The following is a 57,671-nucleotide window of genomic DNA, read 5'->3' on the forward strand; positions in this document are numbered from 1 at the left end:
ACCGGCGGAGCAGATGCTCGAATTCGACACGTTTGATTATCACGCATTACCGGTAAAGCAAACCCATGACTACGTCCGCCACGGCACCACCACCTTGTTCGCCGCGTTGGAGATCGCAACCGGCAAGGTGACCGGGATCTGCCGGCCACGGCACCGTCACCAGGAGTTTCTGGTGTTCCTCAAACATGTGGCACGGGCGTATCCGGATCAGGAACTACATCTGGTGATGGACAACTACGCGACCCACAAGAAGGCCGAGGTCCGTCAGTGGTTGGCTGCGAACCCGCGGATCCATGTCCATTTCACCCCGACATCGGCGTCGTGGATGAACCTCGTCAAGGTGTGGTTCGGAATCATCGAACGTCAAGCGATCCACCGTGGGACTTTCCGCAGTGTCCGCGAACTCACGAGCAAGATTCAGGACTTCATCAACGGGTGGAATCCGCGGGCGCAGCCTTTCGTGTGGACGAAAACTGCCGAGCAGATCCTGGCGAAAGCCGACCGTAAAACAACTTCAAACTCGGGGCACTAGCGCCGTATCTCCCACAGATGGAGGGTCAGCGTGGCCTTAGACGTTCTTGCGACACTTCAAATCCATCAGGAATTGGCTTGAAAGGATACTTCGGACCAGATGGATCTGATTGATGTTCACGAAGAGCCCAGTAATCTATCTCGCCAATAACTGCATAGTCGTGAATCCCTCCTCGCAATCTCAATATATCTCTTTCCCATTCATCTTTGTGTGGTGCTCGAATTCGAGAATCTCCGTAAGATAGATGATTGGCCTGGACTATGTATGCATGAATATCAAGTGCTGCCGATTCCACCAGCGCCTCAAAACTGTGAATATCTTGGTTCCATTCTGGAACGAACAATGCATCTACATGACCGCGAAGCGCGGAACGATACTGAATATTTGTCAACTCGCTACAAATCAGAATAGCAAATCTAAAATCTCCGTGGGAAATTACAATTGGTTGGTCCCATTTCACCTCGGGTTCCAACCTCAACCCCTCCAATTCATCAAGCTTAATCCTTTCAAAACGCGCAGCACGCTGCTTATCCTGCACATAAACCGTATATAGATTGGATCCCCGAGAGCCTGTCCGAAGAGACGCCCATACTTGATTGTGAACTGTGTTCCTTCCGCCACTCCTATACTCGATCCCAGACAGCAAACTTATTCCGGAAGAACGAAGTTTATCGGCGAATGCGACGAACCACTGGGAGGGCATAGCAAATTCCGGTAGGAGGATGTAGTCCGGTGCAGGATTTCTAGATACCACCTCTCGAAATAGCCGTTTGAATCGTTCATAACGTCTTGCACTCAAATCCGGATAGCCTTTCGCCGCGGATTCCCAGGATGCTTCCTCGGTATCCACGGTTGCGAGCGCTATCCTCACTTTCCCTTGAATGTGATCAGAATTAACTACCCAAGTTGGATTGGTTCCATCCTCAGTTTGCCACATCGGAATAATAGATTCAGTCGAGTGCCCTCGCAATACGACCAGTATTGAACGAATTATTTTCCAAGGAGACAAGAGTTGCGAGTTATGCTTGCGCCTCATCGCCAACGATAACTCCCACGCATTCGGGGGCCTTGTAGAGAAAATGATCGGAGCAACGACACCACCTCGCGGAACTTCTCTTCCACCAAATCGCCCTAACTGCCTCAACTCGGTAAGCAACATCTCGGCGCCAGCAGAAAGTTCAGGGTCAACTGGAAGTAGCTCTAGCGAAGGATCTGCCTGTGGCAATATAGGTGATCGGGCAGTGCGAGGCGGAACATAATCTGGCTCCAGCAGCGAAAATCGATAAGGGATGTGCGATAAATCTCGGTTATGGAGACGGTCATTTAGATCAAGGATTGCTGCGTAACCCAGATTCCAATATACGCCTTCGGCAATGTCGTTCAATTTCTCGACAATTCTTAGCAGCTCGACCGTGTTGGAATTCGGTGAAACCCCACTAATTACATTATCGAATATTTGACGAGTCAGATTCGCGCTCCATTTTCGTATAATCTCTTCATCCTCAAGACCATTATCCACGTAGCTTTTATCGACGAATCCTCCCCCTTCCGAGTAGCTTTTGACACTGACAGTACATGTGTCACCTACAGAGCCAACGACGGCAATCAGTCCATCAATAAGCACATCCAGAGAGATCCAATCGCCGCAAGCCGTAGCAAGCTTTATCAACCTTGGAATGTAATCAGAATAGTCAAAGAAATTTGGGAGAACCAAAATCTGATCTTTGATCGATGCAAAGAAGGCTGTACGAAGATTCGCCCAGGATTTCAAATCCAGATTGCGTTCATAGTCTTCAAAGTCACGCAACTTTGTCGCAAATGCGGATCTGCGAACTGAGACCTGATCTGTGTCTCGCAGAGTTGTTGCCGGTTCACCATCTTTCTGGGTAGCAACAGCGATCTCTCGACCCACTTGGACAGGGTCGCTTGGAACCTCAGTAAATGAACGCCGCTCACTTGACCTAGCATCGAGCTCCCTTCTAATGGACCCCACCATTGCCTGACCCGAAGTGCCAGAAAGGTAGAATATCTTATTCTTCTCATTGTCGAAATAGACTCTAGATCCGGAAAGATAGGAAGGAGAAAAGCGGACACCCCTGAATGATCGACCGTTAGGCTCTACGCGTTCGATAAGTTTAAGTTGACCTTGAGAGTGTTCAATCAAACAATTCCAAATATCAAAATCCGACTCCACGTAACTATTGTCAACAACCAACATTATGTCGTCAACGTAGCGCGCATAATATGCCGGTTGTATCCTATCTAAGATAATGCGATCTAACTCGAAAAGAGCGAGATTTGCTACTACCGCGGAGGCTGGTAATCCCACCGGCAAACCAACTTCACGCCACCCTGTTTCAGACGAGACATGACCAATCCAAGCTAATAATGAATTGACAAATAGATTATTAATCTTCAATTCGATCGGCGTTAAATCGATTCCCAATACATCTTTTACAAACCCTCCACCTAAGAGAAACTCGGGGTTTAGCCGATGATAAAAAGAAGATACGTCGGCAGTCAAGGCAGTGATCGAGCGCCCCTCCTGCAGCGCACTACTCATCTCCCGTAATCCGCCATCTCGCCAACGTTGATACGCACTTGGATAGTGCTGAAATGTTCCGACCGAGAATTTCTTTAAATCTCCCGAATAAGTTCTTGCGATTCTGTTTCCCATCGATTCGGGGCCCAGTTTCAATTCTAATTTGTGACCGACCGAAAGTACCCAGTAAGTGGATAGCACATGCATGTCGATACTGCACTGCGACATCATGCGAAACTTCGCATTAGCTCGTTTTCCTGCAGTCCTTTGATTCCATGCATGTGATGCGTCGGACCAGAATACGGCTGACGTCGAATTATCCTTCGACTCTCTCACCGATTCCGGCACGAAGGTATATGTGCCCACGAATGCGCGATCAGATACCCAGTCCGTTGACTCACACTCTAACCGTTCCGAAAGAGAAGAAAGATTGGTGTGTAAATCTTCCTCGTAGGACATAATCTCACGGATTCGCGGATCAGATGAGAGGTAGAGGTCGACCTTTGCTTTGCGGTAAGCCAGGATCAGTTCAGTTAAGATTGACTCAGACATATCTATTTCCTACTATCGGTATTTACAAAATGATGGACACTTACGATTGAGAACATTATATTATTACGGAGCGCCGGCTGGTATTTTCAATCATTCTCAGGATGTAAGTAACCTCACACTCTTGTAGACCGCGAAGCGTGCGCTCGATCGGCAACAATCCAGCGGTATTCGACGGAGACCATCCTTCTCATGTAGCACCCACGAAGTTACTCCGGCGATCCCGGGCGTGTGCTCGTTTCGTGGGTGGTTTATCTCCGACCCTACCAACTTGACCACTACTGATTCTCTGCCTTCTAAATCTGCCCTCCCGTCATCGACCGATATAAACTCGATAATCACCGCCCCTGTAAAGCCGCGAGGCGCTCGTGTTTATACACCTGAAGCATTTGGTCGAAGTATCCGGGGTCGTGGCCAAGTCGATAATTCGCCTCCTCCGAGTCAAACAATCGATCAGAAGGCGGTAGGCTGAAGTGCTCCGACTCCGAAGAGGATATGTGGTGCTCAACTGGCCACCTATGCCTACGGCCACGGCCAGGTTCGGACGGCCATTTGCTGCGATCTGCCGATGCTGTTTTGAGTGACCTTCGCGGACAGTGATATTCCGGATACCGGACCTACTATGAACCGGTCCGCATCGCCATCCGAAGGCTGGATCTTCGACGTCTGATCTCTGTCAGCGGCTTAACTGACATAAAAGGCGGTTGTCGGACCCGGAAGTTTAGCCAGGCGAGCCCCCGTCCTCGAAAACAGTTGTACGACAAGGGGAAATCAGGCGAACCACTTGCACCGGTGGATGGGGCCGCAGATCCGGCTTTCGCCCGAGGCGATTTTCATTGACCTCGCCAATCGATTCTTCAATATGCCACTGGTGTCGCATCCTTCTTAGCCGCCGTACCGATCAAAGCGGTGACTACCGGACACGTCATTTGTGAATTCCGACACTTGCAGTCCGTCGGCAACCTCCATTCCGGTAGCTCCAGAAGGACGGAGCACTTCCTGTCGAACCACCCCCGCCATGGGGTGAATGTCCGTTATCTTCGTCGATAGTGGTTGCAATCTCCTGGCTGCTCGGCGTCCGTGTACGGATGCTGTCACCACGAAAGGGAGCACATCTGTGAATGGACTCGAAACGCCTACTCGTTTGTCCCGGACCACCGCCGTCTTCGGTGTCGGCGCGCTCGCTGCCGCGATCACCTTCGGCAGTGCAGTGGGTACTGCATCAGCCGACACTCCGGTCGTCGACTTCGGCAGTATCTCTTTCGCGGTGACCAACGGTCCCGGCAACACCATTTACGACGTCAACGCCATCATCAATCTCCCACCCGGCACACTGCCGCTAGGGATGATGAAGCCTCAGATCACTGCGCCCGCCGCAGCCCCTCAACCCGTCGACGACTCGTTTGCAGACACCGCATTGGACTTCATTCTGAGCTTCATTCAGGCTGCGGCCAGTTAGCCGACAACAGAAAAACGAGGCCCCAACTCGAAGGAGTTGGAGCCTCGTGTTGTGCTGTGCGGTTCGCGTTGCAACGTCGCGCTCGGTAACGGGAATCGTGGTCCAGGGCGTTTCGTCCGAGATTCCAGAGAGTTTGCGGCCTGGGCAGACGGTCCTGCGTCTCCTGCTCGGAGCCCTGAGTACGCCGCAATCACGGCGCCGGGCAACCGGCCGACACCGCCGGTGGGGCCGATGCTGCGGCTGGTCACCGGCTCATGAAGCACTGCGCGCTCCGACGGACATGGACTTCCAATCAAGGGCGCCAAACTACACTTCTCCGCACCTTCCTCGACCTCGTGACAGCGGAAGGTGACTGCGCTGGCTCGGACGACGCGAGTTGTGAGCTGGCCGAACTGCATGGCCGGCACCGATTCAGACACAAGTATGTCGGCGCAGCTCGGTAGGATTCGGCCATGCCGATCCCCGTCCATGCAGTCTTTGTGATGATCGCGTCACCGGGCGATATACCCGATGCGCGTAGTTCCGTCTACAACGCGCTGGCACAGTGGAACGAACACAATGCCGAGCGTTGGCAGACGGTCCTTGTTCCGCTGCGATGGGAAACATCGGCAGTTCCACAGCTCGGCCGATCGCCTCAGGCCATCATCAACACCCAACTCCTCCGCCGTGCCGATGTCGTCATAGCAATGTTCGGGAGTCGATTGGGTGCTCCGACTGAGGATGCGTTGTCCGGCACACTGGAAGAGATCGAGAGGGCACAATCCGGCGGAAAGCCGGTCCACCTTTACTTTTCGACCGCGCCTCACCCGAACGACATCGATCCCAGCCAACTCCAAGCCCTGCGGGACTTCAGAGCAGAAGTCGAGGAGCTCGGCCTGTACGGCACATTCAGTAGCGCCGATGAAATCGCAGCTCAGGTGGTACGGGCAATCGAGTACGACCTCGGCGAGATGGCCCTGGCTGAACCTCGAGTTACGCGTGGGCCCTCGGGTGTGGACTTCCTCGCGCAGCCAGGCCAGGCCAGCGTTCCGAAGACCGACTCCAAGGGACGGATCAAGAACGAAACGAAACGATGGGTCGAACTGACCAACCGAGGGGACGCCGACGCGCATGATGTCACCGTCACGATCGTCGGTGAAGGCAACTTCATACACGGTCCGGATTCGACCGTGATCCACGCCGGCCAATCCCGCCGCTACACGCTTCTCCGCACCTTTGGCGGCGGAGACCCGGTCATCGAGGTGACCTGGGCAGAGAACGGCGACGCGCGCAGCGAAGTGTTCCACGTCGGGTAACCGCCACCGGACGGTTCGGCGCTTCAGGCTACGGGAGCGCAGGCGGTCGCCGAGGGATCACCATCGGCTCAGCGACCGCGAAGTTGTCGCCCGTTCCTCGCCTCATCCACCATGGACATGCCAACACGCCATTGGTCTCGCTCAGTTACCTCCACTTTCCGAGCTCACTCTGAGCTTCGACGGGTCAGAGTCCGTACAGCTTCAATCCGACATGGTCGACGATGAAACGCTCATTCTCGGAGTCCATGGCGAAGTACACGCGCCCGACCTCATTAGGTGACGTGTGGTCGCCCAGTTTGAGGTGCGGCTCGCGACTGTAGGTCTTGCCGTCGAAGGTGAACCGCTCGAGCTTGTTCCGCCGCATGTACTTGTCCGTGGCCGCCAGCGTGAGGTTCCACTCCTGCTTGAACCAGTCGTCCGGGAGTATGCCCAACTGACATCCCAGGCGCCTGTAGTCGATCGCCGCCTTCGTCAAGGCAACGAGGGCATCCCGCATCACGTTGATGTTCGGGTAGTCGTCCCGCTTCCAAGACTGGTGCGCGTTGTTGGTGAAGACAATCGCGCCTTGGGCCTGCTTCCCGAGGTATGACGCCAGATCGGTAAGGTCCCCGGGGCCGAGGTCAGGCGCCTCGGACCATTCGGTAACGCGAACCCCGCTTGACTGGCGAGCCCTGTCAGCCTCCTGCCTCCAGTACTCCGCCGTTGCGGCCTGGGATTTGTAGCTGTCACGTTCTTCCTCGACCTGCTTGAACCACGATTCATATTGGTCGACTTCAGCCTTCAGCTCATCAATGACCCGGGCTTGCGTCTCGACTTCCTTCGAAAGGTCTCCCCCCAGACTTCGCTGCGGCGAGGTCGGCCGCGATCTGTTCATTCCGGGCTACGCGCTGGGCAGCTTTCGCTCTGCTGCGCAGCTGGTTGATGCCTCGAACCGTGACCGAAACTGAACTCAGCATCCGCAGGAGCCGACCAGGAGCGACCTGCGCCTGATCTGCCGTGAACGCCGGGTGTCGAAGCGTGAGGTCCGGCCAGACGAGGCAAGCCCCACCGTGCGGGATTGATGCGTCGATGCCGTCGAGGCGGTCCGCGAGTAGGCGCTGAGATTGGGCATCAACCGCAAGCACAGGTGCAAGGCCAGCGAGTTCACTTGCCGCATTGCGGGCGAGCCTCTCGCCGCAGGCATCTCCTCCGTCCACCAGGAGGATCGGCAGCAGCCTCCCATCTGCAGAAAGCGCCTCCCATACAAACTCTGCGTGTCTGGGGTTGACCCAGTTGAAGCGGCCGTCGACCCGGCTTGGGCCCGACCAGCATTGCAGATCGCGGTCACGAAGAATTGAGACAAGGAGGTGCGGTCTACGAAAGAAGTTGATCCCGGCAGGTGCGAGGACACCGTCGAGCGACTCCCGCCCCAGCTCCAGCCGCACTACGGTCCGATCGCTTTCAGCGAATACCGTTGCTATGCAAATGAAGTCGGCGCGGCCGGTCGTGGTGATCTCGGTCCTGACCGTGATGACTAGCGCGTGGGTCTCTGCGGCGCCTTCGGTTGACCAGGAGACCCGACGGCTGTCACTCCTGCCTTCCCGCCCGCTGACAAGGGTGGCTGTCCCGTCAGCCGAGAAGTCGCCGGCTGTCAGCACTGGGGAATGCTCGAAACTCACCCATTCGGCGAGCTGGTTCATGAGCCGATCGCGAACCTCGGCTGGCGTCAGCTCCCCGTCGTCCGAAGACCGAACATCCATCTCAATCACGTACAGAAGTTCCACCACGCCACCCGTTCTCAAAACCTGGCACAAAACTAGCGACCAACCCCGACATGATTGAGACGTAGGTCCAGTTCATCGGCGAACCTCCCGAACCGGGCTCGATGCCTCCAACTCACGCCAACCGGGAACCAGAGCGGTGATCATTGCTGTGAAGGCTTTGCCGTGGGAGCGGTAGCGCAGGCGGAGCAACTCGTGGACGACCACGTAGTCCTGGAACTCCTCGGGAGTGTCGACGAGGTCCTGCGCCAAGGTAACAACACCGTCGGGTGCACATGATCCCCACTTCTTCGGAGGCAGTCCCCGGCGATACTGATCTCGGACGGAAAGAGACGACGGCTATCGTCCGTGAATCCCGACCACCAGGCGTTGACCACGAGAGGCTGCTCCTGGTTCCGCACGTCGCCGGGCTTGAGCGTCGGGTAGAGGCCTGCGGTGCTCGTCCCAAGGAGCAGGTTCAGCATGCGCAGGATCGATAACTTGCCCACGTCGTTCGCACCAACGATGACCGCATGCCGGCGCACCGCGAGATCCAGGTCCTGGATCCGGCTGTGGTTGGTGATCTCCATCCTGGACAGACGCATGTCCGCCTCAACCCCCTCGTACTCTGGAGCTGAGACGCTGCTCCGAATTTGCGTTCTACCGAGCACAGTGAACCAGCAGGCTCCCCTCCCCTGGCGTAGTTCAGTATCGAATCCTTCGCCGAACATCTCCTCCGGCTTCCCGGCAGCTCCCTGCAAGTCCACCAAGCGCAAGTATCCCGGACGCCACAAGCAGAATCATGGTGATGACGCCAAAGCATCATCACACCCAGAATTCAGCTGTCACAGTCCGTTTCGAATCCTAATCTGCGCTGCAACCTCGACTGCGAAGTCCGGATCGGAGCGGATGCGCGCCACCACGTCGTCAGCGATCTTGTTCAAGTCGAGGAAACCCGTCAAGTCGACATCCACCCGCTGCGGGAAGCTGATGTCGGAGCGTCGGCTGTAGGCGCTGTCTCCATCGTCGCCGTACGCAGTAAGAACGTGGTCGTACACGAGGTGGACCTTGCTTGTGAAGATGTCCAACGTATACGGAGCTTCCGGAAGGCCCTCGTCGAGCACGCGGCGGATTGTGCTGTTGACGTCGTTGGTCGTCGCGACCTTGCGTCGCCAGTCCTGGACGAGCTTCTCGTGGAGGTGCACCAGGAGCTTCTTCGCGCTCTCCTTGACCACCGCGCGTTCCTCGGCCGTCAGCACAGGATCAGGTTGGGTTAGCAGGTCGAAGATCGCGAGTTCTTCCTCGGTCATGCCTTCGCGGACAGCGCGTTCTTCTTCCTCGGTGAGCGTCTTGGAGAGCTCAATGAGGCGGCGCAGGTACTCGTCGATGTTGACGCTGCCCGCGTTGTAATCGGCGATCAGTTGTTCGATGCGCTCGACCAGCTCATACCGCGTCGGGTTGCGCAACGCCGCACCGATGGCCTGCTGCCGCAGCAGTTGTGCGAGGCGGTCGGTCTCGGCCCGCTTGCGGCCAGTGAGCTTCGACGCAAGGCCATCAAAGTCGATGTGCGACAGGTCAATAAACGGGTCGGGCTTGGCGCCCTCGGCCGCGGCTCGGATGACGTACTCCTCAGCGCCGACCGACCGGTCGAGCAGGGCGTCTACGGCGTTGCGCACGGTCGAGATATCGGCCTCTGGTGGCCGGGTGACCTCGATGATCCGTTCATGCAACGCCCGGATAGCGGCAACGGTGCGCTGCTGCGCGGCGGCCTTCGGGTTCGGCAGAAGCGACTTAAAGAGCTTCCGTACTTGGCGCGCCTTGACGGTGAAGCCGTTTCGGGTTTCCTCGTCGACCAGCAGAGCCTCGACAGCGGCATCGCGCTTGGCGATGTGGTTGAACCCCTCGGCATCCCGCATGGCAATGAGGTCTACACAGGCGCTCGCGCAGTATGAGATCAGGTCCGCGACCGCTGAATCCAGTTCACCAGCGAGGGCGTCGATGATCTCAATAGGGGACGCCTTGGTGTTCGCAGCACCGTAGACGGCTAGTGCCTTCTCCAGGTTCCGGAAGACGCCGACGTAGTCAACGATGAGTCCGTTGTCCTTCTCCGGGAAAACGCGGTTGGCGCGCGCGATAGTCTGCATTAGCGTGTGGTTCTTCATCGGCCGATCGAGGTAGACCGTCGACACGCTTGGGGCGTCGAAGCCGGTCATCCACATCGCGCAGACGAACACCAGCCGCAGCGGGTCGTCGGCGTCCTTGAACTTCTCTGCGAGGTCTTCGCGGTTCATACGCTCACGGTGGGGGCGGATGTCGAGGCCGCGGTCGTCGAGCATCTTCAGTTCGTTCTGGCCTTGAGAGACGACGACCGCCATGTCGGTGGTCTTCATCAGCTCGATCCGTGAGGCCAGCCAGGGACGCTCCAGCTCAGGCAGCGCATCATGCTGCCGACGCAAATCGTCGAGGTGCTCAGCCCATGCTTCCCGGATGAGGTCATACATCCGTATCGCGGCAGCCTTGTCGAGGCCGACGTACATCGCCTTACCTGAGAACCCGCGCCCGACGAAGTGCCGCACCAAGTCGGCAGCGATCGTCTTGAGCCGCTCGGGCCGGGTCAGCAGCGTGTACTGCGTGCCGAACTCCCGCGCCAGAGCGCCCTCGGAATCCTCATCCAGCTCGGCGGCTTCGAGCAGATCGTCGAGCTCGTCGGAGAAGCCCTCGTTGACCAGTTGCAGCTCGGGGATGCGGTTCTCGTAGTAGAGCGGGACGGTCGCGCCATCCTCGATGGCGTCGCGGAAGTTGTAGATGCTGACATAGGTGCCGAACTGCTCGCGCGTCGCCTGCTCCTCGCCGGCGATCAGCGGGGTGCCGGTGAAGCCCATCATGGATGCGTTGGGCAGTGCGCGGCGCATGTTGAGTGCGAGGGTGTCGTACTGGCTGCGGTGGGCTTCGTCGGTGATGACGATGATGTCCGAGCGGTTCGACAGTACCGGCATCTCACGCTCGCCGGCCGCTTTGGAAGACTGGAACTTCTGGATCAGTGTGAATACGTAGCGGTGGTCGGCGGCCAACAACTCGCGCAGGTGCGTGATCGACTCGGCATGCACCTTGGCTTCGGATGGGATCGCTCCGGCGGCGGCGAACTCGCCGTGAAGTTGGGTGTCGAGCTCGGTGCGGTCGGTGACCATCACGAACGTCCACTTGCCCTGGACCTGGCGCAACACCTTCTGCGTGAACCACAGCATCGACAGTGACTTGCCGGAGCCCTGGGTGTGCCAGAAGACGCCGAGCCGATTGTCCTGTTCGGCACGCGCGCGGTGCAGGTTCTCGATCGCTGCGTTTACACCGACGTACTGGTGCGATCGCGCTACGTTCTTGATCAGTCCGCCAGGACGCTCCATGTAGGCGACGAAGTTCTCGAACAGGTCGAGAAGGATCGCCGGGTCGCAGGTGCCGCGCAAGGCCGTCTCTAACGCAATGGCCCCGCGCGTCCCGGTGGCGTCGATGACCTTCCAGTCGCCGAAGAACTCCCATGGAGAGTACGTCGAGCCGATCTTTGCTTCGCTGCCGTTAGAGAGCAGCACGAAGCAGTTGGGGACGAATAATTGCGGGATGGTGTCACGGTAGTCGGTGAGGTTGTCGTCGTACGCCGACTTGACCGGCTCGTTCGGTTCCTTGAACTCCATCAGAACCAGCGGCACGCCGTTGACGAACAGGGCGACATCGAGTCGGCGACTGTGCAGATGGCCCCTGACCCACATCTGCTGCACCGCCAGCAGGTCGTTGTTCGTCGGATCATCCTTCAAGTCGAGGTAGCGCAGATTCTCGATGCGCTTCTCGCCGTTCTCGCCGCTCCACTCGGCCTGGTAGCCGTCGCGTATCAGGTCATTGACCTCACGGTTGGCGCGTACCCGGTCCATGGCCGAGCGGTCTTTGGTGAGCACCTCGATGGCCTCGTTGATCGAGGTGTCGGGCACGTCCTCGGGGTTGAGCTTGCGCATCGCGAACCGGAGTCGGTGGGTGAGTACGACCTCGTGCTGGTAGTCGCGCCCTAGAGTGCCCTGTGCGCCAAGGGTTTCGGAGAACGCGTCGACTGGACTCCAGCCGAGCTTGGCAAGCAGCTCCATGCTTGGCTTCTCGACGTAGTCGAATTCCGGACCCTTGGCCATCATCACTACACGTGCTCCTCGATGAGTGCTTCGATATCGAGCGTCGAGACGTCGATCTGACCGGTGACGAGCTTGGGGAGCAGCCGGTCGCGTAACGCTTGCAACGATTCCGACTCGTCACGCAACACAGCGGCCTGCGAGAAGAGTGGCTCCATCACGGCCTCGAAAGCGTCCGCGACGTCCCCTGGCGGGACAGCGAGCAGGTACGTGTCGAAGCACTCGTTGCGGACGCGCTGGCGACCGCTGGCACCGCTCATGCTCGCGATGGCGTGCTTGCGGAAGTCGCCTTCACGTGCCAGGCAGTAGGTGAAGGCGGGACCGACTTCCTTGCCCCGCAGCACGATAAACTCGGTTGATCCAAGGCCGACTTCGCCCTCTGCGAGAGTTTGTACTAGGCCGGTCTTGCCGTTTTCGAGGCAGGGCGTGATGCGAGCGAACAGGGTGTCACCCTGTTCGAACTTTGCACCCGACCCACCCGACCGAAACTCGCTCGGTCGGCATCCCATACTGCGTTCATCCAGATCACCCATCGAGATAAACGGGTGCTCTACCGACTTGTCCAACTTGATTCGCGGGTTCACCGTGATCGGTGTCGAGGCGGGCGCTGCTCTCCACCCCTCAGGAATCGGGCCGAGCGTGGAGTCAACGAGTGGGACCTCCTCGTGGCCGGGATAACGGAAATTCACGAACCAGCCGCGGTATGTGGCCCGCGCCACCTCCTCCATCACCTCCACCCGCCGCCGGTTGTTCTCGATCAGGTCGTTGAGTGCGAGGAGCACATCCGCGATGCGATCCTGACCCGCTCGATCAGGAAGTCGAACTCGCATCGTTTTAGCGGAGCCCACGTTGAAGTGCTGTTGGGCGGACCCAACGAGTTGCGACTTGACTGCATGTTGTCCGTAGACCGAGTTGAATAGACCTGCGAGCACATGTGGATTCAACCGATCCGAGGGCGTGATAATCACTAGATCGGCACAGTTCGCACCGTCGAGACTATCCGGGATCACCGACGCGGTGCCCGGATATCCAGTCCGCACCACAACAACGTCGCCAGCCGAGAGTGAAGACTTTCGAAGCTTCGCGTTGAAGTCATCTCCGATGAAGAGCATGCCCTTCCTGTCGATGACGAATGGGCGTACATTCTGCGAACGGAGAAAGGGGATGCCCTCCTCGACATACTCGTTGGCCATCTTCCCGACATGCCCAACTGTCACACGCTCGCATAGGTCTCCAAGAACGACCTCTTCCCATACCGTCATGCGTCGAGGATCCCTTGCACAGCCGCGTCAACCTTGGCGCGCAGGACTTCCGCCTCATTACTCAGCCGCGTGAATTCCTCGTACAGCTCCTCAAGCTTGACCACGAAGTCCTCATCATCCTCGTCGACTGCCGCCGAGCCGGCGTATCGACCGGGGTTGAGGCTCCAGCCTTGGGCTTCGATCTCCGCGCGGGTGGCGATCTTGCACAGGCCCGGAATGTCGACGTACGCGCCGTCAGGGAAGTGCTGCTCGATCAAGGTCTCGCTGCCTGCAACCTTCTCGACGTCCTCCCCCCGGTAGAGCCGTACCACGTTGGCGAGGAACTCGATCTGATCCGGAGTGAAGTCGCGGTGGGCGCGGTCGATCTGGTTGTAGATGTGGCGTGCATCGAGGAACAGCACGGTGTCCTCGCGTGGCGTGCCGATCTTGGCCTTGTCGAAGAACCACAGCGTCACCGGGAGTGTCACAGTGTAGAAGAAGTTGGAACTGATCGAGACCATCACGTCGACTGCCCCGGACTCGATGATCTGTTTGCGGATTTCCTTCTCGGAGTGGCCCGCGTCGCCCGCTGAGTTGGCCATGACGAAGCCAGCGCGACCACGCGGTTTGAGCGCGGAGTAGAACTCCTGAATCCACAGGTAGTTGGCGTTGTCATTACGCGGCATGCCAAACCGGAACCTCTTGTCGCCGGCAAGTTGGTCCTTCTTGACCTTGTCGACATTGAACGGCGGGTTCGCCATGACGTAGTCGAACGCGCCGACCGCGCCGTGTGGGTCCTCGTAGTAGCTGTTGGCCTGACGGATGTCACCGGAAATACCGTGTAGCGCGAGGTTCATCTTCGCTAGCGGAACCGTGTCCTCCGTCTTCTCCGCACCGAAGATGGAGAGCTTGCTGGTGGCCGATTCGTGATGGCGCTCAACGAACTTGGCGCATTGGACGAACATGCCGCCCGAGCCGCAGGCGGGGTCAAAGACGCGGCCCTGGAACGGCTCCAGGATCTCGACAATAAGCCGGACGATCGAGTACGGCGTGAAATACTCACCACCGCCCCGGCCTTCCTGAGCAGCGAAGTTGGAGAGGAAGTCTTCGTAGATGAAGCCGAACGCGTCGCCTTCGAGTTGGGTGGGCAGCGGAGCGAACATGCGCAGCAACTCGATCAACGTTGCACGTTCGAGCTTCTGATAGCCGCGAGGAAGAACGTCCTTGAGTTCCGGGTTGGCAGCCTCGACAGCCCGGATTGCTTGATCGACGGCCTTGCCGACATCGTCACCCTCAGGCAGATCGACGAGGTGAGACAACCGCGACTCATCGGGCACATAGAGCACCGACTTCGCCTTGAAGTCTGCGATCGTCGCAGGGTTGCGCTTGGTGGCCCTTGCCTCGACTTCGCCACGCACTGACTCGAATCGGCTCTCGGCGTAGGCAAGAAACACCAAACCCAGCACCGGATCGCGGTACTGAACTGGCGTCAGCTTCGAGTTGGCTCGCAGTTCGTCGGCGGCGGCCCACAGGGTCGCGCGCACCTTGGCGAGGTCGGTAGTTTTCACGTTACGAGATTAGCTGGGGGTTACACCGGTTTGGCGCTAACCTCGCCCGACTGACATTGGCGTCCCGCAGCGTGGCGGCTGTCCCAGGAGGTCCCCGGTGCGTGCCTGCGCCACTGTGAGCGAACTACGGAGTGGCTCTGATCCGCCGTCACCCTCACGAGCGTTGGAGTGTGCCTGACCCGCCTCAAGTCGGGGACCGCGTCACGCAAACCGCCGAGGAGATGGTGACATCAGGAATGGGGACCTGTGCACACTCGTCCCCAACAGCAGCCGGCGAGGTTGATCACGTTGCCAACCCAAAAAGAACGAGGTCACGACCTCTTTCGAGTTCGTGACCTTGTTCGTCGCAGTTCGTGGAACTGCTCGTGGTGGGCGAAGGGGGACTTGAACCCCCACGTCCCGAAGGACACTGGCACCTGAAGCCAGCGCGTCTGCCATTCCGCCACTCGCCCGAGCAACGCCGAAACATTATCACGACAAACTTTGAAAGTTCTATTCGTGCAGCTCAGGGCACGAATCGATGAACACCGAGCACCCGAAAGCCCAGAACCGATACCATGCTGAAACAGCGGCCAGGTACTGCCGAAGCGACATTTGACAGTACCGTGGAACCTGTACAGCAGTTTGGACGACACGCGACAAGGCGGTGCCGGCGCTACTTGCCGAGCATTTTGCCGTCGTAGATGCGAGGCGAGAGGAGGGCCCGATGGGCATCGTGCAGCGTTTCGAACGAAAGCTCCAAGGAGCTGTCGGCGACGCATTCGCGCGGGTCTTCGGTGGTGGTGTTGTGCCGCAGGAAGTAGAGGCGGCGCTCCAGCAGGAGGCACGTGACCGCGTCGAGCACCTCGGCGGCGGAATCCTTCTCGCCCCCAACAACTACGTGATCACCATCAACAACTCCGATCACGAAGAGTTGGCAGCTGATCGCGAACTGACTACCAAAGCTTTCAGCCGACACCTGCAGGATTTCATCCGCGATCAGGGTTGGCAGACGTACGGCGACATCTCGGTCACTTTCGAGCCTTCGCCTACGCTCCACACCGGTCAGTTCCGCACCCGCGGAACCGTCGACCCGGATGGTGACGCCGAGCAGGCATCGCCGCCGTCGCATGTTCCGCAGGTTTCGTCGCGGCCTCCACAACGGCCGCCTCAGCGACCCGCACCGATTGTTCCCCCTGTTTCCAATCCAGTCCCGTCACAACCAGGAGCCGGCCCCATGACGCAGAACTCAGGCTACGAACCAAGCCGCGAACCGGCGGGTCGCCAGCCCGAACCGCAGCAGCCGGCACGGAACGGGTACTCCCACGACGACGGCGGTTACGCCGCTCCGCAGGGCCAGGAAGCGCCGTACCAGAACGGTTACGACCGCGGCGACGGTTACCGCACGGGCGACGACCAGCAGGGCTACAACCAGCAGCAGGGTGGCTACGACCAGCAGGCGTACCCGAACCAGCAGCAGCCGTACGAGCAGGCCGGTTACGACCAGCAGAGCTATGACCAGCAGGGCGGCGGCTACGACCAGCAGGGTTACCAGCAGCAGCCGTACGACCAGCAGGGCTACGGCCAGCAGGCGTACCAGGGTGGGTACGACCAGCAGGGCTACCAGCAGGGCGGCGGCTACGACCAGCAGGGTTACCAGCAGGGTTACCAGCAGCAGCCGTACAACGGCCAGTCCTACGATCAGCCGGGCTACGACCAGCAGAGCTACCAGCAGGGCGGCTACGACCAGCAGGCGTACACACAGCAGCCGTACGAGCAGGCCGGCTACGAGCAGGGCGGCAACTTCGAGCAGACGCAGGCCTACCCGCAGCAGGGTTACGCCCAGCCGCAGGGCGGTTACGCACCGACGGCCCAGAGCCTGACGGCAACCCTGCAGCTCGAGGACGGCAGCGGACGCCACTTCCAGCTTCGCGACGGCAGCAATGTCATCGGCCGCGGCCAGGAAGCTCAGTTCCGCCTCCCGGACACCGGCGTCTCACGTCGCCACATCGACATCCGTTGGGACGGCCGCACCGCGATGCTGTCCGATTTGGGATCCACGAACGGCACCACCGTCAACGGAGCACCGGTCCAGGACTGGCAGCTGGCAGACGGCGACATCATTCGTGCAGGTCACTCGGAGATTCTGGTTCGCATTCTCTGAGCTGAGAAACGGACGCCAGGATTTTTCCGATAACAATCGAACATTCGGCGGTCCGTCGGCGCGCCGCCGTCACGCGGCTGTCAGTATCGTGATCTTCGGGGCCCAGAGCCCCCTATGATGCTGCCAGTCGACAATGCTCGAACCCCGCTGCGGCGGGGCTCGAGCCATAGAAGGAGGTGGACAGCCGTGCAGGGCCTGATTCTGCAACTCACACGGGCGGGCTTCCTGCTCCTACTGTGGCTGTTCGTCTGGGCAGTCCTCCGCACTCTCCGTTCCGACATCTATGCCGGCTCCGGGGTCAGGGTTCCGCCGCGGTACACCCGCGCCGGAAAGGTCCTGCCCTCGCTGGGCAAGGCGAAGGTGCCTCGGTACCTGGTGGTCACGCAGGGCGCCCTCGCCGGTACCCGCATCACGCTGGGCTCACAGCCGGTGATGATCGGCCGCGCCGACGATTCGACGCTCGTTCTCACCGACGATTACGCGTCGACGCGCCATGCGCGGCTCTCGCAGCGTGGCGCTGACTGGTACGTCGAGGATCTCGGTTCGACCAACGGCACCTATCTGGACCGCGCCAAGGTCACCACTGCGGTGCGCGTGCCGCTGGGCACTCCGGTTCGCGTCGGCAAGACGGTAATCGAGCTACGCCCGTGACCCTTGTTCTCCGCTACGCGGCGCGCAGCGACCGCGGTCTCGTGCGCTCCAACAACGAAGATTCCGTGTACGCCGGTGCACGCCTGTTGGCCTTGGCCGACGGTATGGGCGGACACGCGGCCGGTGAGGTCGCGTCACAGTTGATGATTGCCGCTCTGGCGCATCTCGACGACGACGAGCCCGGCGAGGATCTGCTCGGCAAGCTCGAGGCGGCCACCCGCGAGGGCAACGATTCCATCGCCGATCACGTCGAGGAAGAACCCGAACTCGACGGCATGGGCACCACGCTCACCGCGATCCTCTTCTCCGGCAGCAAGCTCGGCCTCGTGCACATCGGCGACTCGCGCGCCTACCTGCTGCGCGACGACCACCTGACGCAGATCACCCGCGACGACACGTTCGTTCAGTCGCTGGTCGACGAGGGCAGGATCACCGCCGAGCAGGCCCACACTCACCCGCAGCGATCCCTGATCATGCGGGCGTTGACCGGCAACGAGATCGAGCCGACGCTCACCGTGCGCGAAGCCCGCGCCGGCGATCGTTACCTGCTCTGCTCCGACGGCCTCTCCGACGTGGTCAGCGACGAGACCATCGAGAACACGATGCGCGAGGGCTCGCAGGAGCAGTGCGCCGACCGTCTCATCGAATTGGCGCTGCGCAGCGGCGGTCCCGACAACGTCACCGTCGTTGTCGCCGATGTCATCGACCTCGACTACGGCCAGTCACATCCCATCGTCGCGGGCGCCGCGTCGACGGAAGAGGAAGAGGACGCCCCTCCCCCCAACACCGCTGCCGGCCGCGCCGCTGCCATGCGTCCGCCGCGCGCGACGCCCAAGCGAGTTGTCTCCCAACCCGAACCGGAACCGAAGAAGAAGCGGAACCGGTTGTGGTGGGTGGTCCTTGCCGTGGTGCTGATCGCACTGGTCGGCGTCGGCGCCGTGATCGGCCGCGCCGTCATCCGCAACAACTACTACGTCGGCGAAGACAACGGCCGCGTGACGGTGCTGCGCGGAATTCCCGGTTCGGTGCTCGGCTACTCGCTGCAAGACGCGGATCTGGTGGGTTGCGTCGGCGACGACGACGTCCTGACCCTCGTCTCCCCCGACGCGATTCCCAGCAACTGCAACATCCTCGAAGTGACGGATCTGCAGCCGTCGGCGCAGGAGCAGGTGCGCGCCGGGCTGCCGTCCGGCAAGCGTGAGGATGCGCAGAGCCAGATGATCCGTCTCATCGGCGGCGATCTGCTGCCTCGTTGTGAGCCGGTTCCGACAACGACGGCCACGCCCACTCCCCCGCCGGCACCGGAGACCACGCCGCCCCCCGCACCGCCCGGGGAGCCTGCTGCGCCGACGACGGCGGCACCCACGACTACGCCTACGCCGACCGACATTCCCGGTCAGACTTGCAGGACGGTCAACTGATGTCGTCCAACGCAGCTGCGGGGACGGCTTTTCCGAGTCCGCCCGGAGGTTTTGCCCCGGCGCCGGTCCAGTCGACCCGTCGAAACATGGAGCTACTGCTCCTGGGCTTTGCAGTCATCATCACGACGGTCTCGCTTCTGCTCGTCGAGGCGAGCCAGGAACAGAAGATCACGCTGGACCTCGCCAAGTACGCGCTCGCGTATACGGGCTTGTTCCTGATCGCGCACTTGGCAATTCGGCGGTATGCGCCGTACGCCGATCCGCTGCTGCTGCCGATCGTCGCCCTGCTCAACGGCCTCGGGTTGGTGCTCATCCACCGACTCGACCTCGCCGACGAACAGACAGCGCTCTACAACGGCGTCGAGGCACCGTCACCGGATGCGAACCAGCAGGTCATGTGGACTGCATTGGCGATCACCGGTTTCGTGCTGTTGCTGGTGTTCTTGAAGGACTACCGCCTGATGGCGCGGTTCAGCTACACGCTCGGCCTCGCAGGTCTGGTGTTCCTGGCGATTCCCGCGATCCTGCCGGCGAAGTTCTCGAGCGTGAACGGCGCAAAAATCTGGATTCGCCTGCCCGGATTCAGCATTCAGCCAGGTGAGTTCGCGAAGATCCTGCTCATCATCTTCTTCGCGTCAGTTCTCGTCGCCAAGCGTGACCTGTTCACCTCGGCCGGTAAACACTTCCTGGGCATGGACTTTCCGCGTGCCCGCGACCTGGGCCCGATCCTGCTCGCCTGGATCGTCTCGGTGGGCGTTCTCGTCTTCGAAACCGACCTCGGTACGTCGTTGCTGCTCTTCAGCACCGTGCTGGTGATGCTCTACATCGCGACCGAGCGTGTGGGCTGGCTGGTGATCGGCGGCGGACTGCTCGCCATCGGATTCTTCTTCGCCTACAAGATGTTCGGACACGTGCGCGTGCGCGTCGACACCTGGCTGGACCCGCTCGGCGACTACGCCAACACCGGGTATCAGATCTCGCAATCGCTGTTCGGCCTGGCCACCGGTGGTATCGCCGGAACAGGTCTGGGCAGTGGCCGGCCCAACCAGGTGCCGTTCGCGAAGACGGACTTCATCATCGCGACCATCGGCGAAGAGCTCGGTCTGATCGGCCTGGCCGCTGTGCTGATGCTGTTCTTGCTTCTCATCGTGCGCGGCCTGCGTACGGCGTTGGCGGTGCGCGACAGCTTCGGCAAGCTGCTGGCCGCCGGTCTGTCGTTCACCATCGCGATCCAGATCTTTGTCGTCGTCGGCGGCGTCACCAAGCTGATCCCGCTGACGGGTCTGACAACACCGTTCATGTCGTACGGCGGCTCGTCGCTGCTCGCGAACTACCTACTGCTGGCCATCCTCGTCCGGATCTCGGACGCGGCTCGTGCGCCGGTAGTGACGAAGAAGAAAGGTCCGCCCCCAATCGCTGACGCCAATACCGAGATGATGCCGCGCGTATGAACACTCCACTGCGCCGCGTCGCGATGGCCGTCATGGTGATGGTCGTCGCGCTCCTCGCCAACGCCACGTACGTACAGGTCATCAAGGCTGACGACCTGCGAGCCGACCCGCGCAACTCGCGGGTGCTGCTCGACGAGTACTCACGCCAGCGAGGTCAGATCTCAGCTTCCGGTCAGGTGCTTGCCGCCTCCCGCGCCACCGACGACCGGTACAAGTACCTGCGCGAGTATCCGAATCCGTACCCGTACGCACCGGTCACGGGCTTTTACTCGATGCAGTACGGCAGCGCCGGCCTCGAGCGCACCGAGGACCCGATTCTCAACGGCTCGGACAACCGGCTGTTCAGTCAGCGCTTCTTCGACCTGGTGTCCGGACGCGATCCGCGCGGCGGCAACGTCGTCACGACGCTCAATCCGGCCATGCAGCAGGTGGCGTACGACCAGCTGACCAGTAAGGGTTACACCGGTTCCGTCGTCGCCATCGAGCCGAGCACCGGACGCATCCTGACGATGGTCAGCACTCCGAGCTACGACCCGAACCTGCTTGCCAGCCACGACGGCGCCGAAACCACGAAGGCGTGGGACGAGCTCAATGCCGATCCCAACGATCCGTTGGTCAACCGCGCTATTTCGCAGACCTACCCTCCCGGTTCGACGTTCAAGGTGCTCACCACGGCCGCAGCTCTTGGCAACGGTGCGACGCCGGACGACCAGCTGACCGCGGCTCCGCAGATCACGCTGCCCGGCACCAGCACGACCCTCGAGAACTACAACGGCAGCACCTGCGGCCCCAACCCGACGGCGTCGTTGCGTGACGCGTTTGCGCGCTCGTGCAACACGGCTTTCGTCGAACTGGGCATCAAGGACGGCGCGGACGCCATCAAGGACGAGGCCAGCGCTTTCGGCATCGGGCCCAACACTCCGGCGATCCCGCTGCCGGTTGCGGACAGCACCGTCGGCGACATCTCCGACGACGCGGCTCTCGGCCAGACCAGCATCGGCCAGCGCGACGTCGCGGTGACCCCGCTCGAGAACGCAGTGATCGCCGCGACCGTCGCCAACGGTGGTGTGCGGATGCAGCCCAACCTGATCTCCCAGTTGCAAGCACCGGATCTGACCGATCTCAGTACGCCGTCACCGGTGTCGATGGGTCAGGCGATCTCGCCGGCAGTGGCCGCAACGCTGACTGACCTGATGATCGGCTCGGAGAACTTCACCGGCGGCGACGGCAAGATCCCCGGGGTTCAGATCGCGTCCAAGACCGGTACCGCCGAGCACGGCGTGAACCCGCGGGAAACCCCGCCGCACGCCTGGTACATCGCTTTTGCACCGGCGCAGAATCCGACGGTCGCCGTGGCCGTCATCGTCGAGAACGGTGGTGACCGCGGACTTGCCGCTACCGGTGGCTCGGTTGCTGCGCCGATCGGTCGTGCAGTCATCGCAGCCGGAATCCAAGGGGGCTGAACCGTGGCGTTGAACAACGGCGCTTTGATCGCCGATCGTTACCGATTGATCCGTCTCATCGCCACCGGTGGGATGGGTCAGGTGTGGGAAGCCACCGACTCCCGGCTCAACCGTCGCGTCGCCGTCAAGGTACTCAAGTCCGAGTTCTCGTCCGATCCGGAGTTCTTGGAGCGCTTCCGCTTCGAGGCCCGCACCACCGCGCAGCTCAACCATCCCGGTATCGCCGGAATCTACGACTACGGCGAGACCCGTGACAGCTCGGGCGATTCCACGGCGTACCTGGTGATGGAACTCGTCAACGGTGAGCCGCTCAACGCCGTCCTGGCACGCGTCGGCCGCCTGGCGGTTCCGCATGCCCTCGACATGCTCGAGCAGACCGGCCGCGCCCTGCAGGTCGCACACGACGCCGGTGTCGTGCACCGCGACGTGAAGCCGGGCAACATCCTCATCACGCCGACGGGCCAGGTGAAGATCACGGACTTCGGCATCGCCAAGGCCGTCGAGAACTCGCCCGTCACGCGTACGGGAATGGTGATGGGCACCGCCCAGTACATCGCGCCCGAGCAGGCTCTCGGTCAGGACGCGACCGCGGCGAGTGACGTGTACTCGCTGGGAATCGTCGGATACGAAGCACTTTCGGGTCGACGCCCGTTCACCGGTGACGGCGCGCTCACCGTCGCGATGAAGCACGTGCAGGAAACCCCGGCGCCGATGCCGGCCGACCTGCCGGCGAACATCCGCGAGCTCATCGACATCACGTTGACCAAGGATCCGGCCGGCCGTTACGCCAGTGGCGGTGAGTTCGCCGACGCCGTTGCAGCCGTTCGAGCAGGGAGGCGTCCACCGCCGCCCGGTCTGCTCGCCACCGGTGCCGCGAGCGCGTTGCCGGCTACGGGTGCCACGCAGGTCATGCCGCCGACGTACGCGGGCCCGGTGACGGGCGCAGCTGTTGCGGACGACGCGGCAGCCGGCGGAATGACCAGTGGACAGAAGGCCGTGGCATGGGCCGGCGGCGGATTGATCTTGTTGGCGTTGATCATCGGCGGAGTCTGGATCGCGACCGACGGTCCGAGCGACCCGACGCCGCCCGTCGTCACGTCCACGACGTTGCCGACCACCACGACGACCAAGCCCACCACCACGACGACTCGGCCGACGACGACCACCGAGCCGACAACAACGACGACTCGGCCGACGACAACCACGACCGAGCCGACAACCACAACGACAACGCCGACCACGACAACAACAACTCCGACGACCACAACCACCACCACGACGACAACGACGACCACAACGACCACTGAGCCGTTGGCGGATCCCGGAGACGCTGAAGAACCGCTAGGACAAGACCAATGACGACACCCCGCAATCTCTCCTCCCGCTACGAGCTGGGTGAGATTCTCGGCTTCGGCGGAATGTCCGAGGTTCACCTGGCGCGCGACCTCCGACTCAGCCGCGACGTCGCGATCAAGGTGCTGCGTGCAGACCTCGCGCGCGATCCCACGTTTTACTTGCGGTTCCGTCGTGAGGCGCAGAACGCTGCCGCGCTGAACCATCCGGCGATCGTGGCCGTCTACGACACCGGTGAAGCCGAGACCGACGCCGGACCGCTGCCGTACATCGTCATGGAGTACGTCGACGGCGACACGTTGCGTGACATCGTGCGCAGCACCGGGCCGATGACTCCGCGCAAGGCGATGGAAGTGATCGCGGACGTCTGTGCCGCTTTGGACTTCAGCCACCGCAACGGCATCGTGCACCGCGACGTCAAGCCCGCCAACATCATGATCAACCGTGCCGGCGCCGTGAAGGTGATGGACTTCGGTATCGCCCGTGCCATTTCCGACGCGTCGAGCCCGATGACGCAGACGGCCGCCGTGATCGGCACCGCTCAGTACCTTTCGCCGGAGCAGGCGCGAGGTGAGCAGGTGGACGCACGTTCGGACGTCTACTCGCTCGGTTGTGTGCTGTTCGAAATTCTGACGGGCGAGCCGCCGTTCAAGGGTGATTCACCGGTCGCCGTGGCGTACCAGCATGTTCGTGAGGATCCGCAGACGCCGTCGGAGATCAATCCCGACATTCCGCGCGAGCTGGATTCGATCATTCTCAAGGCGATGAGCAAGAACCCGGCCAACCGCTACCAGAGCGCCGGCGACATGCGCAGCGACTTGGTACGCGTTCTGGGCGGTCAGCGTCCGAGTGCTCCGATGGTGATGAACGACGAGGACCGCACCACCATCCTCGGCGCCGTCGGCTCCGACACCGGGAACTACCGCACTGCTCCTGATCCGGTCGAGCCGGTTCCTGCACGGACAACTCGCGCTGCCGAGCCGCCTGCCAAGAAGAAGGGCGGACGCTACGCCCTGATGGGCATCGCGGCGCTTCTGGTGATCGGACTGGTGACGTTCTTCCTCATTCGGGTGAACTCGCCGAAGGTCGAGATGGTGACCGTTCCGGGTGACCTCACCAACCAGCCCGCTGATGTCGCCGAGGCGACGCTGACCAACGCCGGATTCCAAGTGGAGCGTCAGCAGAAGACGGACAAGGTGATCGCTGCGGGAAACGTCATCACGACGCGTCCGGTTGCCGGGGTGCGCATCGAGAAGGGCAGCACCGTCACCATCGACGTGTCCACCGGCCCCGAGCAGGTCGCGATCCCTCGCCTGACCGGCCTGAGCCAGGACGACGCCGAGAAGAAGCTCAACTCCGTTGGACTCCGACTTGATCCGACCATCGGCAAGGCCGCGTCGACCATTGCCGAGGTCGACAAGATCGTCAATCAGGATCCGGCCGTCGGAGTGTCGGTTGTTCTCGATTCCGCGGTCTCGATCACCGTCGGCACCGGTCCGGAGCAGGTTCGTGTCCCGGATGTGACCGGTCAGCGTGAAGAGGTGGCGAGGCCCAACATCGAAGGTGCCGGGTTCGTCGTCCAGATCACGGAGATCGATTCGGGACTGCCGAAGGGACAGGTCGTTTCGACCGACCCGACCGGCGGCACGTCGGCCACCAAGGGTTCGACCGTGACGCTGCGGGTGTCCAACGGCAACCAGGTCGCGATGCCTGATCTGACCAACAAGACGGTGTCCGAGGCGTTGACCACGCTTCGCGCAGCCGGCTGGGCGGGAACTGCATCGCAGCTGGTGCAGAACCAGAGCACGACGCTCACCCCGGAAATGGTGGGCAAGATCGTCTCGCAGACGCAGCCTCCGGGCTCGGAGATCTCCAAGGACGCAGTCATCACCGTCAGCGTCGGAGCGCTCGGAATCCCCGGCCGCTAGCAAAGTGAAAAAGTGCCTCCCGGAGATTTCCGGGAGGCACTTTTTTGTGGACAGGTGTCAGAGAATTGCGGGCAATGCGCCACCGAGCGCCGACGCGACCTCGGCCTCGAGGGCTGCGACGAGCCCTTCCGGGGGCGCCTCACCGCAGACTGCGAGCCAGTTCGCGAGCATCCGGTGCCCACCCTGAGTGAGTACGGACTCTGGGTGGAACTGGACGCCGTGAATCGGCAGTTCGCGGTGACGCATCGCCATCACGACGCCGCTCTCGGTGTGTGCGGTCACCTCGAGTTCCTCGGGAATGGTGTCCTCGAGAACCGTCAGCGAGTGGTAGCGGGTAGCGGTGAACGGATCGGGCAGCCCGGCCAGGACGCCGACGTCCTTGTGGTGAACCAGACTCGTCTTGCCGTGAAGCAGTTCGGGCGCGCGGTCGACGGTTCCGCCGAAAGCCGCACCGATCGCCTGATGTCCGAGGCAGACGCCGAGCAGCGGGGTCTTGGTGTCGGCGCAGACCTTCACCAGATCCATCGTCGCTCCCGCGCGCTGCGGAGTTCCGGGGCCAGGGCTCAGGAGAATGCCGTCGAACTGCGCTACTGCACCCTCGAGGTCTGCTGTCAGTTGTGGATCGTCGTTGCGCCAGACCACGGCTTCGGTTCCGAGCTGGCCGAGGTACTGCACCAGGTTGAACACAAAGCTGTCGTAGTTGTCGACGACGAGAATCCTCATGAGAGCAGGGTAAACGCCCGTGCTATCCGCCGGTATAGCCGGGGACCGTGATCTGCGACGGTGTCGCCTGCGTGTACCCGAGGCCGAAGCGGGTCGCGTACTGCTTGTAGATCCGAATGCCCGGTTCGGCAGCGAGTGCCGCCTCGAGGCGCGCAACATCGCCGATCGCACTCATCACGTACGGCGGGCTGTAGGTACGGCCGTGAAGAAGGAGGGTGTTTCCGATGCACCGCGGCGCCGACATACTGATGATCCGTTGGTCCTGCATGCCCACCGCTTCGGCCCCGCCGGCCCACAGTGCGTTCAGCACGCTCTGGACGTCCTGCTGATGCACGACGAGGTCGTCCGGGGTGGCGTCGACCGGATACTTGCCGTCGGCGTTGCGCGGGGCGTCCGTCATGGTGACCACGACGCCGGGGCCGGTCATCTCCGTCAGTCCCGCGTCGGCGGAGATGTTCTTGATGTCACCGAGAGCGGCGGCCACGCCGGCGTCGGACCGAGCGGCGTCTTCCTGCAGCGAATCGAGCTGAGCGGCAAGTTCGTCCCGGTCGGCCGAAACTTTTTCGGCGTTGGCCTGGGCGCTGCGGACCAGATCGGAGAGCCTGGTGCTTTCGGTGACCTGCAGCTGATTTTCCTCGGCGGATCTCTGCGCCGTGGCGACCATCAGACCGGCTACCAGGCAGACGGCAAGTACACCGATGTGCCAGACGGTTCGTGAAGATTCACCCGAAGACACGTGGCTCCTCCCGGATTGTGCAGGTCGGCCGGTGACCAACTGGACACAGCTACGTTAGCGTGTAGGTAACACATGCAGGTCACACCGTAGAGCGAGGACGCCATGCCCAAGTCGAAGGTCCGTAAGAAGAACGACTACACAGTCAACCCAGCAAACCGCACTCCGGTGAAGGTGAAGATGGGTCCGTCGAGCACGCTGTACGTCTCCGTGATGCTCGGATTTATGCTTCTCGGCCTGGCGTGGTTGATTGTGTACTACTTGGCCGCGGATTCGATCACGTGGATGAACGACTTGGGAAACTATAACTTCCTCGTCGGCTTCGGCTTCATGGTTGTGGGCCTTGTGATGACCATGAGATGGCGCTGACCAGCGATTATCTGATTCGGCTCGGATCGTGACCGTCTCTCAATTACATGGGTGTCATTCATCCCCATTGTGGATAACTCCTGTGGACAACCTAGGAAGTTATCCACATGCTCGAGGATGAATTTCATCCACAGCCTCGTGACAACGCCACCGAGGTCGTCTCGTGGGCCACTCCGATGGGTGTTGTCTACGCGATGTTCGGCGGCGGAATTGCCCTCGCGATCGCCTCGATAATCGCGCCCACGGAGCCTGCCGGACGCTTCCTGCTCGCCCTCGCGGTGATCGGGCTGTTCGTGATGGGCGGCCTCGCCCTGCGTCAGCGCCCCCGCCTGGCGGTGATCGACAACGCAGGAACCAAGTCGATCGCGGTGCAGCGATTGCGCGCCCGCCACACGTTCACCCGCGAACAGATCGACCGCGTGCGTCTCGTCCGCTACCCGCGTCTGGGTCGACGCGTCCCGATGCTCGAGATCGACATCGTCGACCGGCCCACCGACACGGAGAAGCTGTTGATCTTCGGACGCTGGGATCTCGGTACGACGCCGGAGGACGTCCTGGACGTGCTTACCGTCCACGGTTTGGTGCCGCCCGAGAAGTAAGCGCGGGTTACCCAGCCAGCGCCGCGAGGTCCGGCTGCACGATGTCGAGTGCCTGCTGCGGCACCGCGACGGCGTCGCTCGACCATCCCCAGATCGAGTACAGCTCGCGGCCGGGGTCGGTGTACCCGTCGCGGCCGTGAAGCACCCGGTAGTTGTCGATGCAGATCATCTCGCCGGCTTCGGCACGGAACATCGGCCCGCTGTCGCGCACGTGAATCACGGCCTCACTCCACTGCTTCACCAGCGGCCACTGCGCTTCTTCCGATTCGCCGGCGATCGGCGCGAGGTACGGGTGGTACCGAACCTGGTTGCGTCCGCTCGGCACCGTCCGGGCGATCGGCGCAAATGTGTTCTGCGGGAAGTTCGGTTCCGAATGGTCGATGTCTGTGCTCCAACAGAATTCGGCCAGCTCCGCTGTTGCGGGATCGAAGGCGAGCAATCGCGTCAGTTTGACCGCGTCGATGAGAAACGAGTCGCCCCCACTCGGGTACGCCGGGCGCTTGCACCACAGAAACAGGTAATCGGGAGCGTAATCGCCGAAAGCAAAACCATCGTTGTGGGCGGTCATCCGCTCGCCGGAGATACCGAACGAGCGCTTGCGCCCGCGTTCGTCCACCGGTTGGGTGTCGACGACAGCGGCTTCGGCATCCTGACTTTTGGCGCTCGCCTCGAACTGGCGGCCGACGCGAATGCACTTCTCACCGAGCAACTTCGACGCGAAAGCAATGGCATCTTCCTCGGTGTGCAGCCCACCGAAGACCGCGGCGCCGTCCAGAGCGATTGCCGCCCGGACGGCCTCGACCGTGTCCACGCGCCGCGGAACAACACTTGCCAGCGTCAAATCGGAAGAGAACATTCATCACTCCATACGTCGAGTTCGCCAAACGGTTCAACTCGAGCGTAGGAACTCGTCATTTCGACGGCGTAACTCCGGAAACCGATTCGGTTACGGAGCCAGTCTTTCAGATCACCCGGCCTTTCAAATCACCTTGCCCGGGTTCATGATTCCGTGAGGGTCGAGTGCGCCCTTGATTGCATGATGCATCGCGACGACGGCCGGTGACAGTTCCTGTGCCAGGCCACCCATCTTCAGTAGGCCGACGCCGTGTTCACCGGTGACGGTTCCGCCCAATTCGAGGGCGTTGTCGATGATCTCGGAAAAAGCTGCCTGAGCACGCCTCCGCGCCGCTTCGTCGTCGTGTGGCGTGATCAGCAGCGGATGCAGGTTGCCGTCACCCGCGTGCGCGATGTTCGCGATGTGCGTGTCGTGACGGGCCGAAATGGCCTCGATCCGTGCCAACATCTCCGGGACCGCTGCCTTGGGGACACAGATGTCCTCGGTGAGCACCGGGCCGAGCCGCTCGAGGGCGGGGTACGCCAGACGCCGGGCGGAGAACAGGGCGTCGGCTTCCTCCTGGTCGGTGGATCTGGCACTCCAGGTTGCCCCGGAACGGTTGAAACAGGCCAACATTCGCTCGGCTTCGGCGTCGCCGATCTCACCAGGTGTGTCGATGCGGCCGAGCAGGACCACCTCGGCGTCGGCCGAGAGGCCCATGTTCTTCCAGGCGTCGACGGCAAGCAGGCACTGTCGATCGATCAACTCGAGGGCCGACGGTGTGAGACCGCCCGCGGCGACGGCTTCGACTGCCTTGCCCGCAGCAACGATGGAGTCGAAGTATCCGACGATGGTGCGCTCGGGATCGCGCTGAGGACGAAGCTTGACCGTCACCTCGGTGATCACCCCGAGAGTGCCTTCGGAGCCGACCATGAGCGCCGAGAGATCAAACCCAGCCACTCCCTTGGCAGTTCGACGCCCGAGCCGAACCAGCTCACCGGTTCCGGTAACCACCTGCATGCCCAGCACGTAGTCCTTGGTGACGCCGTACTTGACGCAACACAGGCCCCCGGCATTGGTCGCGACGTTGCCACCGATCGTCGACCAGGGTGCGCTCGCCGGATCGGGTGGATACCAGAGGCCGTGCTCAGCGCAGGCGTCGCGGAGGTGATCGTTGACCACTCCGGGTTCGACCACGGCCAAACGCTCGAGGGTGTTGATCTCCTTGATGGCGTTCATCGCGTCGAAGGCGATCACGACGCCGCCGGCGACTGCGTTGGCTCCACCCGACAGACCGGTGCCGGCGCCGCGCGTGACGACGGGCGCACCGTGGGCGATGCACGCCAGCACAACTGTCTGTACCTGCTCGGCTGTACGCGGGCGGACCACGGCGACGGGCATCTCGTAGGGAGCCCACTCGGCGTCGTCGTGGATGTAGCTCGCCATGATGTCGGGGTCGGTGATCAGTCGATCCGCATCGATCTGCGAGCCGAGCGCCTCGAGGAGTGTCATGCCTCCACGATAGTGACGGCGGCTACACCACCCCATGTAGATTTACTCCGAGAAACCGGTAACCGTATGGACATTCTCTCCATACTCATCGTTGGCCTGACAATTTGGCCTGACAAGGGAGTGCGGATGCACGAGAACTGGCTACAGCTTCTCCTGGCCGAGGCATCCACCGAGGAACTGATCGAACACCGCGATCAGTTGGCCGCCGGGTCAGCCCCCGAGGCCGCTGCCGAAATCGAGCGAGAAGCCCGATCCGCACTCCAACTGCGTAGTCTCCTGGCTCAGCGCCGACAACGTGCCACCGAGCTGGGCGCACTCAACGACATCGCGTCGCTGCTGACCACGATGCACGATCATCACGCCCTTCTGCAGGAGATCGTGGATCAGGCCAAACGGCTACTAGGAGTGGACCTTTCGTACCTTGCTCTCATTCACGACGACATCTTGATCATCGAAGTCACCAGCGGGGCGTACACCTCGCAACTGCTCGGCCTCACGGTTCCGTTCCGAGAAGGCCTCATCGGTCGTGTGGTCGAGAATTCTTCTCCTGCTTGGTCTCCCGACTACCGCAACGATCCCTCGTTTGCACACATCGGGCCCGCCGACGACGCAGCACGAGCCGAGAACATGCGCGGCCTGTTGGCCGTGCCGCTGACATTGAACGGCAAGATCCTGGGCGCACTCTGCGCGTGCAAACGTCAGGAGCGCCGATTCGGAAACGAGGAAGTTGCGTTGCTGTCCGCCCTCGCAGCTCATGCCTCGGTGGCCATCGAGAATGCCCGCTCTCTCGAACGCTATCGCGCGACGGTTGCAGAAGTGAATGCAGCGAACACCGAACTTGCCAAGCGCACAGCACTTCTCGAACAGACCCTGACCTGGGACCGATCGCTCACACAAGTTGTCCTGCGCGGCGGCGGTGTTCGCGAACTCGTGGAAGAAACCTCCGCGTCGACGGGTTCACCGGTGTTTTTCGTGACGGGAACGTCGGAGATCCCACCGGGACTGCAACGGGTGAGCGAGAGCGTCAACCGGGTCTTCGACATCCTTGCCGCTGACCGACGCGAGCAGGAGGTGACGCTCATCGTCGGTGAGCAGTTCCTGTTCGCCACCGAAGTACGCAGTGCCGGTGACCAACTCGGAGTTCTGTTCCTACTCTCGCGTCATGAACCCACCGCCGCCATGAGATTGGCACTCGAAAGGTCAGCCCCGGCCATTGCGCTTGCCCTGGTAGGCGAACGGGCGGCCAGGGAAGCCACTCGCCGAGCACGCGATGCATTTCTGGTCGATCTGATCACCAGGCCAGCGCCGACGCCGGCCGAAGTCACCGGTCAGTTCCGCCTTGCTGGACTCAACCCCGACCGCTCCTACACGGTCGTGGTGGCCCGCCCGGCCGACGCCGTAGACCGTACACGCCGCAGTATCGAGGAAATTGCATTCCCCTCGGGAACTGTTGTTGCCGAACATGGTTCACGGGTCATCGCTTTGATTCCGGGAATGTCACCGGCAGAGGTCGCGGCGGCGTGGGTGCAGCCGGCGGAGAACCCGACAGTGGGAATCGCCGATCCCGCGGTGGGAGCGGAAGGTCTGGCGCGAGCCTATGTCGAGGCACAGCACACCGTCGACGTCCTCGAGACGCTCGGGCGGGCCTCCCACGTGGAACCGGCAAGTTCCCTCGGCATTTACCGAATTCTCCTCAGCCGCACCGGCCGCGAAGAACTCGAAGCGCTGACGCAGCGGTCCCTCGGCCCTCTACTCGAGGAGGAACAACGACGCGGCGTTCCGCTCTTGGACACCCTCGCGTCGTACCTGTCGCACAATTGCAAACATTCTGCGACCGCCACCGCGCTCGCGATTCACGCCAACACTCTGTACCAACGCCTCGAATCGATCGACCGATTGATCGGTACACAGTGGCGTCAGCCGGACCAGGCGCTCGATCTTGCGCTCCTGATCCGGCTTCGTGCCAGTGCGGGGAAACTCGGTCAGATCTGAGCGGTCTTGCTCGATCGCTTGGCCAGTGCCACCACAAGAATTGCGGCACAGAGCATCACGGCGCCCACCACCCACAGGCCTGCCTTGGCATTTCCGGTCACATCGGTGAGCCAGCCGGTGATGTACGGAGCACCGAAGCCCGACGCATTGCCGATCGAGTTGATCATGGCGATACCCGCGGCCGCGCTGGCACCCGTCAGGAACGTGGTGGGCAGGTACCAAAAGACGGGGAGCGCACAGAGGACACCGACAGCGGTGAGCGAGACCGCGATCATGACGGTGAACGGCGAATCCAGATACAGCGCAATCGGAATGGATACCGCGCCCAGGAGCGTCGGCGCAGCGACGTGCCACATTCGTTCACCGGTCTTGTCGGAATGGCGGCTCCACAGCACCATCGCGACAGCGCCGATCGCGTAGGGGACGGCCACGATCAGGCCTGTCTCGACGAGCGAGAAATCGGTGTTGAACGTCTGCTTGAATCCCGCGACGATGCTGGGCAGGAAGAAGCTCAAAGCGTAAAGGCCGTACGTGATTCCGAAGTAGACCAGACCGAAACCGATGACGCGGGGATCGCGCAGGGTCTTGCCGGCGGACTGGTGACCGGCGTCGCCGAGTTCTTTCTCCTCGTCGGCCATGGACTTCATCAGCCAGGTGCGCTCCTCGAGGGTCAACCACTTCGCGTCGGCGGGACGGTCGGTGAGGTAGAACCAGACGACAAACGCCAAGATCACGGCGGGCAGACCCTCGATCAGGTACATCACGCGCCATCCGGCCAACCCGAACAGGCCGTCGCCGTACTGGATGATGGCAGCCGAGAGCGGGGCACCGAGCGCCGACGAGAGCGGAAGCGTCAGCAGGAACAAGCCCATCAGGCGTACGCGGTACTTCTTCGGGAACCAGAAGGTCAGGTAGAGAAGAACTCCGGGGAAGAAGCCGGCCTCGGCGATTCCCAGCAGAATGCGGAGGAAATAGAGGCTGCCCACGTTGGGCACGAATGCCAGCGCAGCGGCGAGGATGCCCCAGGTGAGCATGATCCGCGCGATCCACAGCCGGGCGCCGAAGCGGTGCAGGGCCAGGTTGCTCGGCACCTCGAACAACAGATAGCCGACAAAGAAGAGACCGGAGGCAAGGCCGAACATCGTCTCGGTCATCCCGAGGTCGGCGCTCATGGTGAGCTTCGCGAAGGCGATGTTCGTACGATCCAGATAGTTCACGAAATAGAGCAGGATCAGGAAGGGAATCAGCCGGCGCGCTACCTTCTTCACCACGCGAGATTCGATCTCGCTCGGCGCAACCCCACCGTCAGTGGTGGTGCTATCGGTGGAGGTCATGGCAGGGGTACTCCTCGGAAAAGGTCAGCGATGCTATCTACGAAGTGACTCAAGCCACAGTAGAAGTACCGATGACCTCAACCTATGTGGACAATCTCTACAGAAGCCGTCCCTGCATGTGCATTTACTCCCAACGATCCGGCGAATGACCCCCAGCAGCCTGACGAACGTCCCTGAACAGTCGAAGGCGACAAACCCGCCTGAGCTGGGGGTTTAGCGCTACGAGCACCGAGTCACTGGCTAGTGTTATCGGCGAAATAGCCAGGGCCAGTGCGGATGCACCGCGTGACTTGAAGGACAGAACATGACGAAGATGGTTCGGACCACGATGACCCGCCGGTCCTCCACCGCAGTCGCTGCCACCATCGCGGCGGTCGCACTATTCGCCTCCGCCTGCGGCAGCGACTCCGACAAGACCGACTCCGACCAGAGTGCTGCCGGCGCCTCGTCCGCTACATCCTCGGCCACCGTCGGCGGGAAGACGCTCGACGCCAAATTCGAGACGAAGTGCGCAAAGGACGGCGGCACGACAGTTATGACACTGCTCGACGCGGAAAATGCCACCTACGGCATGTTGACCGTCTCAGCCATCATCGATGAATCCGGCACGGTTCAGACTGCTGGAATCGCCGGAAGCGAGGGTGGATCGAACGGTCTGCCGTACACCGCCGGATTCGCGCCGGGTCTGCCTGGCGGATCTGCCAGTGCCAAGCAGGACGGCAATACCTTCGTGGTGACGGGCGAGGGAATCGGCGCCCGGGACAAGGGCAACCCGATGGAGACCTCGAGCTTCGAGATCACGTTCGCCTGCGAGTCCATCATCGGCGGCTGATTCTTGCTAACTGATTCCCAGCTGTTCGCGCAGTTGGACGACGCGGAGCACGATGACTCCGATTGTCACCACAGTGACGGCACCAAAAGCGATCCAGCCGATCCGCACTGCTTTCACGCGGTTCTCACCGGCGCCCAACCACTGTGGGGCGTACAGGAAGGCAGCGGCCGTTGCGGCACCTGCCACCAGACCTCCCGCGTGACCCCAGAACGAAATCCCGGGCAGCGAAATGCTGATGATCACATTGATCGCGATCACCGAGATGATCGGGACCGGGCTTCGACGCAAACGCAGTAGAAGGACGGCCTGTGCGCCCATGATGCCGAAGATTGCACCAGACGCTCCAGCGGTCCAGGACAGGGCCGTGAGCGAGGAGAACACCGGCTGGAACGCCATCACCGAGGCGGAACCGCCGAGGAGCGAAACCAGGTAGATGCCGATGTACCGGGAGCGGCCCATCACGATTTCGGTGTCGCGCCCCAGGATGTAGAGGGCGTACATGTTGACCGCGAGGTGCAAGATGCCGAAGTGCAAGAACCCGGAGCCGATGAGCCGGAACCAGTCACCGCTGGCGACCAGACCCGGATTGAGTGCCCAGTTCGCGAAGATCGACGAGCCGACCTGATTGTTCATGATGCTTCGCGACTGCGCGAAGGTGGCGAGGAACGCCAGGACGTTGAGCCCCATCAAGGTGTACGTCACGATCGGGACCGCGCGGGTGGGGCTCACGGTGTTTCCGGCGACGCCCCGAACGGGGCGGACATCGCGTTGGCCGGCAGCTACACAGTCAACACATTGGTATCCCACCGCCGCCTCGCGGAGGCAGTCCGGGCACGCCGGACGTCCACAACGATTGCAGGAAAGTGCGGTAGGTCGATCTGGATGGCGGACGCACCGCGGTTGGGGCGGGATGCCCTCACTCGCACCGCCGCCCCAACCGGGGTTCGTCATCTGCTTGTTTTACCTGTTCAGGAGATGGTGATGCTGTTGATCACGACGGGCTCGACCGGACGATCGCCACGATCGACGGCGGTGGAGGAGATAGCGTCGACAACCTTCTTGGAATCGTCGTCGAGAACCTCACCGAAGATGGTGTGGCGACGGTTCAGGTGCGGCGTCGGGCCGGTGGTGATGAAGAACTGCGAGCCGTTGGTTCCCGGGCCTGCGTTGGCCATGGCCAGCAGGTAGGAGCGGTCGAACTGCAGTTCCGGGTGGAACTCGTCACCGAACTTGTAGCCCGGGCCGCCGGTGCCGGTTCCGGTGGGGTCGCCACCCTGGATCATGAAGCCGTCGATGACGCGGTGGAAGATGGCACCGTCGTAGAACGGGCCGGTCTTGGTGCCGGCGGCGTTTGCGGTGGTGTACTCCTTCGAGCCGTCGGCGAGGCCGACGAAGTTCTCGACGGTCTTCGGCGCATGGTTGCCGAACAGAGCGATCTTGATGTCGCCGCGGTTCGTGTGCAGCGTTGCGGTTGCGGTCTGATGAGTTGAAGTCACACCACCATCGTGCCATTGCCGGCGTTCTCGCGGATGTGAGCCTGCCAATTCCGTGCGACGGGGCATGCGTCACTGCAGTTCGATGTCGGCGGCAACGACCGGATCGGAAATGTCGATTCCGTCCGCAGCTGCGCGTTGGTACAGCCGGTACAGAGCATGATCGAACTCGTCGCGCGTTCGCCCCGCCGATCAGTACGGCAATGCGACAATCCGGGACGACGGTAGGCCGTTTTCGATCGCTTGGTTGCGCAAGCGGGCGACACAGCTTTTCTCTCCGCCGATCCACAACATTGTCGATTCTGTCTGCGCCTTGGTCCGATCGACTATGTCCACCCACTCGATATCAGGGAATCCGTGCTCGCCTGACGGACCCGTGAAACTGTGTATTCGGACTTGTTCGGCGAGTTTCGTCAAGGATCCGACAGCAGGGCGCGCAGATCTGTCGCCGACTGCAACGACGTCAGTGACGCCCGGAACAAGGACGAGTTCGTGTTTGAATCCGATCACCCCAACGCGACTGCCTACGCCCGTCCGGTTGAGCCACCAATCCGGCTTCCCGAGATCTATGACATCGAACGTGATCCTACGATCGCCAGGATTGAAATCGATTGCTGTGTAGGAACGCCCGATCGGACGCCGGGGGTCGGCCTCCCAACTGGGAACCGCGAGTTTGTCCGACCCCAAGGTGGGGAGCATCATCTCGTCCGCCGGCTCCCGAGGCACGAACAACTTGAACACCGGCGCCGCCCCACGAACGCTCAGGTTTCCGAACTCGCTCGACTGCAACACAACTCGAACGGTGTCGTCCGTTCGCTGTTCAACCTCGGCAATCGAGGCAACGGTCATGACCATGCCCGCAGGTAACCGGGATTCTCTCGCCCTGTCCACGCTCGACTAACCCAACTGTCCCAACGCGGTACCCAGGTTTCCCGGCAGCCACGTCTTTCCAAGTACACCCGCATTGTTGATCGCCTCACCCTGCGCATCACTGAGCCATACGACGCGGGATTTCAGATTCGACTCCCAGAAAGGCGATTGTTCGAGGTTCGCGATGGAATCCCGTGGTGACGGCATCAGAAGTACCGCTTCACCGTCGACGTCACCCGCGGTCTCACCCGAATACGTCACCGGAGTTCCCGTCGATTCCACCGCGGCTTGGTCCTCCGCCGGCTTCATTCCGAAGAGGCGCAGTATGTTTCCGCCTGATCCCAACGAAATCTGCTCCTTGTAGTAGAGCCCGAATGAGTACGGCCGCTTCGCAAGTCCTGGGTTCGACTCAGCCACACCCGTAAATTCGTCGACTGCCGAGGTGATCAACTCGCCACCCTGCTCGGATTTGCCCATCGCATCCGCGACCTGCTGAACGCCGACTCTCCAATCGTTGTCTGCGTCCTGCATGTCGAATATCAAAGTGGGAGCGATCGTTCGGAGCCGCTCCAACGTGGCGGGCTCGGTGAAAACCGGCCAGGCAGGCGCGATGATGAGATCCGGTTCGACCGCAAGCATCCGCTCGAAATTCACTTGCCCTGCATAGATGTCAGCCAAGGACTCGTCGAGCGCTTCGTTTCCCACGTAGTCCGCCAGATAGGGAAGCTTGTCGATGTTGGTCACGCTCGCGGCCACGGGGTGCGATCCCAGCGCCACGACGTTCTCGAACGCCGGGTTCCCCAAGGTCACGATCCGTTCAGGTGCCGACTCGATGATCACGTCTCCGGATTCCGTGCTCACGGTCACCGGATAGCTTCCGCTCGCTGCGGGACTTCCGTCAGCGTCCGGGTTCGTGTTCGGTGACGAACATCCAGCGAGCGCGAGCACTAACGCGGCCCCGGCCGCGCCGAGGAATCTTGGCCTCCACCTGTGTCTATTCATAATTGCCACAGTAGCAATAATTAATGTGGGTTGCCTTACCTTCCTATCCCGGAAGGGCATCAGTGATCCGAAATGTGAGTCCAAGAAGCGTCAGGAGTTGGAACGACCGTAGGAACGAGGCCGGAATCGATCATCTTTTCGGCACCGACAAGGAAGGCGTCGAGCGTCCAGGAAACAACAGCCGAGAGAGTCTCAGGCTTCGGATACTGCGAATCCGGGTAACGATTGCGCGCCGGTGTATGCAGTGCCGCCGACATGATCAGTGTCCGAGAGCCGAGCAAATGTGCTGTTGCACGGTCAAATTCAGGCTTCCGTAGAAGTACCTCATTCATGATTCGCTCGAACTGCGCCAGAGTGCCCTCTTCGTAAGGCCCTCGAAGCACGTAGTCCTCGAGCCCAGGCGTGGCAGTCACGAGTTCAGCGAACCGCTGACCTAGCGTCCGAAGGTAGTCCTGCCAGGACTTCGAATCCGAATCCAATTGCAGACGTCCGAAAGCTCTCGCACACGCCAACGAGTAGAGACGATCGGTCGAGTCGACGTGATGGCGAATCGTCGCAGCGGAAACGCCCAGGACCTGTGCGACCTCCGCCCGCGTCAGGCGGTCCAAACCCACCCGTTCCGCTGCATCGAGAATCTCCTCTGTCGACGTAATCGCAGGTCGGCCTGGGCTTCGACGGGACCGTGCAGGGGAGGTCGACATTCATCCATCGTAAGTCCGATCTGCGACCGACCTACCCCGGTACAGCCCTTGTGGCAAAGTGAAGTCATGACACGAGTGACCGAGTCCCTCAGCACGCAGTTGCCCGACACCTTCGATCACGCGCGCGCCCGCGTCGAGGACACCTTCGACGAGACTGCCGCCTACCTCGAAGAGACAGCGGCTCGTATCAAGGAGTCCGAGGCAGCCGACAACGCTCGCCGTATCGCCGCGGTGGTCGCCACATCGGTCGCTCGCGGCGCCGGGCAGGTCGGGTTGTTCCTGGGTCGTCAGGGCAAGGTCCTCGCCAAGAAGGGCGTAGAGCGCGCAAAGGCTATCCCCACGAAGTCCGCGGAACGCACCGAGAAGCCTCGCGGCCGCAAGCGCGTCGCCGTGTTCGTCATCGCCGGTGTCGCGGTGATCGGTGGCGCGGTGTTCTTCAAGAGCCGCCGACGCGAGCATCCGCCGGTCGCTTCCGCACCCCCTCGGCTCGAAGAGAACTCGGCCGAGAAGACCGCTTAGTCGACACACGAAAAGCCCCGGAACAAATTGTGTTCCGGGGCTTTTCGATGTTCACGTTCAGCAGTTGGACGGCGCTGGGACGTTGTTGAAGCGATCGATCATGTACCCGACGGATTCCGGGGTACCCACCAGGTACGGCGTTGCATGATTGATTGCCATGCCCGGAATGATCGGGGGCAGTTCGTTGACGGAGAACTGCACCGCCGCGCCCTTGCCGCACCAGTCTCGCGCCAGTTGCTGTCCCTGACCGAACGGAACGATGTCATCGGAGCGGCCATGCTGAATGAGCACGGGCGACTCCGGCGTCAGCTTGCCGATCTTCTGCTCGTCGAGGATCGCCTGCGCCATGGGTAGACGCGCCAGAACTGCGGAGAGTGATTCACCGGAATTGGTGAAGCTCGACGACTGCTGGAAGCCGAACTGCAATCCACTTTCGGCGACGCACTGGTTCTTGGTGGCGGCCAACATCTGTCGGCCGCGATCGTTGATCTCGGCGTCGAGCAGCGGCTGAACCTCGGGGTACTGCGCAAGGATCCCGTTGAGCGCGTAGCCGATCACTCCGGTGAGGAACGTGCCGTCGACCTGCTGCAGCGTCGCCGCCAGATCGGCGGGCGGTGCACCTGCGTACGTGCCCTTGAGATCAAGCTCGGGAGCATACGACGGCTTCAATTCCGTTGCGGCAGCGGCAGCTCCACCACCTTGCGAGTAACCCCACAGTCCGACGGGGCCGTCGGCGAGAATGCCCGTGTTCGGGAGCTGCTGAGCGGCACGCACCGAGTCCAGAACCGCGTGCGCTTCGGCTTCGCGGTTGACGTAGGTGTGATCGCCAGGAGTTCCGAGGCCTTCGTAATCGGTGACTACGACGGCGATGCCGTTGAGCAGCAACGTGTTCACCCAGATGGACTCGTAGCCGACCATGACGTCCGTCGGGAACTGGTACTCGATACCGGTGTTGAACAGTTTGGACGGAGCGCATTGATCGCCCTGCCCATGCGTTCCTACCGCTGCGGCAACCAGTGGACGCGCCCCCTGCCCGGTCCACGGGTTCGACGGTTCGAGGTAGGTCCCCGTCACGGCAACGGGAGCACCCTTGGCGTCCTCGCTTCGGTACATGATCTTGGTGGCGGTTGCCGGCCACGCACCATTCGATCCGGGCACGCTCAGCAGCAGTGGTGACGGCTCACTCTTGATGAGATCTCCGTTGGCACCTGCCGGAAGCTCCGACGGCGGTGTGTAGAAATCCGCCGGGTCCGCCATTGCGGCAGGGGCCGTCACAGCACCCATGACCAGTGCCGCGACGGAAACCCCGGCCGCCCACCATGCTCTGCTCTTCACGTTTCGATCTCCCCACGCTCGCTTGCGCTGTGGCTTGGCACACAGCGAACGCAGAGTAACACATACCTCACGTAACACTTTTTCGTGAGGTTTTCGCCTTAACAGGCTGACTTACAACCGTTTACGACTACTTCGTGGGCTCCAGATTGGAGGTCAGCAGCGAACGAAGCTTGTCGGTATCAGCCGAGGTCCAGGCCTCGGGGTGCAGGATCTTGGCCCACATGTCCGCTGCATCCTCGCCGTAATTGTGACCGTGCCCGGACGGGACGTCAGCCGAGAAGACCATGTCGAGGGTTACCTGCCAGAAGGTCACGAGAGGTACCCACGTCATTCCCGGATCCACGTCGCGACCCAGCGGTTCCTTGAGCCAATCCGGCTTGTTGAGCAGCAGGTCGAAGGACCACCATGTGATCGGGTCGCTGGCGTGCTGCCAGTACACGATGCGATCGTCGTCCCAGTCGGACTTCAGCTCCAGATCTTCCGGATCGCCGGCAAACCGAATTGCCTGGCCCCCGTCGATCACCGGCAGGATCTCCGGTGAGCCCGAGTCGCGGCTGTCCGTGATTTCCTGCCACTGAGCAGTGAAGTTGGGCGTTCCGACCCACAGTGCGCCGTCGACGCGCGTCATCATGTCCTGAGCGCCGGCAAATGCGGCCTGGCCACCGTAGGAGCCGAGGCTCTCACCGAAGACAACCAGCTCGGGTCGCGTCTCCACGGGCAGGTCGATCCACTTGGCGTACACCGCGTTGAACAGTGCGCGACCGGCAATCATCGGCGTCTCACGGTCGGCGATGAAGGCCAACGGACTCGGAAGGAACGAGTACTGCATCGACGCGATCGCCGTGTCCCCGCCCTCGACGTACTCGAACGCCGACGCGACGTCCTCGTTCACCCAACCGCGGCCGGTGGTCGTGACAACCGCGAGGGTTCCGCGGTCGAATCCGCCGGTGCGCTCCAACTCGTCGACGACCCGCTGTGCGACACCGTTGATCGAGTCCGAGGATTCACGTCCGGCGTACACCCGGATCGGTTGCTTCGCTTCACGTCCGGTCAATGCGGTGATCTCGGCCGCGGTGGGACCGCTGCCCATGAAGGTGCGCCCCTCCTGGCCGAGCGAATCCCAGGCTTCGGCGGACATCGGTGAACCACTGCGCTCAGCGATCAAGGGTTGTTCGATGCCGTCCGGTGTTTCATGATCCGCACCGGAGAAACTCCAGTTCGCGAAGGCAATCAACCCGTTGTACAGCGCACCGTTCACGATGAAGATGCCGATGGCGAAGATGACGATCAAGCTGCCGACCTTCGCCGCTTCGAGGGGAACGAACCGAAGTGCGACGGCGGTGAGCTTGTTGGTGGTGAAACGAAGACCACGGCCTGCCTCGAGCAGGATGAACCAGATTCCGAGCGAAATCAGCAGCACCAGAAGGTAATTCGCCTGATTGGTGCGAGGAGCTTCGACAAGATCGCGAACGATCTGCTGCCACCACGAACCGAGGACCAAGAACGTCGGAACCAGAATGACGGCCGCGGCCAACAAGACTCGCCAGCCGATCTTCTTGGTGCGATCCGACCACTGCGGTTCGACGCCGCACTTGCGGATCATCCAGGCAACCGTCACGCCGACGCCGTATCCCATCGCGAGCGAGATGCCCGTCGCAACGCCCTGCAAGTACCACGCGCGCGGCAACAGGGAAGGACTCATCGACCAGGTGAAGAAGACCAGAGCAAAGGCAAGCCCGACCGGGTGCAGCGTCTTGCAGTAGAGGCGCAGCCGTTCCCACACACGTTTCATGCCGGAATCGTATGCGCCCCGTGCCCGAATCAGGTCACGAAGCGCACACGCGTCCAGTCTGTTTACGGGGCGAAGCGCAAAATCGCGGCAACTGCGCCGCCGCCCGGAATGTCCTCGGCGCGAACAGCGAGGACCCGAGCACCCGTCAGGAGCGCACGACGAGCGATCTCGTCGACGACCCCGTATGTACTTCCGTTGGTCGACTCACCGGTCGTGAGAGCGCCCGTCTGGGGATCGAGACTTCCGGGTACAACGGAATCGATGTCGATGAAAACGGTGTCGACCTGTCCGTACGTCGCGGCCGTTGCCACGTCGGCGACGTCGGTTTGAGTGCGACCTTGTTCCGTGCGCACATTGAAGGTGTCCCGCACCGCCGCCAACTGCTCGGCGTGGAAATCGTCGAGCGCCGGACGCGAACCGTCCGCCACCTCCTGCGTCGACAAGGCTTCCGGGTTTCCCTCGACGGTTTTGTCGACCAGGTGGCGGTACGAATTCACGGAGCGATACACCGACGCGATGGGTTCCGCGGCAGCCAGGATCAAGGGGACGTCGCGGCCGGCGAGGACACCACGGACCTCGTGATCGACTGCGCGGGCGTACTGATTGACGCGCAACTTTCGGCTGTCCGAACCCGAGAGCCGACCGGCTTCCGTTCGGCTGTTGATCGAGGACTTACCCGCGTGATCGGCAGCGTTCTTCGGCATTCCCTGAACACGAACCTCGTCGGCCGGTTGATCGGCGGCGATCTCGATCAATCGCACCGAACCTTCGGCGAGAGCGAGAACAAACGCCGTCTGGGGGAAGGTCACCGAACGGAGCAGTGGCTTGAGATGAAACCGATCGCTGACCGTTTCGAGCGCCTGCAGACGGTTGGGGAGGCGGAAGGTCACCAGACGCTCCGGCGTCGCGTACGTGACCAATGAGCGCGACTGGAAACGCCAGAAATCGTCGTCGTTGTCGAGCTCTGCGTATTCGGCCTCGAACAGCTTGCGCTCGGCCGGATCCTCCACCGATGCGAGTGCCGAGCGGACCTGGTCCTTGAAGGCGATGCGCGCTTTGTCATGATCCTGCGGCGCATCTTCAGTCGGAGTCACGATGGTGATGCAGGTGGGCCCTTCCACCTCCGCGAGTGCGGCAATTTCACCGTGGCTGGGAATGTCGTTGTGAAGCACTACGAACCTCCTGAAATTGGGTTCTCCTCACGCTACGCCCGGCTGGTTATGACCACTAGACTTTCCGGAGAATTCGGGACGAACGGTCCATAGTGGGCGCTGTTCTGGCCACCCCACTCCGAGCGAACGGCATGTTCATCGCCTTCAGTGCGCCGAAAGTACCGTTCGCTCAAAAGGGGAGGGCCACGAGTCGGGCACCGGCACATCGGCACATCGGCATACAAAAACACCCTCCCGGATCCCGGGAGGGTGTTTTCTTACTGTGGAGCCTAGGAGATTCGAACTCCTGACATCTGCCTTGCAAAGGCAGCGCTCTACCAACTGAGCTAAGGCCCCGTTCGGTTTTCTGACCGGAGTCAGAGTACCTAGGTTCTATCCTGTTTCCAAATCGTGCCAAACCTTGTCTCCGCGCTGACTTTTGATCAGCTTGGTGACCCCGAGAGCTACCAGAATTCCGGCCCCGACAAGCAGGAAAACCTTCATTCCAGCAACCCTTCTTCGGCACATGGGAGTGGGCCTAGGAGGACTTGAACCTCCGACCTCTTCATTATCAGTAAAGCGCTCTAACCACCTGAGCTATAGGCCCCTGAACCGATTCCAAAGATTACCCCACCGGGCCGCTGACACCAAAACGGGCCCGGCGGAGCAATGTTTTCGCAGGTCAGTCGCGGTCGGCGAGAGTTACCTCGACGCCGCCAACCAGGTCGCTGCAGAGGTTGTAGATGAACGATCCGATCGTGACGAGTGCCGTGAAAAGCACCATGTTCGCGATACCGATCAGCGCGGCGTAGCCGAACACCTGGCCGGCCGTCACCAGACCGTCGGAGCCGCCGTCGGCAACGATGTCGGTGAACGCGTTGTTCAGGCGATCCCAGACACCCATGCCGTCGAGAACGACGTAGAGCAGTCCGACGGCCACCATCCACACGAAGAACAGCGACACCGAGATCACGGACGTGATCTTGAGCGTGGACCACGGGTCGATACGACGGATCTGGACCGTTGCGCGCAGTGGCGCACCGTCCACGACCGAAGCCGATACGGCGTGAGTTTTCTCACCCTTCACCGCAGCAGGCAACGGATGCTTGGCCTCGGAGAGGTCAGGCATGTCCTTCGGCAGATCCTTGCGATCGATGTGCCGAGTCGGCCCGTCGATCGCGGCGGCTTTTGCTTTCGGATTAGCGACGGTGGGATTGGCGGCCGTGGCATTTGCAGCCTTGGGATTTGCGCCCGAGGGTGCAACAGCCTTGGCTGCCGCTGCGCCGGCGACGCCACCAGTAGCTGCGGCAGCTGCCGTTCCTGTCACGACAGGACGCGCCGACGGGTTGCCGGCAGGACGACCTGTCTGTGCACCGGCAGCAGGGCGACCCGCCTGCGGCTGTCCCTTCGGCGCACCACCCTGCGCTGGGTTTTTGGCCGGACCACCCTGTGCCGGACCACCCTGTGCCGGGCCTGCCGCTGCAGGACGCTGCGGACCCGCAGGCGGCTTACCCCCAGCAGGAGCTGCCGGTCGACCTGCAGGAGCACCAGCGCCGGCCGGGCGCGTGATGTTGGTCTGCGGCTGACTTTGCGGAGCCTGATTCTGCGGTGGCTGAGCCTTCGACGCCGGGGCCTTGGACGCCGGATTCTGAGCAGCGGGGTTCTGAGATGGCTGACCCTGAGGCTGGCCTGACGGCTGGGGTCCCCGCTGCCACGGCGGTGCCTGGCTGCCACGAGCCTGATTGGCGACCGGTTGCGGCGGAGCCTGACCATCACCCTTCGCCGGGGTTACCGGCGCAGCCGGAGCCACAGAAGGAGCGGAAGGAGCCTGACCCTTGGCCGCACCCGCGGCGTCGGGAGCCGCAGCCGCCGGTTTCTGGGCCGAATCCGACGGGCCGCGAGGCGGCTCCGGTGCCTTGGGCGCCGGAGCTGCCTCGGAAGCTTTGGGTCCGCCGTCCGCTGGAGCTGCAGGTTTCGAGGTCTGCGGCCCCGCCGGAGCAGTTGCCTGCTCCGGCTTCGGTGGCGTCGAACCTGAAGTGCTTTCACTCTTCTGGTCACTGCCCGGCTGGTTGGGAGTGCTCACTAGGACTCCTTAGCTCCATCGGCATTGTCTGCGTTGTCGGTGGTCTCTGCAGCGAGCTCTTCGGGCTCGTCGGCGTTGCGCGCAATCGCGAGCAATGTGTCGCCTTCGCCGAGGTTCATCAGACGCACGCCCTTGGTCTGGCGTCCCGCCTTACGAACCTGCTTGGCAGCCGTCCTGATGACGCCGCCGCCCGAGGTGATCGCGTACAGCTCGTCGTCGTCGTCGACGATGAGCGCACCGACCAGAGTGCCACGTTTCTTGTCGTACTGAATCGTGAGCACGCCCTTGCCGCCGCGACCCTGCACCGGGTAATCCTCCATGCCGGTTCGCTTGGAGTAACCGCCCGAGGTGGCGACCAGGAGGAACGTTCCTTCACGAACGACGTTGAGCGAGAGCAGCTCGTCGTCACCGTTGAAACGCATGCCCTGGACACCGGAAGTGGCGCGGCCCATCGGACGCAGTGCCTCGTCGGTGGCCGAGAAACGGATCGACTGGCCCTGTGCCGAGACGAGAAGCAGGTCGTCGTCGGCAGAGCAGAGAACAGCGCCGACCAGTTCGTCTTCACCGCGCAGGTTGATGGCGACGATGCCACCGCTGCGGTTGGAGTCGAAGTCGGTGAGCTTGGACTTCTTGACCAGACCGTTGCGTGTGGCGAGCACCAGGTATGGCGCGTCTTCGTACGTCTTGATCTGGATGACGGACTGGATGCGCTCGTCCGGCTGGAAGGCCAGGAGGTTGGCAACGTGCTGACCGCGAGCGGTACGGCTCGCCTCGGGCAGCTCGTAAGCCTTCGCGCGGTAGACGCGGCCCTTCGTGGTGAAGAACAGCAGCCAGTCGTGCGTCGAGGTGACGAAGAAGTGCGAGACGATGTCGTCCTGCTTGAGGCCGGCACCCTGAACACCCTTGCCGCCGCGCTTCTGCGATCGGTAGAGATCGGTCTTGGTGCGCTTGGCGTAACCGGTCTCGGTGATCGTGACGACGACGTCTTCACGGGCGATCAGATCCTCGTCGTTGACGTCTCCGTCGGCGGCGATGATGCGGGTACGACGGTCGTCGCCGTACTTGTCGACGATTTCCTTGAGCTCGTCACGAACGATCGCGCGCTGACGCTCCGGGCGAGCCAGAATGTCTTCGAGGTCCGCGATTTCGAGTTCGATCTCGGCCAACTCGTCGACGATCTTCTGACGCTCGAGGGCGGCCAGACGACGCAGCTGCATGCCGAGGATGGCGTCGGCCTGGATCTCGTCGACGTCGAGGAGTTCCATCAATCCGGCGCGAGCGATGTCGACGGTCTGCGACGCACGGATCAAGGCGATGACCTCGTCCAGAGCGTCGAGGGCCTTGACCAGACCGCGCAGGATGTGGGCGCGCTCCTGTGCCTTGCGAAGCAGGTACCTGGTACGACGAACGATGACCTCGAGCTGATGCGTCGTGTACAGACGGATCATCTGGTCGAGGCGCAGCGTGCGCGGCACTCCGTCGACGATGGAGAGCATGTTGCAGCCGAAGCTGGTCTGCAGCTGGGTGTGCTTGTAGAGGTTGTTCAGCACGACCTTGGCAACGGCGTCACGCTTGACGGTGACGACGATGCGCATGCCGACGCGGTCCGAGGACTCGTCGTGGATGTCGGAGATGCCACCGATCTTCGCGTCACGAACCTGCTCCGCGATGGAGGTGATCAGGTTGTCCGGGTTGACCTGGTAGGGCAGCTCGGTGATGACGATCGTGGTGCGGCCCTTGGCATCTTCCTCGATCTCGACGACGCCGCGCATACGGACGGAGCCACGGCCGGTGGTGTAGGCATCCTGGATGCCCTGTCCACCGACGATGAGCCCGTGCGTCGGGAAGTCGGGTCCCTTGATGCGCTCCATGACGGCCGCGAGGGTGGCTTCCTCGTCCGCCTCGAAGTTCTCGAGCGCCCAGTAGATGGCCTCGGCAACTTCACGCAGGTTGTGCGGCGGAATGTTGGTGGCCATACCGACGGCGATGCCGTTGGAACCGTTGATCAGAAGGTTCGGGATACGGCTGGGCAGAACCGTCGGTTCCTGCGTCTTACCGTCGTAGTTCGGGGTGAAATCGACTGTCTCGTGGTCGATTTCGCGCAGCATTTCCATCGCGAGCGGCGTGAGCCTGCACTCGGTGTAACGCATGGCGGCTGCGCCGTCGTTGCCGCGGGATCCGAAGTTTCCCTGACCGTCGACGAGCGGGTAACGCAGTGACCACGGCTGGGCCATACGGACCAACGTGTCGTAGATCGAGGAGTCGCCGTGGGGGTGGTAGTTACCCATGGTCTCGGCGACCGGACGGGCAGACTTCACGTATCCGCGGTCTGGGCGATATCCGTTGTCGTACATCGCGTAGAGCACGCGGCGGTGCACCGGCTTGAGTCCGTCGCGGACATCCGGCAGAGCGCGACCGACGATGACGCTCATGGCGTAGTCGATGTAGCTGTTCTGCATTTCCTGCTGGATGTCGACCGGTTCGATCCGGTCGTGTTGCGGACCGTCCGGTGGCAACGTGGTGTCGGTCATGAGCTCACTTTCTTAAAAGAGGGGGCAAGCCCCTGTGCGCGGAAAAGGAGTCCGGGGACTCCGCAACCGCTCACAGGGCCGCAGGCCTACACGTCGAGGAAACGAACGTCCCGGGCATTGCGGGTGATGAAGCTGCGTCGTGCTTCGACGTCTTCGCCCATCAGCACGCTGAACAGCTCGTCGGCAGCAGCCGCGTCGTCGAGCGTGACGAGACGCAGAACGCGCACCGTCGGGTCCATCGTGGTTTCCCACAGCTCCTTGGCGTTCATCTCGCCGAGGCCTTTGTAGCGCTGGATGCCGTCGTCCTTGTTGATCTTCTTGCCGGACTCGAGGCCTGCCTTGACCATCGCGTCGCGCTCGCGGTCGGAGTACGCGAATTCCGGCTGCGCACCCTTCTGCCACTTGAGCTTGTACAGCGGCGGCTGCGCGAGGTAGACCTTGCCGTGCTCGACGAGCGGCCGCATGAAGCGGAACAGCAGCGTGAGCAGCAGCGTTGCGATGTGCTGACCGTCGACGTCGGCGTCGGCCATGAGCACGATCTTGTGATAGCGCAGCTTGGCGATGTCGAACTCGTCGTGGATGCCCGTGCCGAACGCGGTGATGATCGACTGGACTTCGGTGTTCTTGAGGACGCGATCGATACGCGCCTTCTCGACGTTGATGATCTTTCCGCGAAGCGGGAGGATCGCCTGGTACATCGAGTCTCGGCCGGACTTGGCCGAGCCGCCTGCGGAGTCGCCCTCCACGATGTAGATCTCGGACTTCTCCGGATCGTTGGAGCGGCAATCGGCGAGCTTGCCTGGCAGGCCACCGAGGTCGGTCGCACTCTTACGACGGACCAGCTCACGCGCCTTACGCGCGGCGACGCGGGCCTGCGCCGACGAAACAGCCTTGTTCACAATGGTTTTCGCGTCGGCGGGGTTCGCCTCGAACCAGTGCGCGAGGTGCTCGTTGCACGCCTTCTGTACGAAGGACTTGACCTCGGTGTTGCCGAGCTTGGTCTTGGTCTGACCCTCGAACTGGGGTTCACCGACCTTCACCGAGATGATGGCCGCGAGTCCTTCACGGATGTCGTCACCGGTGAGCTTGGGATCCTTGTCCTTGAGCAGCTTCTTTTCGAGCGCGTACTTGTTGACCGTTGCGGTCAGTGCGGCGCGGAAGCCCTCTTCGTGGGTACCACCCTCGTGGGTGTTGATCGTGTTGGCGAAGGTGTGCACGGACTCCGAGTAGCCGGAGTTCCACTGCATTGCGACCTCGAGCTCGTGGCCGGTGCCCTTGGCGGTGAATCCCACGACCGAGTTGTGGATCGGGGTCTTGCTCTTGTTGATGTGCCGGACGTAGTCCTCGAGTCCACCGGGGTAGTGGTAGATACGGGTCTTGGACTTACGCGGCGCTGCCTGAGCAGCTTCTTCGGCTTCTTCGGCAGCAGACTTGGGAGCCTCGGCCACCTCGGCGGCTTCGTCGTCGATGACCTCGGCGCGCTCGTCGGTCAGCGTGATGGTCAGGCCCTTGTTGAGGAAGGCCATTTCCTGCAGACGACGCGCAACGGTCTCGAAGTTGTAGCGGGTGGTCTCGAAGATCTCGGGATCAGCCCAGAAACTGACGGTGGTGCCGGTCTCCTTCGTCGGGTCGCCCTGTACGAGCTCTCCCGGCTTGGAATCGGTGTACGTCTGCTGCCACCGGTAGCCGTCGACCTTGATGTCGACGTCGAGCCGGGTGGAGAGCGCGTTGACCACCGAGATACCGACGCCGTGCAGACCACCTGAGACGGCGTAGGAGTCGGAGTCGAACTTGCCGCCGGCGTGCAGCTGGGTCAGCACGACCTCGACGGTGGGTACTCCGGAGGCGTGCATGCCGACCGGGATGCCACGGCCGTCGTCGATGACGCGGATTCCGCCGTCTTCGAGGAGGGTGACCTCGACCTTGGTGGCGTGTCCGGCCATCGCCTCGTCGACCGAGTTGTCGACGACCTCCCAAATGAGGTGGTGCAGGCCGCGTTCACCGGTGGAACCGATGTACATGCCTGGACGCTTACGTACTGCCTCGAGTCCTTCGAGGACGGTGATGGACGACGCGTTGTAGTCCTTGCTGGAAGTGCTTGTATCTGACTTCTGGGCAGCCACGGGTGGGTAGCTCTCCTTCTCCGTCAATACTCGAGCGCAGCCGTCAGCAAGCCCTTGCGGGTGTCGTCGGAGCGGGTTCGAGAATGTTGCCGCTAGTTACCGTTGACCATCTTACTGGTAAGCACCGACTAGAAGCGGCCAATGACACCCCTGGCTGCGCCGCAGACGAATTTTTACGATCCCCTGAAGGTGAAACGCTAGGAACTTTGCTTCTCCGAGCGACGCTCTCTCAGGCTCGCGATAAATGCCCGCGCATGTTCGGCAACCTCGCTCGGATGTGAAAACGGCGACCAGTGTCCCGCGGCAATTTCACGTCGCTGCAGGTCGGAGACCCATTTTTCGGTGTCTTCGTATCCCACCGGACGAACGGCTTTGTCGTACTTGTTCAAAATGAGCTGAACAGGCACGTCCGTGTACCGATCCCGTGGCTTGCCGAGAGACGGCCGGATGTTCGCGCGATAAAGCTTGAGTCCGTTCACCATGTCGTCGGCGATGGTGGGCGCGGTGTTGACCACACGGGGGTCCAGACCGTCGAAGAAGCCCAGAAATGCCGGCCAATGCTTGGAGAACCACAGACGCAACGGGAGGGTGCACAACCCGGGAATCTGGAACAGAACGGTGTAGGCCGACGCAATTCCCTGCGCCGCCGGGCCGAGGAAACGACGCTTGGACACGCTCGCCCGGATCCACTTGCCGAGATGATCGAGATTGGGGCCCGAGATGGACGAGAACGACGCGATCTTCTCTTCGGCACCCGGCTCGCAGACCGCTTCCCACGTTTCCACAGATCCCCAGTCATGTGCCAGGACGTGCACCGGCTTGCCCGGGCTGACCGCGTCGATGACGGCAAAAAGATCGCCGGCCAGTGCGCTCAGTTGGTAGTCCTGCACCCTCGAGGGGATCGTGCTCTCACCGGCCCCGCGACTGTCGTAGCTGACGACGCGGAAGTCGTCTGCCAGCAAAGGCACGATGCGGTTCCACAATTCATGGGTGTCGGGCCAACCATGCACCAGGACGATGGTCTCGCCGTCTGCCTTGCCCTGCTCGAACACTGCCAGGCTGACGGAACCGTTGGTTACGCGACGCGCGGTCACGGCATGGACAGGAGAGTGCTTCGACATTGTCGAACCCTTCGGAGTCGGGAATATCTAGAGATCGAGAACGAGACGTCCACCGTCGGAACGGGATACGCAGATGAGCATCTCCGTTTCCTGTTCGGTGTCGGTCAGACGCCTTTCGCGGTGATCGGGCTTGCCCGCGAGTACCTTCACACGACAGGTTCCGCAGAAACCCTGCTGACACGAGTACCCGACACCGGGCAATGTCTTCTTGATGACGTCGAGCGCGGACTCGTCGGCGGGCACGGTGAGCACCTGACCCGAATTGACAAGCTGCACTTCGAATTCCTTGCCGTCGATCACCGGCGGAGCCCCGAACCGCTCGAAATGCAAAGCGGTGGAGGGTGTATCGCGGAATCCGCGGCGAACGGCGTCGAGCATCGGCGTCGGGCCGCAGCAGTACACGGCGCCGCCGACTGGTGCTCGTCCGAGAAGGTCTGCGGTGGTGGGTAATCCGAACTCGTCGTCCGGGCGCACGAAGACACGCTCGGGTTCCCAGCTCGCGATCTCGTCGAGGAACGGCATGGATTCACGAGAGCGGCCCGAGTACACGAAGTACCAGTCCATTCCCAATTCTCTTGCCGCACGGACCATTGCGATGATCGGCGTGATACCGATACCGCCGGCAACAAACAGTGCACTGCCTTCACCCACAAAGGGAAATCCGTTGCGAGGGCCGCGTACCGTGACGTGCTCACCCGGCTGGAGAGCGTGCATCTCGATGGAACCGCCACCGCCGTCGGGGATCCGACGAACCGCGACACTGTATCCCGTGCGATCGGCAGGGTCGCCGCACAGCGAATACTGACGCCGCAGACCCGAAGGTAGATGGAAGTCCAGGTGCGAACCCGGATGCCACGGCGGAATCGGTGAACCGTCGGCGGATTCGAAGCGCAGGCGAACGACGTTCTCGTCGGTCGCCACCACCTCACGCGTACTGACCACCATGTTCATGGCCGTGTCGGGGTTGTGGCCAGCGATCTCGGGGTTGTAGTCGTAGGCCGTCAACACCCGAAGGTACTTGTCCGCCAATAACTCCGTGATGCGCATGGCGCGGTCGGGACGGTTCTTTCCGGACAAATCGGGTGGCGCCGGAAAACGCGGCAACCCGTCGTGCCCGGAGATGACGTCCTTGACCCTCGAGAGTGAAATCACCGTGCAGCCGCCTGAGCTGCGGGTGACGACGCCAGGTACTGCACCGCCTGGGCGGTCGAGCCCTCGTTACTGGGGTGATAGGACTTGCTGAAGTACGTCGACATCCGCTTGACCAGCTCGAACGACGTGGGAACTGTGCCACGCTTTCCGGCCGCGATGAAATCGGACAGGTGGGGCCTTCGACGGCTGGGAGCCTGAGCGGCAAGCTCGGGATCGTTGCGCATCAAGAACCGGGTTCCACGAATCCACAGCCACACGATTGCGGGCGTGACGAGGATCTGGGTACGGATCCGCCGGGTCTCACGCTTGTCGAAGTAGCGCATCACGTCGTACGCGACGGCGCGGTGTTCGACTTCTTCGGCGCCGTGCCAGCGAAGAAGATCAAGCATGGTCGGGTGCATGCCGGCTTTGTCGAGCCCCTTGGCGTTGAGCACCCAGTCGCCGAGGAAAGCAGTGATGTGTTCGATGGCCGCGATGATAGCCAGACGCTCCACCAGGTGATTCTCGGCGCGCAGTCCCGTCATCGGGCGCGGTCCGAGCAGTTTCGAGAATGCCCACTCCATCTGCTGGGTGTACGGCGTCGGATCCAGGCCGTTTTCCTTCAGATGGACGAGGACACCCGAGTGCGCGTTGGAGTGCATCGCCTCTTGGCCGATGAATCCGACGACGTCTTCACGGAGTTTCTCGTCCTCGATCAGAGGAAGAGCTTCCTTGAAGGTCTCGACAAACCACTCCTCACCGGCTGGGAGCAGGAGGTGAAGCACGTTGAGAACGTGTGTGCTGAACGGATCGCCCGGAATCCAGTGCATAGGCAGATCGGACCAGTCGAACTCGACATTGCGAGCCTGCAACAGGATGTGATCCGGCTCGGCGAACGACGAAGCGGGTGTCGATATCTTCTGCGACATCTAGCTACTCCTTCATGCCTGCCGATCGGTAGGGAACGACAGCCTTGTGACACAGTTCACTCACTAGCGAGTTTTAACTGTAACACGAAGTAATAGGTAGAACCAGGTCCTGGTTGAGTTTTCCTCAGCCGTACGTATCGCGAGGTCCGCGGCCTTTCACATGCCTTTCACCCTTGCGCCAGCTAGGCGCACTCGGACCGGTGATGCGCAGTGTCTTCACGACGCCGTCACCGACCGCAGCAGCGATCTTGGCCAGAATCTGGGACTGCATCATGCGCAACTGGGTAGCCCACGCCGTCGACTCGGCGGAGATGCTGAGAACGCCTTCTTTCAGAGAGATCGGCTCGGCGTGCGCGGAGATGTCTTCACCGACGACCTGCGGCCACCGACCGAGGACCGTGCCCTCGGACACCTTGGGGGACCACCCACGCGACTTGGAGATAGCGCTGGTGAGAGCACCGAACGGCTGAGGGTCCCGCGCATCCGGGCCGGGGCCGGACCAACCGCTGCGTCGACGCGGGCGGCCACTTCCGTATTTGGGCGACGAGCGCCCCTGCCCGACGGCCTTGCCGTTGGCTTTGGCTGTCGCGCGTGCCTCCTCGAGGGCACGGCGCGCCAGATCGATCCCCTTGAGCTCGGGCTCCGGGGCCGCGCTGCTGTCTTCAGTCATCGAACTCGACCTCCTGATCCGTCGAGCCTACGGGCACTATCCGGGATATCCGACCGTCTCCGGTATCGGAGGCTTCGACGCCGAACTTGGCCGCCTCGAGTTCGTCCGGTACGTCCTCGGGAACGGCGGCCGTGATCAGCACCTGTTCTGCGGTAGCCGCAACGGTGGCGAGCGCACGACGCCGACGACGGTCCAATTCCGCGAATACGTCGTCGAGCATCAGGACCGGGTCGCTGCCGTCCGCGCGCAACAGGGCAAAACCTGCCAGTCTCAGCGAAAGCGCGAATGACCACGATTCACCATGACTGGCAAAGCCTTTCGCCGGACTGTCGCCGAGAACCAGCTCCAGGTCGTCCCGATGCGGACCGACCAGACACACTCCGCGATCGATTTCCTTCGACCTCATCTGTGCCAACTCGAGATGGAATCTCTCCTCGAGGTATGCAACGTCGTCGATGCCGGAAATCCTTGCAGGATCAGTGAATTCGGGATCCAACGACGAACCCAGGCTGCTCTTGTATCGAATCGACGCCGGCCGGGATTCGGGTGCGATGGAACGATACGACTCCGCCAGGTGGGGCGCCAGATCATGGACCAACTCGAGGCGCCCGGCCAACAATTGTGCGCCGTGAGCGGCCAGATGCCCGTCCCACACCTCGAGGGTTGAGAGGACGTTGTCGGACTCGCCACCACGAGAACCGCGGCGCAAAGCCGCACCAGCAGTTTTGAGTAGGGCTGAGCGCTGACGCAGCACTTTGTCGTAATCCGCACGGACAGCAGCCATTCGGGGTATCCGCGACGTCAACAACTCGTCGAGATAGCGTCGACGATCGCCAGGATCTCCGCGAACCAACGACAGGTCTTCCGGCGCGAACATCACCGACTGCAGAATTCCCAGTACTTCCCGCGGACGACGCGTCGGCGACTGATTTATCCTGGCGCGGTTGGACTTTCCCTCGATCAGTTCGACGTCGATGGTCAGTTCGCGCCCATTGTTGACCACAGTTGCACCCGCAAAAGCACTGGCGGAACCGCTGCGGATCATCGGTGCATCCGTGGACACTCGATGAGAGGACAGCGTGGACAGATACCCCAGTGACTCGAGGACGTTGGTTTTACCGTGCCCGTTCGAACCGAGGAAGACAGTTGTTCCCGGCGTGAGGTCCAGCGTCAGCGAATCCCAGGATCGGAAGTCCCGCAGCGAAAATCTACGAACGAACACTTAGCTTCCAGAAGCCGAATTCTTGGGCGAAGCGCTCTTGACCGCGTGACCACCGAACTGATTACGCAAGGCCGACACCGCCTTCATGGCCGGTGAATCATCCTGTCGTGAAGCAAATCTCGCGAACAGAGCAGCGGAGATGACGGGAGCGGGGACAGCGTGCTTGATAGCTTCCTCTACCGTCCAGCGGCCCTCACCGGAATCCTCGGTATAGCCCGTGATCTGCGCAAGCTCCGGATCCTCCTCGAGGGCGTCGACAAGCAGATCGAGCAACCACGAACGTACGACGGTTCCCTTCGACCAAGCTCGGAGCACGCCCGGAACGTCCGCGATCAGGCTTTCCGCCTCGAGGAGCTCGTACCCCTCGGCATACGCCTGCATCAGGCCGTATTCGATGCCGTTGTGCACCATCTTCGCGTAATGACCAGCACCGACGGGGCCGGCGTGGACAAAGCCGTCTGCAGCGTCGCCGTCGGGGCGAAGGGCGTCGAAGATCGGCATTGCCTTCGCCACGTCGGGCTCGGATCCGCCAACCATCAGGCCGTAGCCGTTCTCACGGCCCCAGATGCCACCGGAGACACCGCAGTCGAGGAAACCGATCCCACGGGCGCCCAGAAGCTCGGCATGGACAGCATCGTCGGTGTAACGCGAGTTCCCACCGTCGATGACCAGATCGCCACCCGCGAGGGCATCAGCCAGCTCGGCAATGGTGCTCTGGGTGATTTCACCGGCCGGAACCATCACCCAGACGACTCGAGGTCCCTCGAGGGAAGCAGCGAGTTCGGCAAGTGACCCGACATCGGTGACTTCCGGTCGAGGGTCGTATCCGATCACCTCGAGGCCATGCGCGCGCAAGCGCTCACGCATGTTGAAACCCATCTTGCCGAGACCTACGAGTCCGATCTTCATACTGTTCTCCCTGGTCAGGCGCGAACTGAAGTGCGGGGTACCACTCAGCCCGGGAGGCGAACCGGCATCAGCAGGTACGTGTACTCGCTCGAGGGCGCAGCGAAGTTACCGGACTCGTCTGCCGTGGGCTCTTCCTCGGCCGCGGGGCGAAGAACAGCCGGACGGCTGGGAGTGGTGAAGCCGAACAGAACGTTTTCGCTGTGAAGCGAGTTCAACCCGTCGATCAGGTAACCGGGGTTGAACGCAATGGTGAGTGCTTCGCCCTGGAACGACGCGTTGAGTGTCTCTTCTGCGCGGCCGGCGTCGTCGCCACCCGCAGAGAGGAGCAGACCGTCAGCGGAGAACTGCATGCGAACCTGTGCGCCACGCTCGGCGACGAGTGCTACACGCTTGATGGCCTCGATGAGAGGCGTGACCTCGACCGTTGCCATCGCGGTGTGCTGAGCAGGCAGCAACTGACGGAACTTCGGGAACTCGGCGTCGAGGAGGCGCGTCGTGGTGCGGCGTCCGTCGTTGACGATGCCGAGGAGTCCGTCGTTTCCGATGGTTGTACCGGAACCGAGAGCCAACTCGACCGGCGAATTTGCATTGCCGGCAAGCGTTTTCGCGGACTCGGACAGAGTCTTGGCCGGGATGAGAACAGCAGCCTGGACGTCAGGGTTTGCCGGAGTCCACTCGAGTTCACGAACGGCGAGACGGAAGCGGTCGGTAGCGGCGAGGACGATCGAATTCTGTTCGATCTCGACACGGATACCCGTGAGCATGGGAAGGGTGTCGTCCTTGCCCGCTGCAACGGCTACCTGGCTGATGGCTTCGGAGAACAGGTCGACGGGAATGGACCCGGACTGCTGCGGAAGCGTCGGAAGCTGGGGGTAGTCCTCGACCGGCATCGTGGGCAGGGAGAACTTGGCGCTTCCGCACGAGATGAGCACGCGAGTGCCCTCGAGGGTCACATCGACCGGCTTGTTGGGAAGCGACTTGGTGATATCGGCAAGGAGGCGTCCGGAGACGAGTGCCTGACCTGCAGTTGTGACATCTGCCGAGACGCGGACCTGCGCAGATACCTCGTAGTCGAACCCGGAAACGGTGAGGCCGGCTTCGGTTGCGTCGAGAAGAACTCCGCCGAGAACCGGCACAGGCGGCCTCGAGGGCAGGCTACGAGCAACCCACGCTACTGAATCAGCGAACTCTTCCCGGGAAACGCGAAACTTCAGGCTTCCAAGCTCCATCGCCGGGTTATTCCTCTCGGTAGGCATGTTCGTCTGCTGCGGATCTGCATCAGCTCACTTGAAGTCTGACACAGACCAAGCGATGCCCACCGTATGCCCTCGAGGGCGCAAGTGGAAAGCCGAAGCCGGGACGAGCGCAGCCTGAGGCGAGGTTCTCAACAGGAGTTGTCCCCAGAACTATTTTCAAAGAGCTTTTCCTAGGAAATTCTCAGTAGTAGTAATAAGTCCTGTGCAATCTGTGGAGCAACGGTTGTCGACGCTGGTAGGTCCCCTCGAGGGCCTGTGCACTTCTCGAGGACAGACTCGAGGACCAATCGACCCCCTCTGTGCACTCTCTGAAAGTTTTCGGATTCCTCCTCGAGAACTCCACAGACTTTCGGAGTTATCAACACAGTTATCCACAGATGTGAATACTTTTCACAAGAAACGA

44 protein-coding genes and 3 tRNA genes are annotated in these 57,671 nt (G+C 61.8%); 15 read left to right on the top strand and 32 right to left on the bottom strand.

Features of this window, described 5'->3' with window-relative positions; all coding sequences use genetic code 11:
- The coding region (locus H7C86_RS25660) for an IS630 family transposase (RefSeq protein ID WP_182262465.1) at positions 1-532 on the top strand (532 nt) is incomplete at its 5' end.
- A gap of 25 nt (positions 533-557) precedes the next feature.
- Here H7C86_RS25660 and H7C86_RS25665 read toward each other — a convergent pair.
- Entirely contained in the window at positions 558-3,626 is a 3,069-nt protein-coding gene (locus H7C86_RS25665) for a reverse transcriptase domain-containing protein (protein WP_182262466.1), read from the bottom strand.
- Positions 3,627-4,740: 1,114 nt separating this feature from the next.
- Between H7C86_RS25665 and H7C86_RS25670 the strand changes: the two genes are divergently transcribed.
- Together H7C86_RS25670 and H7C86_RS25675 are read left to right on the top strand one after the other, a co-directional pair.
- Complete coding sequence (locus H7C86_RS25670) at positions 4,741-5,082, top strand: hypothetical protein (protein ID WP_182262467.1); 342 nt, start codon at positions 4,741-4,743, stop codon at positions 5,080-5,082.
- A 452-nt stretch (positions 5,083-5,534) separates the two neighbouring features.
- Positions 5,535-6,377: a DUF4062 domain-containing protein gene (locus H7C86_RS25675; RefSeq protein ID WP_182262468.1), complete on the top strand. Its 843-nt coding sequence runs from the start codon at positions 5,535-5,537 to the stop codon at positions 6,375-6,377.
- A gap of 184 nt (positions 6,378-6,561) precedes the next feature.
- On the opposite strand, the gene H7C86_RS25680 is transcribed toward H7C86_RS25675, so the two are convergent.
- The 6 genes from H7C86_RS25680 to H7C86_RS25705 form a co-directional block, all read right to left on the bottom strand.
- On the bottom strand, positions 6,562-7,251 hold the full coding sequence (locus H7C86_RS25680; protein WP_182262469.1) for a hypothetical protein: 690 nt from the start codon (positions 7,249-7,251) through the stop codon (positions 6,562-6,564).
- A 961-nt stretch (positions 7,252-8,212) separates the two neighbouring features.
- On the bottom strand, positions 8,213-8,437 hold the full coding sequence (locus tag H7C86_RS25685; protein ID WP_182262485.1) for a M48 family metallopeptidase: 225 nt from the start codon (positions 8,435-8,437) through the stop codon (positions 8,213-8,215).
- Positions 8,438-8,961: 524 nt separating this feature from the next.
- Positions 8,962-12,288 (bottom strand): type I restriction endonuclease subunit R, encoded by a 3,327-nt coding sequence (locus H7C86_RS25690; RefSeq protein ID WP_182262486.1) that lies wholly within the window; start codon positions 12,286-12,288, stop codon positions 8,962-8,964.
- A gap of 2 nt (positions 12,289-12,290) precedes the next feature.
- A complete protein-coding gene (locus H7C86_RS37385; RefSeq protein ID WP_259349296.1) occupies positions 12,291-13,112 on the bottom strand; it encodes a hypothetical protein in 822 nt (273 codons plus the stop codon).
- A 428-nt stretch (positions 13,113-13,540) separates the two neighbouring features.
- A complete protein-coding gene (locus H7C86_RS25700; RefSeq protein WP_182262470.1) occupies positions 13,541-15,091 on the bottom strand; it encodes a class I SAM-dependent DNA methyltransferase in 1,551 nt (516 codons plus the stop codon).
- A gap of 366 nt (positions 15,092-15,457) precedes the next feature.
- A tRNA-Leu gene (locus tag H7C86_RS25705) sits at positions 15,458-15,543 on the bottom strand.
- A 254-nt stretch (positions 15,544-15,797) separates the two neighbouring features.
- Between H7C86_RS25705 and H7C86_RS25710 the strand changes: the two genes are divergently transcribed.
- The 7 genes from H7C86_RS25710 to pknB all read left to right on the top strand — a co-directional run bounded on the left by H7C86_RS25710 (position 15,798) and on the right by pknB (position 25,501).
- On the top strand, positions 15,798-17,234 hold the full coding sequence (locus H7C86_RS25710; RefSeq protein WP_182262471.1) for a DUF3662 and FHA domain-containing protein: 1,437 nt from the start codon (positions 15,798-15,800) through the stop codon (positions 17,232-17,234).
- Between the two features lie 186 nt (positions 17,235-17,420).
- Positions 17,421-17,885 carry an FHA domain-containing protein gene (locus tag H7C86_RS25715; RefSeq protein ID WP_003943418.1) on the top strand — a complete coding sequence of 155 codons (465 nt, stop codon included), beginning with the start codon at positions 17,421-17,423 and terminating at the stop codon, positions 17,883-17,885.
- Complete coding sequence (locus tag H7C86_RS25720; protein WP_030536701.1) at positions 17,882-19,306, top strand: PP2C family serine/threonine-protein phosphatase; 1,425 nt, start codon at positions 17,882-17,884, stop codon at positions 19,304-19,306. Before H7C86_RS25715 ends, H7C86_RS25720 begins: the two co-directional genes overlap by 4 nt.
- Positions 19,306-20,757 carry an FtsW/RodA/SpoVE family cell cycle protein gene (locus H7C86_RS25725; RefSeq protein ID WP_007735775.1) on the top strand — a complete coding sequence of 484 codons (1,452 nt, stop codon included), beginning with the start codon at positions 19,306-19,308 and terminating at the stop codon, positions 20,755-20,757. The genes H7C86_RS25720 and H7C86_RS25725 overlap by 1 nt, the downstream gene beginning before the upstream one ends.
- Positions 20,754-22,220 carry a penicillin-binding protein 2 gene (locus H7C86_RS25730; RefSeq protein ID WP_007735774.1) on the top strand — a complete coding sequence of 489 codons (1,467 nt, stop codon included), beginning with the start codon at positions 20,754-20,756 and terminating at the stop codon, positions 22,218-22,220. The genes H7C86_RS25725 and H7C86_RS25730 overlap by 4 nt, the downstream gene beginning before the upstream one ends.
- Positions 22,221-22,223: 3 nt before the next feature.
- Complete coding sequence (locus tag H7C86_RS25735) at positions 22,224-23,579, top strand: protein kinase domain-containing protein (protein ID WP_182262472.1); 1,356 nt, start codon at positions 22,224-22,226, stop codon at positions 23,577-23,579.
- A complete protein-coding gene (gene pknB, locus H7C86_RS25740; RefSeq protein ID WP_019746231.1) occupies positions 23,576-25,501 on the top strand; it encodes a Stk1 family PASTA domain-containing Ser/Thr kinase in 1,926 nt (641 codons plus the stop codon). Before H7C86_RS25735 ends, pknB begins: the two co-directional genes overlap by 4 nt.
- 57 nt (positions 25,502-25,558) lie before the next feature.
- Here the strand turns inward: pknB and H7C86_RS25745 are convergent, their stop codons facing one another.
- Positions 25,559-26,224: an aminodeoxychorismate/anthranilate synthase component II gene (locus tag H7C86_RS25745; RefSeq protein WP_003942537.1), complete on the bottom strand. Its 666-nt coding sequence runs from the start codon at positions 26,222-26,224 to the stop codon at positions 25,559-25,561.
- A 22-nt stretch (positions 26,225-26,246) separates the two neighbouring features.
- On the bottom strand, positions 26,247-26,960 hold the full coding sequence (locus tag H7C86_RS25750; protein WP_182262473.1) for a DUF881 domain-containing protein: 714 nt from the start codon (positions 26,958-26,960) through the stop codon (positions 26,247-26,249).
- A 102-nt stretch (positions 26,961-27,062) separates the two neighbouring features.
- On the opposite strand from H7C86_RS25750, the gene crgA reads away from it, so the two are divergent.
- Both crgA and H7C86_RS25760 read left to right on the top strand, forming a co-directional pair.
- A complete protein-coding gene (gene crgA / locus H7C86_RS25755; protein WP_019746229.1) occupies positions 27,063-27,326 on the top strand; it encodes a cell division protein CrgA in 264 nt (87 codons plus the stop codon).
- A gap of 107 nt (positions 27,327-27,433) precedes the next feature.
- Complete coding sequence (locus H7C86_RS25760) at positions 27,434-27,925, top strand: PH domain-containing protein (RefSeq protein ID WP_020905623.1); 492 nt, start codon at positions 27,434-27,436, stop codon at positions 27,923-27,925.
- A gap of 7 nt (positions 27,926-27,932) precedes the next feature.
- Here the strand turns inward: H7C86_RS25760 and H7C86_RS25765 are convergent, their stop codons facing one another.
- Together H7C86_RS25765 and H7C86_RS25770 are read right to left on the bottom strand one after the other, a co-directional pair.
- The gene (locus tag H7C86_RS25765; protein WP_084325582.1) at positions 27,933-28,781 is read right to left on the bottom strand and encodes a TauD/TfdA family dioxygenase; all 849 of its coding nucleotides are present in this window, start codon (positions 28,779-28,781) and stop codon (positions 27,933-27,935) included.
- A gap of 123 nt (positions 28,782-28,904) precedes the next feature.
- Entirely contained in the window at positions 28,905-30,272 is a 1,368-nt protein-coding gene (locus H7C86_RS25770) for an FAD-binding oxidoreductase (protein WP_259349297.1), read from the bottom strand.
- Between the two features lie 126 nt (positions 30,273-30,398).
- Between H7C86_RS25770 and H7C86_RS25775 the strand changes: the two genes are divergently transcribed.
- Positions 30,399-32,264 carry a GAF domain-containing protein gene (locus H7C86_RS25775; protein WP_182262475.1) on the top strand — a complete coding sequence of 622 codons (1,866 nt, stop codon included), beginning with the start codon at positions 30,399-30,401 and terminating at the stop codon, positions 32,262-32,264.
- Here the strand turns inward: H7C86_RS25775 and H7C86_RS25780 are convergent.
- A complete protein-coding gene (locus H7C86_RS25780) occupies positions 32,255-33,598 on the bottom strand; it encodes an MFS transporter (RefSeq protein ID WP_021332618.1) in 1,344 nt (447 codons plus the stop codon). The two genes, H7C86_RS25775 and H7C86_RS25780, sit on opposite strands and share 10 nt — an antisense overlap.
- A gap of 304 nt (positions 33,599-33,902) precedes the next feature.
- On the opposite strand from H7C86_RS25780, the gene H7C86_RS25785 reads away from it, so the two are divergent.
- The gene (locus H7C86_RS25785; RefSeq protein ID WP_020967988.1) at positions 33,903-34,430 is read left to right on the top strand and encodes a lipoprotein LpqH; all 528 of its coding nucleotides are present in this window, start codon (positions 33,903-33,905) and stop codon (positions 34,428-34,430) included.
- A gap of 6 nt (positions 34,431-34,436) precedes the next feature.
- Here the strand turns inward: H7C86_RS25785 and H7C86_RS25790 are convergent, their stop codons facing one another.
- The 5 genes from H7C86_RS25790 to H7C86_RS25810 form a co-directional block, all read right to left on the bottom strand.
- The gene (locus H7C86_RS25790; protein ID WP_143542654.1) at positions 34,437-35,381 is read right to left on the bottom strand and encodes a rhomboid family intramembrane serine protease; all 945 of its coding nucleotides are present in this window, start codon (positions 35,379-35,381) and stop codon (positions 34,437-34,439) included.
- Positions 35,382-35,398: 17 nt separating this feature from the next.
- The gene (locus tag H7C86_RS25795) at positions 35,399-35,926 is read right to left on the bottom strand and encodes a peptidylprolyl isomerase (RefSeq protein ID WP_007729190.1); all 528 of its coding nucleotides are present in this window, start codon (positions 35,924-35,926) and stop codon (positions 35,399-35,401) included.
- A 189-nt stretch (positions 35,927-36,115) separates the two neighbouring features.
- The gene (locus H7C86_RS25800; protein ID WP_220463472.1) at positions 36,116-36,772 is read right to left on the bottom strand and encodes a siderophore-interacting protein; all 657 of its coding nucleotides are present in this window, start codon (positions 36,770-36,772) and stop codon (positions 36,116-36,118) included.
- A 48-nt stretch (positions 36,773-36,820) separates the two neighbouring features.
- Entirely contained in the window at positions 36,821-37,654 is an 834-nt protein-coding gene (locus tag H7C86_RS25805; protein ID WP_182262477.1) for an ABC transporter substrate-binding protein, read from the bottom strand.
- 200 nt (positions 37,655-37,854) lie between these two features.
- Positions 37,855-38,496 carry a TetR/AcrR family transcriptional regulator gene (locus tag H7C86_RS25810; RefSeq protein WP_020967984.1) on the bottom strand — a complete coding sequence of 214 codons (642 nt, stop codon included), beginning with the start codon at positions 38,494-38,496 and terminating at the stop codon, positions 37,855-37,857.
- A 66-nt stretch (positions 38,497-38,562) separates the two neighbouring features.
- On the opposite strand from H7C86_RS25810, the gene H7C86_RS25815 reads away from it, so the two are divergent.
- Positions 38,563-39,015, top strand: coding sequence for a hypothetical protein (locus H7C86_RS25815; RefSeq protein ID WP_019746221.1), 453 nt, complete (start codon positions 38,563-38,565; stop codon positions 39,013-39,015).
- Positions 39,016-39,072: 57 nt separating this feature from the next.
- Here the strand turns inward: H7C86_RS25815 and H7C86_RS25820 are convergent, their stop codons facing one another.
- The 15 genes from H7C86_RS25820 to dnaN form a co-directional block, all read right to left on the bottom strand.
- Entirely contained in the window at positions 39,073-40,350 is a 1,278-nt protein-coding gene (locus H7C86_RS25820) for a lipase family protein (protein WP_182262478.1), read from the bottom strand.
- A gap of 127 nt (positions 40,351-40,477) precedes the next feature.
- Positions 40,478-42,142 (bottom strand): alpha/beta-hydrolase family protein, encoded by a 1,665-nt coding sequence (locus H7C86_RS25825; RefSeq protein WP_047890115.1) that lies wholly within the window; start codon positions 42,140-42,142, stop codon positions 40,478-40,480.
- A gap of 62 nt (positions 42,143-42,204) precedes the next feature.
- On the bottom strand, positions 42,205-43,314 hold the full coding sequence (locus tag H7C86_RS25830; protein ID WP_182262479.1) for a hypothetical protein: 1,110 nt from the start codon (positions 43,312-43,314) through the stop codon (positions 42,205-42,207).
- 263 nt (positions 43,315-43,577) lie between these two features.
- Positions 43,578-43,650, bottom strand: a tRNA-Ala gene (locus tag H7C86_RS25835).
- Positions 43,651-43,826: 176 nt separating this feature from the next.
- Positions 43,827-43,900, bottom strand: a tRNA-Ile gene (locus tag H7C86_RS25840).
- Between the two features lie 75 nt (positions 43,901-43,975).
- The gene (locus H7C86_RS25845; protein WP_182262480.1) at positions 43,976-45,376 is read right to left on the bottom strand and encodes a DUF3566 domain-containing protein; all 1,401 of its coding nucleotides are present in this window, start codon (positions 45,374-45,376) and stop codon (positions 43,976-43,978) included.
- Positions 45,376-47,907, bottom strand: a complete 2,532-nt coding sequence (gene gyrA, locus H7C86_RS25850) for a DNA gyrase subunit A (RefSeq protein WP_019746215.1) — start codon at positions 47,905-47,907, stop codon at positions 45,376-45,378. The genes H7C86_RS25845 and gyrA overlap by 1 nt, the downstream gene beginning before the upstream one ends.
- Positions 47,908-47,993: 86 nt before the next feature.
- On the bottom strand, positions 47,994-50,030 hold the full coding sequence (gyrB, locus tag H7C86_RS25855; protein ID WP_003942515.1) for a DNA topoisomerase (ATP-hydrolyzing) subunit B: 2,037 nt from the start codon (positions 50,028-50,030) through the stop codon (positions 47,994-47,996).
- Between the two features lie 197 nt (positions 50,031-50,227).
- On the bottom strand, positions 50,228-51,151 hold the full coding sequence (locus H7C86_RS25860; RefSeq protein WP_020967979.1) for an alpha/beta fold hydrolase: 924 nt from the start codon (positions 51,149-51,151) through the stop codon (positions 50,228-50,230).
- A 27-nt stretch (positions 51,152-51,178) separates the two neighbouring features.
- Positions 51,179-52,300 (bottom strand): PDR/VanB family oxidoreductase, encoded by a 1,122-nt coding sequence (locus H7C86_RS25865; RefSeq protein WP_024487650.1) that lies wholly within the window; start codon positions 52,298-52,300, stop codon positions 51,179-51,181.
- The gene (locus H7C86_RS25870) at positions 52,300-53,211 is read right to left on the bottom strand and encodes a metal-dependent hydrolase (protein ID WP_007729174.1); all 912 of its coding nucleotides are present in this window, start codon (positions 53,209-53,211) and stop codon (positions 52,300-52,302) included. The genes H7C86_RS25865 and H7C86_RS25870 overlap by 1 nt, the downstream gene beginning before the upstream one ends.
- A 124-nt stretch (positions 53,212-53,335) precedes the next feature.
- On the bottom strand, positions 53,336-53,881 hold the full coding sequence (locus H7C86_RS25875; RefSeq protein WP_003942471.1) for a DUF721 family protein: 546 nt from the start codon (positions 53,879-53,881) through the stop codon (positions 53,336-53,338).
- A complete protein-coding gene (recF, locus tag H7C86_RS25880; protein ID WP_020905610.1) occupies positions 53,874-55,103 on the bottom strand; it encodes a DNA replication/repair protein RecF in 1,230 nt (409 codons plus the stop codon). The genes H7C86_RS25875 and recF overlap by 8 nt, the downstream gene beginning before the upstream one ends.
- Complete coding sequence (gene gnd, locus H7C86_RS25885; protein ID WP_182262481.1) at positions 55,104-56,012, bottom strand: phosphogluconate dehydrogenase (NAD(+)-dependent, decarboxylating); 909 nt, start codon at positions 56,010-56,012, stop codon at positions 55,104-55,106. It abuts the gene before it with no gap.
- Between the two features lie 44 nt (positions 56,013-56,056).
- Entirely contained in the window at positions 56,057-57,241 is a 1,185-nt protein-coding gene (gene dnaN, locus H7C86_RS25890; RefSeq protein ID WP_007729165.1) for a DNA polymerase III subunit beta, read from the bottom strand.
- Positions 57,242-57,671: the final 430 nt, after the last annotated feature.

Origin of the sequence: Rhodococcus sp. UFZ-B548 (genome assembly GCF_903819475.1) — a bacterium.
Classification (GTDB): Bacteria; Actinomycetota; Actinomycetes; order Mycobacteriales; family Mycobacteriaceae; genus Rhodococcus_F; species Rhodococcus_F erythropolis.

What these genes read in the sequence shown, in the direction of transcription:
- H7C86_RS25730 (WP_007735774.1), top strand. Translation starts at nt 20,754, where the DNA reads ATGAACACTCCACTGCGCCGCGTCGCGATGGCCGTCATGGTGATGGTC.
- H7C86_RS25810 (WP_020967984.1), bottom strand. Translation starts at nt 38,496, where the DNA reads ATGTCGACCTCCCCTGCACGGTCCCGTCGAAGCCCAGGCCGACCTGCG.
- H7C86_RS25875 (WP_003942471.1), bottom strand. Translation starts at nt 53,881, where the DNA reads ATGACTGAAGACAGCAGCGCGGCCCCGGAGCCCGAGCTCAAGGGGATC.
- H7C86_RS25725 (WP_007735775.1), top strand. Translation starts at nt 19,306, where the DNA reads ATGTCGTCCAACGCAGCTGCGGGGACGGCTTTTCCGAGTCCGCCCGGA.
- H7C86_RS25870 (WP_007729174.1), bottom strand. Translation starts at nt 53,211, where the DNA reads ATGTCGCAGAAGATATCGACACCCGCTTCGTCGTTCGCCGAGCCGGAT.
- H7C86_RS37385 (WP_259349296.1), bottom strand. Translation starts at nt 13,112, where the DNA reads ATGCGAGTTCGACTTCCTGATCGAGCGGGTCAGGATCGCATCGCGGAT.
- H7C86_RS25675 (WP_182262468.1), top strand. Translation starts at nt 5,535, where the DNA reads ATGCCGATCCCCGTCCATGCAGTCTTTGTGATGATCGCGTCACCGGGC.
- H7C86_RS25745 (WP_003942537.1), bottom strand. Translation starts at nt 26,224, where the DNA reads ATGAGGATTCTCGTCGTCGACAACTACGACAGCTTTGTGTTCAACCTG.
- H7C86_RS25765 (WP_084325582.1), bottom strand. Translation starts at nt 28,781, where the DNA reads ATGTTCTCTTCCGATTTGACGCTGGCAAGTGTTGTTCCGCGGCGCGTG.
- H7C86_RS25680 (WP_182262469.1), bottom strand. Translation starts at nt 7,251, where the DNA reads ATGAACAGATCGCGGCCGACCTCGCCGCAGCGAAGTCTGGGGGGAGAC.
- H7C86_RS25710 (WP_182262471.1), top strand. Translation starts at nt 15,798, where the DNA reads ATGGGCATCGTGCAGCGTTTCGAACGAAAGCTCCAAGGAGCTGTCGGC.
- H7C86_RS25665 (WP_182262466.1), bottom strand. Translation starts at nt 3,626, where the DNA reads ATGTCTGAGTCAATCTTAACTGAACTGATCCTGGCTTACCGCAAAGCA.
- H7C86_RS25770 (WP_259349297.1), bottom strand. Translation starts at nt 30,272, where the DNA reads ATGACACTCCTCGAGGCGCTCGGCTCGCAGATCGATGCGGATCGACTG.
- H7C86_RS25790 (WP_143542654.1), bottom strand. Translation starts at nt 35,381, where the DNA reads ATGACGAACCCCGGTTGGGGCGGCGGTGCGAGTGAGGGCATCCCGCCC.
- H7C86_RS25775 (WP_182262475.1), top strand. Translation starts at nt 30,399, where the DNA reads ATGCACGAGAACTGGCTACAGCTTCTCCTGGCCGAGGCATCCACCGAG.
- dnaN (WP_007729165.1), bottom strand. Translation starts at nt 57,241, where the DNA reads ATGGAGCTTGGAAGCCTGAAGTTTCGCGTTTCCCGGGAAGAGTTCGCT.
- H7C86_RS25760 (WP_020905623.1), top strand. Translation starts at nt 27,434, where the DNA reads ATGCTCGAGGATGAATTTCATCCACAGCCTCGTGACAACGCCACCGAG.
- H7C86_RS25825 (WP_047890115.1), bottom strand. Translation starts at nt 42,142, where the DNA reads ATGAAACGTGTGTGGGAACGGCTGCGCCTCTACTGCAAGACGCTGCAC.
- H7C86_RS25800 (WP_220463472.1), bottom strand. Translation starts at nt 36,772, where the DNA reads ATGACCGTTGCCTCGATTGCCGAGGTTGAACAGCGAACGGACGACACC.
- pknB (WP_019746231.1), top strand. Translation starts at nt 23,576, where the DNA reads ATGACGACACCCCGCAATCTCTCCTCCCGCTACGAGCTGGGTGAGATT.
- H7C86_RS25690 (WP_182262486.1), bottom strand. Translation starts at nt 12,288, where the DNA reads ATGATGGCCAAGGGTCCGGAATTCGACTACGTCGAGAAGCCAAGCATG.
- crgA (WP_019746229.1), top strand. Translation starts at nt 27,063, where the DNA reads ATGCCCAAGTCGAAGGTCCGTAAGAAGAACGACTACACAGTCAACCCA.
- H7C86_RS25860 (WP_020967979.1), bottom strand. Translation starts at nt 51,151, where the DNA reads ATGTCGAAGCACTCTCCTGTCCATGCCGTGACCGCGCGTCGCGTAACC.
- H7C86_RS25780 (WP_021332618.1), bottom strand. Translation starts at nt 33,598, where the DNA reads ATGACCTCCACCGATAGCACCACCACTGACGGTGGGGTTGCGCCGAGC.
- H7C86_RS25815 (WP_019746221.1), top strand. Translation starts at nt 38,563, where the DNA reads ATGACACGAGTGACCGAGTCCCTCAGCACGCAGTTGCCCGACACCTTC.
- gnd (WP_182262481.1), bottom strand. Translation starts at nt 56,012, where the DNA reads ATGAAGATCGGACTCGTAGGTCTCGGCAAGATGGGTTTCAACATGCGT.
- gyrA (WP_019746215.1), bottom strand. Translation starts at nt 47,907, where the DNA reads ATGACCGACACCACGTTGCCACCGGACGGTCCGCAACACGACCGGATC.
- H7C86_RS25785 (WP_020967988.1), top strand. Translation starts at nt 33,903, where the DNA reads ATGACGAAGATGGTTCGGACCACGATGACCCGCCGGTCCTCCACCGCA.